Raw genomic sequence first — 57,671 nt, 5'->3', positions numbered from 1 at the left:
CGCTTGAATAAAAAGATAAGATATGTCGGCGAAATAAACCAAAAGCAAAAGTTCGAGTTTTTCTCTAATGCCAAGGCTTTGCTGTATCCGATCGAATGGGAAGAGCCGTTTGGCCTGGTAATGATCGAGGCGATGGCTTCCGGCACGCCGGTGATCGCTTTTGACAGAGGTTCGGTGAGAGAAGTGGTAAGCGAAGGCAAATCCGGTTTTATAGTCAAACCATTGGATAAAAATAAAAAAACCAACATTGACGGATTGGTAGAGGCAATGAAAAAAATCAACGAGATCGACAGGTCAGCTTGCCATCAGTATTTTTTGGATAATTTTACCGCTTCAAAAATGACCGATGCTTATGAAAAAATTTACGAAAAAATACTTAGTAAAAATAAAAGCTTTTAATAAATAATTTCACGCTCTCAGGAAGCGTGAAGTAAATGATAAAAATATGGAACGAGAAAAAAGAGGCAGGGAAGATTATTCGAAATTTCAATTCCCTGAAGAATTTTTTGAAGAGGAAGGGAAGGGAAAGAATCCTGAAATTGCTGAAATCGATCAGGAAATAACGCTTGAAGAGCTGGAAATAAGACCGGAAGATATAAAAGGCATTGAAGCTCAGATGGAATCAGAAAAGAAAAAAGAGGGGACAGAGGGCAAACAAAGCTTGGCTTTTGAAGCCTCGGCGCTTGCTCGTCTAAGAAAAGAAGCGCCGGAAGCCGGAATAGAAAAAGTAGAATTGTCTGAAGGGGATATTAAGAATTGTAAGGAAAGAATGGAAAAAGACATTGAAGATGCTGTTAAGGCTAAAACCAAAAAAGTTGAGGAAGATTGGATGAAAGAGAAGCGAAAAGTAGGACGAATACAGACAGATGAAAATACTCCGGAAGAACAATTTCAATTGTCGGAGCGAATTAAAAATGAGATCAAGTCAGAACAAGCATGGATCCGGGAATTTCAATCAAGTTATTTAAAGGATATTTTGAATGAGAAAGAATTCAAGGAGAGTAGTTTTGAAATTGGCGAAAAAGAATGGAAAGAAATGGTTAAAGATTTGGGAGATCTGATCGGTAAAAAAGACTGGCATAAGGTTATCCCGCGTATGGGGCATATGAATAATCTTGATCCGGAAAAATTTGGCGATATCTCCCGATCTTTGTTCGATTCGAGCGATAAAGAAGGTATGCTGGAACATATTGAGGAATTGAAGGGTGACGAGGCGGCCGGGAAGAAAGTAAATGCATGGGAATTGGCTTCAAGGATCAGATATGTGGCAGAGTGTTTCCCTGAGCTCAGAAGCCGGATAAAACTTGATGATAAAAATTGGGAAAAAATGAATGATCTGCTTGATAACGCCAGAAAAAAAGGCGACTACTGGAAGTTTTCTTACCAGGGATGCAATATGAAGATCATCGAAAATATGGTTAAGCTTGGAGAAATTAAGGCTGTTAAAGGAAAGATCGAGAAAAAAGATTCAGCCGCTGAATAATAACCATAATGATCATGCGGATAAATTTCATCTCCTCTTCGCGAAAAAGAGGAGATGCGCCGTGTTTGGATTAATTAAATAATTTAATGATTTCCAGAGGTGGTGGAATGATTCAATTCCATTATTTTAGGTCTTAATAGCTATTATGGCAAAAAAACTATCCGAAGTCGAAGCAATACTAAAAAAGCAAAAATTAGTTGAAGTTGTAAATGTCAGTTCCCGATATCACAATTATGCTTCTGTCTGCCTGAACCGAAAAAAAGAAACGGTTTACATAAAAATCCGCCTTTATCCGAAGTTGGTAAGCCATAAAAGTTTTATCAAAGAGGTGATACTTACGAAGTTTTTGTCAGAAAATTTTTTTCATAATAAGTTTTTTATTACGCCTAAATATTATAAAAGCGAAATCGTGAAAAAACCGGAGTGGATGATCAGAGAATACACGGAAGGGAAAAGAATGGGCGATGTATGGGGATTCAGCCGGGAATTCGTTAAAAAAATATCGCCGGAAGAAATTTCAAATTTTTTGGATTTCGTGCGCAATGATATTTCGGATAAATTCAATCGTCAAAAAAAAGACGATAATTATCGGTTGTTCGAAAAACACAATGTCACCACGTATAAAAAATATTTTTTAGATTATCTGCGCGTAGCCAAGAAATTCATAAACGCCAAACAGCAAAAAAAAGTTTTGGAGATATTCGATAAGTATGAAAAATTTTTGGAAAAAAACAATAATTACTTGGCGCACGGCGATCTTCATCCGGGAAATTTTGTCTATAACAAGGGCAAGATAGTCGTTCATGACTGGAAATACGCTCACTTGGATAATCCCTATATTGATCTGGCTTTTGTGTGGTTCTTGTTCTGGCTTAATGAGGGTTGGAGAGAAAAGTTATTCGCTCTTGAGATGAAACGGGCTGAGAACAAAGAAGTATTTTTAAAGTGCTTCTTCCTCTCAATATTGAAATTAGCCCCTAAAATGATCACGATATTTATGCAATCATCGCATGCCAGCGAGAAAAACCGAAAGAAAGGAATAGCTAAAATTTTAACAGCTTTTAATCAAGCAATTAAAAATTTATAAAAATATGCGTATTGCAATGTTTTGCAGCGGGCGATATCCCACGCCTCCAAAAGAAGACGTGATTTTTGCTCCGCTTTGGATTGCCAGTTTTTTGGCCGACGAAATGGCGAAAAGAGGGCACGAAGTCACTTTATTTGGCGCCAAGGGCTCAAAGTCCAAGGGAAAAGTGGTTGATTTGGGATTGCCGCCGCTGGAAACGCATCCGACGTTGCCCGGGTGCATTGATATTCGGAAAGACCGGGTGATCAATTTTTACGAGCAAATATACGTATCGGAAATTTATCGGCGCGCCCAAAAAGGAGAGTTTGATATTGTGCATATCCATCCGGTTGATATCGCCATTAATTTCGCGGTCAACAGTTCAGCGCCGACGGTTTTTACTCTTCATGACCCGATCTCTTGCTGGAGAAAATTTGTCTATGAGCTTTATTCAAAGAATAAGAATATTAATTTTGTTTCGATCAGCGATTCTCAGCGCGGGCCGAGCAAGAAAATAAATTATGCCGATACGGTCTATAATGGCATTGATATTAAAAAGTATGAATTTGACGGAGAAGGCGGGGATTATTTGTTTGAAGCGTCGCGTATTGTGCCGTTGAAAGGGTTTGATCTGGCGATAAAAATCGCTCAAATGTCCGGAATGCCTCTAAAAATTGCCGGAGAAATTCTTGATCCTGTTCATTGGGAAGAAAAAATCAAACCGTTTATCGGAGGCGATATCAGCTATGAAGGAATGATCTCTCCCGTCGAACTTCCCAAGCTGTATCGGAAAGCGAAGGCTTTTATTTTTCCGATCCAGTGGGAAGAACCGTTCGGCTTGGTGATGATCGAGGCGATGGCTTGCGGCACGCCAGTCGTCGCATTTGACAGAGGCTCGGTCAGGGAAGTGATAAAGGATGGAGTAACCGGATTCATCGTTCCTCCGCTTAATAAAAAAGGCGAACCGAATATTGAAGGAATGGCCGAGGCGGTTAAAAAGGTCGATAAGATTGATCGGGCTGCTTGCCGGCGGCACGTGGAAGAAAATTTTACTTTGGAGAAAATGGTGGAAAAATACGAAAAAGTGTATGAAAAAATTGTAAAGAAAAACAAATAAAGATATAATATAAAAAGAATAAGGTTAAATTAAGAGCGTATATCTATCAAGCTTATGGATCGCAATGACACAAAACTTGAAGAAACTTTATGGATCGCGGGCGGCTATTATGTCGACTTTGACGAAATCGGGCAATTCAGGATCATTGGCCCGAATAATCATTTATATTGCGGGTTGATCGATATTCCTTTCCATAAAATAAAAATTAAAAACGTAGCCGAGAAAAACAATGTTTTATACGTGAAAGGGTTTTTTACCGCTTCCAGCATAAATTTATATTATCCGGCCATGGATGACATCAGGACGATGCGCCAGCTAAAAAAAGAAGGCAAAGACCACACGAAGTCTTTTTTGGAAATAAGGCGCGAATTTAAGCGGTCGATCCCGCAGTTTATTAAGCTTAAGAAGAACAATGGCGTTTCCAGCATAAGTTTCAGGCGGTTTTATGACGAAGATTTTTACTATGAATCAATTTTTGAATTTAACAAAAACATAAAAATAAAAAAAATCGTAAAACCGTATAAAGGGTTTGAGCTTTCGAGCAAAGAAAAGAAAATAAACTTTTTGATCAAGGCGTCAACCAATGATATTAATTGCAAAAAATTCGGCAATTTTTTTAATATCAAAGAGGAAGAGCTGGATTTCGGAGTTTTCGGGAAAAGGGAAGAATTGATAAAAAAAATATGGCTGAGAACGGAAAAAGAAATAAAGCATTTGATCAGCTGGAGTAAAACATCCGGGGATCGTTTCGGAACGATATTCCCGCGCGATTGGATGGAATCCGCCGATCTGGGAACTCACGACCTAAATGACGAGGTCAGGAGCTATATGTACGAAGCGTCGCTAAAAAATGTCAATAAAAAAGGCGAAGGGTGGCATGAGGATGTGGTCGGGGAATATAAATATGAATTTGAAATTGCCGGCAAAGATATTCTGGACCGGCATATGATCGATATCGAGCCGCACTATATTCTCGGAATGAAATTCTTGTCGAACGATTTTTTTCTCAATAAAGAAAACAGGGAAAAATTAAAGCTCACGGCCAATTATGTCGTCGAAAACGCCAGGGCGCATAATTATATCATTTTTAAAGAACTGCCTTCCAAACTGCAGAAACCCGGAGAAAAATATCAGAAGTCCGGCAATTGGCGGGATGGTTCCTGGGCTTTTAAAAAAATCGCCGAAGGGATCGCACCTTTTGATGTTAACGCGGTTTTTTACCCCGAAGCTCTGAAAGTGCTCAAAGATTTCCAGGAAAAACTGGGCATCAGGATCGCGGATATCGATAAGCTGATTTTGAAATGGCAGAATAAGAAAAAGGAGTATCTTTTTAAAAACGCTGACGGCAGGATCGCTTACGCGCTGGCTTTGTATAATTCAGAACCCAAGAGCAAAAAAAGCCTGTGGAAAAAAATGGAGGTGAACCATCTGGATGAGTCGTATTTGTATACTTACAGCATCGCGTCGAAAGAAGAAGCCGAAAGTTTTTGCGATCGTTTGCTGGATAAAAAGTATTTTTATACCGAATCAGGGCCGCTGCTTATCGCTAAAAATAATACTTACGGATATACTACGGCGGAGTATCACGGATTGGTGATCTGGGTCAAACAAACTGCTTTTACGATCTTGGCTTTAAGCCGGATTTTAAAAACGGCGATCATTGAGGAGTGGGACAAGGAATTGATCAGGAAGATCAAGAAGGCTATTTTGATAACCTCGGAAAATACTCTTGGCGCTTTTGAAAAAATGGGGTCTATCCCCGAGCTTTACTGGGATGATAATGGCAGCGCGAGATTGTTTTCCGATCAGCCGAACGTGCAAGTATCGCTTTCTAAGGTGCAGCTCTGGAGCGCGGTGGGTGCGCGGCGCATTATCAGGAAATATTATCAATTATTAACCGATTCAAGATATAAAATATGAGTAAAAATATTTATCTCGGCGTTGATGTCGGCGCGACTAAGACAATTTTTTTAACGGTGCAAATTAAAGGAGCGAAGTATAAGATTTTAGAAGCTATTAAGGTTGCGACCCCGAAGGTAGAAGCGGAAATTTTGGAAATGGTTGAGAAAAATTTTATGAACTTAGCGGAAAAATATAAAATCGGCGGCATTGGAATCGGATTTTGCGGACCGGTGGATTATAAAAAAGGCATAGCGATAAAAGGGCCGCGGCTGAGAACGGGCGAAATTGAATTTAAGAAAGATCTTGAAAAAAAAGTAAAAACTAAAGTCGCCGTTGACAATGATGTCAAATGTTTTCTTTTTGCCGAAAGTGCTTTTGGCAAGGCGCAGGGAAAGAAAAATGCGGTATTTTTGACCCTTGGCACTGGTATAGGAGGCGGGATAATAATCAATGGCAAGATCTATCGGGGGGCTGCCAATTTTGCCGGAGAATTTGGGCATATGCGAATAGGCGAGATTGGCAAGGAAGAAGACTTCGAGTTAATAAGTTCGGGGACAGGGTTGGTTAATGTTTATAAAAAAATTACCGGAGAAATTTTAAACAGTTTTCAGATCGTTGATTTGGCCCAAAAAAAAGATTTTAGCGCTTTAATGGCAACTGATGCTGTTTCGAAAACTTTAGGCATACTTTTGGCAAATATAATTCAAAGTTTAAATCCGGAAATAATCGTTCTTGGCGGAGGATTATCGGAAGTGGATTTGATTATCAACAAAGCCAAAGAATACGCAAAAAAGAAGGTTTTTTTGCCGGTTTTGGCTAAAACTCCGATCGTGGTTTCAAAACTTGGACAAAATGCCATTGCTCTCGGCGCGGCATGGATGGCGAGTGAAGCAACATGAAAGAATAGATTTAAACAAATGAAGCATCAAAATAAATATTTAGAAAAAATACAGGCGGAAATTGACTTGCACGGGTTTACCAAAAATGAAGCCAATATTGCTCTGGGCAATTTTTTAAAAGATGCTGAAAACAAGAAATATAAAAAAGTAAGAATAATCACAGGCAAAGGCTTGCATTCGGAAAGCGGACGAGGGGTATTGAGCGAATATATTAAAAAAGCCCTTGAAAGTAAGGGCTTAAAATATTCTAACGCTAAAATATCCGAAGGAGGAGATGGCGCGATCGATGTTGAATTGGATTAAAGCAATTTGACCGATAAAATTATTGACCAAAAGGTTTATGAACTGTATGGATTGATGGAGGAGGAGATTAAAATTGTTGAAAATAATAAAAATTAAAAAGGACAAGTCGCGATCTTATCCTTTTATTATTTTGCAATTTATCCCCGGGAGCGACGAGGATCATTGCCGTAGGAGTTGCGCCAGCCAATAGTTCCATCTAGGTTTTGAGCTAGAAGTTCCGCTTGGCTATTTTTGGCTACTTCAATTCCTTTTTCAACCGCTTCTGCTTTTGTTTCAAAAATTCCGGCTGCTCTTTCAGCCCCAACAGTTTTAACTTTCCAGCCCTCGTCAGAAGGGCTAATGAAGACCTGTTTTGACATAGCAATTATAGGTTATTAATCTTCACCTTAGATTCAGATTAGGTTAATTGGCTAGTTTCTAAGGAACTAGTAAGAGTGCACTTTCTACAGCGCATTTTAGCAGATATATAAACAGATGTCAATGAGTTTACGCACTTGACAAGTAGCAAGAGAAATAATATACTAAAAGTAGAATAAAATAAACGATATATATGCATTATGTACAACAAAAATTATTTAATCTTGCGGATAAAATAAACTTAAAACGAGACGGTTTAAGACAAATTGGTAGGTTGGTGGGCGAGCCTCATCCTTTTAAAATTTCTTATCATTTAAAAAAGTTAGAAGAAAATGGGTTTATAGTAATTGATAAAAAGACCGGGGGTATAAAAAGGATGAAAGAAGGCGAAGTTCAAAAAGGATTATTTATTACCATTCCTGTTTTAGGAGAAGCAAATTGCGGAGAAGCAACAATTTTTGCTGTTGAAAAAATTTCGGGGTACATAAGAGTATCAAAAAATATAATAAAAGTTGGCGATAAAATGTTAGCCGTTAAAGCTTCTGGTAATTCGATGAATAAAGCCAATGTAAAAGGACAAAATATTGAAGATGGTGATTATGTTATTGTGGATTATGGCGGACAACCTCAAAATGGAGACTATGTTTTGTCTATAATCGATGACTGTGCAAATATAAAAAGGTTTTCAATGGATTCAAAAAATAAAACAATATCATTATTTTCGGAATCAACGGAAAATCATCCGATTATATTTATTCACGAGAAGGATAGGTTTTTAATAAATGGTGTTGTAAAATATGTTATTAAGAAGCCAATAGTAAGTTGGTCAAAATAATATTTATGTCGAAACAAGAATCTAAATCATGGAATAATGTTCCATTTAAAACATGGGAGTACGAAGAACAAACAAAAATGAAGCATAGGGTTCTTAGTTATTATTTTCCTCAATGGTTGCAAATATTGGGTAAATGGAATAAGGGACTAAATTACATTGATGGTTTTGGGGGAATAGGAGCATATCACACTAAAAAAGATATTGAAGCTAATAAATATTTATCTAATAATTTTGGTTCTCCCGTTGTGGCTGCTTTGCAAATTAAGAAGTTGATAGAAAATAGTAAAATCGGTAAAGCCAGCATTGTTATTATAGATGAAGATAAGGGAAATATACAAAACTTAAAGGAAGTTCTAGGGTACAACAAAGTAAATACTGAAAATATTCAATTTATAGAAGGGAATTTTGATCAAGAAATCAATAGAATTTTAGATTCTTTTGAGAAAGAAGTGAAATCACTGGCTCCAACATTTTTTTTGATTGATCCTTTTGGTTTTTCTCAAGTAAAAATGGAAACAATTGCAAGAATTTTGAAACAACCTAAATCGGAAATAATTATAAATTTTATGTATAATGCAATTCAAAGATGGGTTAGTCATCCTAATCCTAAATTGCAAATTCATTACGATAATTTATTTGGCTGTAAAGAGTGGAAAAAATATATAGGTAAAAGGACAGATGAAAAAGAAAGATATTTAGTTAGTTTGTTTAGGAAGCAGTGCAAGGAGTATGGGAAGGCTAAATTTGTATATCCGTTCAGGTTAAGTTTTCCAGATAAAGATATGCCATATTATTATCTTTTTCATCTTTGCAATCATCAATTAGGCTGTATTAGGTTTAAGGATAGTTTTGCTAAGTTTAATATTGGAGATTTAGAATATAAAGGAAATGGTTTTAAACAAGAATCATTATTTAAACCTTTGGAAAAAAATCAAAAAAGAGAAATTTTTATTGATAATTTATTAAGTAAGCTTAAACGTAAAAAGATTTCTTATGGCAGTTTATTAAATTTAATTATTGATGAATGTGATTTTTTGGAAAGTGGGATTAAAAAGATATTACAAGAACTTGAAAAAAGTGGTATAATTAAAATAGATGGTAATGGAAGAACACGAAAGGGTGGTATTGACAATAGCGATATCATTATTTTTTAATAACGCATAATCTTATGCAAAAAATCACTCGCAAAACACTTTTATACAAAAGCGGTGTGGAATATGCTGACTATGGCTTAAATCATGTCGAAGGATGTTCTCATGGATGCACATATCCTTGCTATGCGATGATGATGAAAAAGCGCTGTGGAATTATTAACAGCTATAAAGAATGGTTAAAGCCTAAAATTGTTAGTAATGCTTTGGAATTGTTGGACAAAGAAATTCCCAAATACAAAAAAGACATAAAATATGTTTTTTTATGTTTTGCAACGGACCCTTTTATGTATAAGCAAAAAGAAATTTGTGATTTAAGTTTAAAAGTTACTGAGAGACTAAATAAAGATAATATAAAATCGGTTTGCATAAGCAAAGGCATTTATCCGAAACAATTGGTAAAAAAAGAAATTTATGGAGCTGATAATGAATATGGTTCAACAATAGTATCTTTATTGGAAGATTTTAAAAAAAAGCATGAGCCTTTTGCCGCGCCAATTAAAGAGAGAATTAAGGCATTAAAATTTTTGCATGACAGCGGATTAAAAACTTGGGTAAGTATGGAGCCATATCCTACGCCGAATTTTATCAAGCAAGATATAGAAGAAATTTTAAGAGAGATAAAATTTGTTGATAAAATAGTTTTTGGCAAATGGAATTATAATGGCATGGTTGGCTATTTTAAAGATTACAAAACTTTTTATAATGATTCCGCCTATAAGGTTATAAAATTTTGTGAAAAAAATAATATAAAATGCCATATTAAACAGGGTACAATAGATGATAATTCCATCTTAAAACAAAAAGAAAATACTAGTGAATTTAGAAAGTTATTATTACGGTATAATGCGGTTTAAATGATATTAAAAGGTATTATGTAGGATATAAATTAAAACAGGGCAAATAGCCCTGTTTTATAAATGATGATAAAAATTTGTTTATTATAAAATTATTTTCGCGAATTTTCTTTTTCCAGCTTTGATCACCATTCCGCTTTTAATTTCAATTGCCGTTTTCCAGTCAGAAATAATTTTGCTATCGATTTCCACGGCTTTGCCTTCCACCAATCTTTTGGCCTCGCTTTTTGAAGAAGCGAGTTTTATTTTTACCAGCAGATCCAGAATTGCCAGGGATTTTTCGCTGATCTTGATTTCCGGCATTTCGCTTGGCACTCCTTTGTCGCGGAAGATCTTATTGAATTCTTTTTCCGCTTTGGCCGCTTCGGCGGCTCCATGATACATTGTGACGATTTCTTTGGCCAGGCGGACTTTGGTGTCGCGAGGATTAAGTTTTTCGCTCACGATCCCTTTTTCTATCAATAATATTTCTTTTCGTGAAATTTGCGTGCAAAGAAGAAAATATTTCAGGATCAGCTCGTCCTTCATCGACATAATTTTTCCAAATTGTTCATTCGGATTATCGGAAATATTTATGACGTTTTCCCAGCTGGTGCTCATTTTGCGGTTATCAGTTCCTTCCAGCATTTGGGTTGTCATAATATCTTGCTGGTTTTGGCCGTAAAATTTTTGTATTTCGCGCCCGGCTTTCAAATTGAACAATTGATCAAAACCGCCGATCTCGACATCCGCCTTGATCGCGACGGAATCATATCCTTGCATTAATGGGTATAAAAACTCTCTTAAGCTTACTTCTTCGCCTTTCTCATCTCTCTCTTTGAAATTCCGGCGGGCCATCATTTGCCGGATGGTAAAAATTTCCGCCAGCTGTCCGATCTCCTGGAAGGTCAGTTTTGCCAGCCATTCGCTATTATAGCGCAATTCTACTTTTTCCATATCTAAAATCTTGCCGACTTGTGTTTTGTAATTGGCCATATTCTTTTTTATTTGTTCTTCGCTTAAGAACGGGCGCTTTGCCAGCTTGTCCGAAGGATCGCCGATTTGAGCGGTAAAGTCTCCGATTATCAGCACGATCTTATGTCCCAATTCCTGGAATTGTCGGAGTTTCCAGAGAAGGGAAGCTCTGCCAAGATGTATTTTTTCTCCGGTTGGGTCAATGCCGTGCTTGATCCTGAGTTCTTTTCCGTTTCTCAGTTTTTTTTCCAGGCTTTCACGGATAAAAATTTCTTCCACCCCGCGAGTTAAAAGCTCTTTGATCTTGTTGTCGTCAATGATAATTTTTGGCATAAATTTATTTTAATATTTTAACAAAACCCGAGATTATTTTTAGCATTATGTTCATATGCTGATCCGCCCACTGGCGGAGTTAATATGACTCCAATTTATCATAATTATTGATTCAAAGCAAGCTGACAGAGCGGATGGCTTAACTTGTTGTCAAAGCTTCGTTTTTGTTGTATTATTATTATTGTTTATGTATCAATTATGTTTTTATGGCAATACGAAAAAGATATCCCAGCAGAGGCTCATCATCAACGAACAGCGGGTTCTTTTTGAATATTAATCCGCTTAAAAGGCCTTCTCGCGGTTTCGGCCTCAGAAAAAAAAGAGGCATTGTAAAAACTTTGCTGATTTCGGCGATAGTTTTATTTTTTTTATCGCTAATCGGCGGCGCCGGAGCTTTTCTTTATTTTTCCAAAGATCTTCCTGATCCGTCCAGTTTAAGGAACCGAGAAGTGACGGAGTCGAGCAAGATATACGACGCTACCGGCAAGATTTTGCTTTATGAAATGCATGGCGAGGAAAAACGGACCGTTGTCAAGATTGGTCAAATTTCTCCTTATCTGAAAAACGCGACAATCGCGACGGAAGACAAGAATTTTTATTCGCACGAAGGAGTTGATTTAAAAGGCATTACCCGAGCACTTTGGCGGGGTATTGCGGCGCGCGATATGCAGCAAGGGGGTTCGACTATCACCCAGCAGCTGATTAAAAACTCCATTCTCAGTAAAGAGAGAACATATACCCGCAAGATCAAAGAATGGATCCTGGCGTTTCAGTTGGAAAGAAAATTTTCCAAAGACCAGATATTTGAAATGTATTTGAATCAAATCCCATATGGCTCAAATGCTTATGGGGCTGAAGCAGCCAGCCAAACTTTTTTTGGAAAATCCGCCAAGGATATGACTGTAGGCGAGGCTTCAATATTAGCCGTATTGCCTAAAGCGACAACCTATTATTCTCCATACGGAACTCGCCGTGAGGAATTGAAAACTCGCGCCGAAAAAGTCATAAAAGACATGAAAGAGCAGGGGTTTATTAGTGGCGAAGAAGCAAAAGCGGGGATTGAAGAGAATGCTTTGGAAAAAGTGCGGCCTTTCAACGATAAAATCATCGCGCCGCATTTTGTAATGATGGTCCGAGAATATTTGGCCGATAAGTATGGCGACAATGTTCTGGAAAAAGGAGGCTTAAATATAACCACTTCGCTTGATATGGAAAAGCAAAAAATTGCGGAAGATGCAGTGCTTAGCGGGGTTGAAAAAAATAGCAAGAAATACAAAGTTGGCAACGCCGCCTTGGTTGCCGTTGATCCCAAAACCGGATATTTATTGGCGTTGGTGGGGTCAAAAGATTATTTTGCGCCGGCGTCTTTGCCGGAAGGGTGTACGCCGGGAAAAAATTGCGTATTTGATCCGAACACAAACGCCGCTGTCTCTATGCTTTCTCCGGGGTCTTCACTGAAGCCTTTCGTTTACGCCGCTTTATTTAAAAAAGGATACACGTCCAACACGATTTTATTTGATTTGGAAACCGAATTCAATATTGCTTGCGATCCGCTTCATGCTCCTATTATTTCGGGAATAAAAGAGAAAGATTGTTATCATCCCGATAATTACGATTTGAAATTTAGGGGCCCGATTTCAGTAAGAAACGCTTTGGCCCAGTCTCTTAATATTCCGGCAGTGAAAGCGTTTTATCTGGCGGGTATGGATAAAAGCATCGAGACCGCCAATGATTTCGGAATAATTTCCATAGACAAAAAAAGAGACTCAAATCTTTCTTTGGTTTTGGGCGGAGGCGGAGTTAAACTTTTGGAAGAAACTGCCGCCTATGGAGTTTTTGCCAATGAAGGAATAAAAAAAGACCTCAAGATGGTTTTAAAAGTTGTTTCAAGCGATGGCACTGTTTTGGAAGATAATACCGCTGACAATCCCGGCAAAGAAGTTTTGGATAAAAATATTGCCAGAGAAATTACTGATGTGCTCTCTGACAATGAAGCGCGAACTCCGATGTTTGGCGCGGCCAGCCCGCTATTTTTTCCCAATCGTCCCGTGGCGGCTAAAACCGGAACAGCCAACGATTATCGCGCTGCTTGGACAGTCGGTTATACGCCGAGCTTGGTGGCCGGAGTTTGGGCGGGGAATAATGATAATTCTGAGATGAATCGCGCCGGCGGCGTTTCGGCGGCGGCTCCGATCTGGCGTAATTTTATGGATCGCGCGCTAAAAGATACGCCGGTGGAAGAATTCGTTAAGCCTGAAATTCCGATAACCGGAAAAAGCATGCTGGATGGGCAATTTGACGGCGGAATAACCGTGCTTATTGACAGAGCTTGCGGCGATAAATTAGCCAAGCCGGACGTTGCCATTGAAAGAGTGGAGCCGAGAAGTTATAAGCTGGCGCATAATATTTTGTTTTATGTCGACAAGGAAGATCCTCTTGGCCCGATCCCGGCTAATCCCCAGATAGACCCGCAGTATAATAATTGGGAAAATTCGGTTATGGAATGGGCTGCCACCAATGGTTATAAAAATGAAACCCCTCCCACGGAATATTGCGAAGTTCCTAATTTTGAAAAAGCGAAAGTTTCCATTATCGCGCCTTTTAACGGCGAAACGATTAGACCGATGACGGATAGCGCTTCTTCCGGTTCCAGTTTAAAAATCGCGGCAAGTATTTATTCCACGAGCGGAATAAATCAGGCCAATTTCTTTTTTGACGATAGTTTGATCGGGACCAGGTCCAGCGCGCCTTGGGAGGTAAGCTTGCCTCTGAATAAAAACAGCCAAAACGGCAATCATAAAATTTCCGTAAAAGTTTTCGACAGGTCAAATATTGAAACCTCCGACACTGTAAACGTGATCTTTGATCTCGATTTTCTCAATCCGGAAATTTCCGTAAAAGAACCGATTTGCGGAAGATATGATTGTTTTGTAAGCGCCACAGCCACTGATAGCGGAAGCGGCGTGGGAGGCGTGGATTTTTATTATCAAAGGACGGGAACAGGCGTAATTCAAATAATTAACGTTATGCCGATCGTGGACGGAGCTTTGTATCAAATAGTTTGGCCGATCGATATGCTGGAAAAAACGTCTTATGAGGTTTGGGCAAAGGCGGTTGATAAGCGGGGCAACGAAGCGGTAAGCGGAAGAAAGAGCGTGATTGTTAAATAAAATATATTTGTTTGAATGGTCCGGACTTCCGATAAAGTTGTTACTGTTCGAAAGTGTTTTTTGGAAAAATTAAAAATCAGCCAATGAAAATCAGGCTGGTTTTTTTGTAAAAAAAGAGGCTCATTAGGTAAAGATGAGCCAAAGTATGTATTAAAATAGTGTTTGTTGCGTCGATTGCGGTATTGGTGCTAAAAAGTTTCTTTCTCTCATTGCTATGCAGCTTATAGCTTTTGCCTCGTTAGGCTCCCAAGTTTCGTTAGTTTCGTTGTTGCTTGTATCGATTATTTTGCCCGTTGGCATTATTATTGCGCTCATTAAGACAAGTTGCACTTTGTCTTTTGTGCGTAATATTCTTACTTCTTTTACCTCTTCGCCTATAGGCAATTGGGTTTCTTTTGTTGCACTTATCACTACAGGCCCGATGTCTTTTGTTGGTGTTTTTTTTCTATGAAAAATAAATATTTCCTCCTTTTTACCTATTAAAATCATAGCATAAATTTTAAGAAAAATCAAAATTATTTTTTATAGTTATTCCCAAATTAATAATAATTTTGTAAAAGATTCTTACAGCGTGCAATTTACCTGATTCCAGGTAGCCATATTAGCGTATCCCATTCCTTGCAAGATCACCGCGATCGCCATCCAAGCGATAAAAATAATAGCTATGCCGATGATCGCGCTGGTGACGGCGGATTTAGCCAGGCTGATTTTTCCGGGATTTCCGGCCGAAAAAGCATAGAGCAATCCGGCGATAACGAGAATAAATACCCCGATGCCGACTGACAAGGTCATAACAAAATTAATGATATTTTTCAGCATATAGAACAAAGCACAAAGGGTGCAGGGAGCGGATTCGTCGATTAAATCAGGTCCGCTGGCAGGAATCGCATTAGCCAGTCTTCCGCAAGGAACAAGTCCGCCGGTGGGAGGAGGCGGGGGCGGAGAAACATTTATTATTGTCTGGCAGGTAGATGTTCCGCTTCCCGTAGCAGTCATTATGTAAGTGGTGGTAGCGGCGGGAGAAACATTTATACCGCCGGTGTTTACAGGAGTTACGCTTCCTATACTATTATCAATAGTGGCAGAAGTGGCATTAGCGGTAGTCCAAGTTAAAACAGAAGAATCGCCGGAAACAATAGAAGCGGGAGAAGCAGAGAGAGTGCATGTGGGAGGGGGTGAACCAGTATTCTCATATGCAAAGCTTATTCCAGCAGTAGTTCCAATCAATAAATCATAATCTCCATCATTGTCTAAATCGGCAAAAGCAGGTCGAGCATAATATCCAACATCAAAAGAAACATCCCAAGCAGATTCGTATATCCAAGTAGGACTGGTCTTTGAACCGGTATTCTTGTATGCGACAGATAATCCATCATATTTTCCAATCAATAAATCATAATCTCCATCATTGTTTAAATCGGCAAAGGCAGGAGCGGACAAGTCTGCAACATTAGGAGCATCCCAAGCAGGTTTGGCTGTCCAAGTAGGACTGGTCTTTGAACCGGTATTCTCATAAGCATAACTTACTCCGATAGTTCCTCCACTGTTTCCTCCTATCATCAAATCATAATCTCCATCGTTGTCTAAATCGGCAAAGGCGGGTCGAACCATAAATCCAACATCGGGAACACTCCATGCAGGTTTGGCTGTCCAAGTAGGACTGGTCTTTGAACCAGTATTCTCGTAAGCGGCAGATGATCCGAAATGTTCCCCAATTAATAAATCATAATCTCCATCGTTGTCTAAATCGGCAAAGGCAGGAGCGGCTTCTTCTCCAACATCGGGAGCGTTCCATACAGGTTTGGCTGTCCAAGTAGGACTGGTATTTGAACCGGTATTTTCATAAGCATAACTTACTCCCCCTTCTTCCCCAATTAACAAATCATAATCTCCATCGTTATCTAAATCGGCAAAGGCAGGAACAGATGTACCCCCTACATCAGGAGCATTCCAAGCAGATTTGGCTGTCCAAGCTACTACTTGAGCAGTAGCCATGGGAATGCTCTTGATAAATAATAAAGCAAAGATTAGACCAACTAACCCAACTAAAACAATAGATTTTTTGAGAAAGAAAAAAGACATAGAATTAATTAATTTGTTTCACTATGATAATGCATAATATCAATAGTGAAATTATAAAATTATTATTTTTATTTTTTTAATTATTTAATGCTTCAATCCTCGGCAATTTTTTCCCATTAAAAATTTTAGCCTTATTGTTTTTCTGGTAGAAATACTATTTATAGTAAACTCGCTTTTCCCGGCCACTTGATTCCCAAATGGTCATAAGCCGCTTTGGTCGCGACTCGTCCGCGGCTGGTGCGGTCGAGAAGCCCCAACTGGAGCAAAAACGGTTCATAAATGTCCGAAATCGTTTCTTCGTCCTCATGGCTTGCGGCAGCCATCGTTTGGATGCCGACCGGTCCGCCGGAAAATTTATTGATAATAATATCAAGGATCATTCGGTCAGTGGCTTCAAGCCCCAGATGATCGACTTCCAGCATTTTAAAAGCTTCCTCGGCGATATTTTTGGTGACGATTCCATTGCATTTCACTTCCGCATAGTCGCGGACGCGCTTCAATAGGCGATTGGCGATTCGGGGGGTAAAGCGGGAAGACTGGGAGATGGTTTTTAATGCCCCATCATCAATGTCTATTTTTAATAAACCGGCTGATCTTTTGATTATTTTTTCAATATCGTCTTGGGCGTAAAAACTCAAGTGATATGTCGAGCCAAAACGATTTAGAAGCGGAGAAGTCAAGAGTCCGATTCTGGTAGTGGCGCCGATCAGGGTAAAACGCGGCAAATTAAGGCGAAGAGTTCTCGCGGAAGGCCCTTTGCCGATGATTATATCCAGCGCGAAATCTTCCATGGCCGGATAGAGGACCTCCTCGATCAATTTATTCAGGCGATGGATTTCGTCAATAAACAAAATATCGCCATCTTCCAAAGACGAAAGAATGGCGCCGAGATCGCCGACTTTTTCTATAGCCGGGCCGGAAGTGATCTTGATATTGCTTTTGAATTCTTTGGCAATAATGTGAGCCAGAGTTGTTTTTCCGAGCCCCGCCGGTCCATGGAGAAGGGTGTGTTCTATGGGCTCGCCCCGTTTTTTTGCCGCGGCGATAAAAATCTCGATATTTTTCTTGATTTTTTCCTGTCCAATAAAATCACTCAAGCTTTCCGGCCTTAAAGCAAAGTCCAGCTTTTCGTCCTCAGGTTTTTCCTTTGGCTGAATAATTGACATAAGATATTTATTTTAAATTTAACAGATTTGATAATTTGGGTTTTCTGGGGTTGACAAATTAAATAGACCTGTTATAATGAATAGTTCACCGCATATTACGCCTTATGGCGAATATAGCACGAAGAAAAGTAAAGAAAGATAGTGTTAGACGCTATTTTTCTGTAGACGAGTTCTTTTTTGCTTTTAGCGGAGAATGTTACACGGGAGTTTTTATGGAATTTGGGTAATTTGGGCGGCAAGTGCAAGCTTCTGTCTGGATTATACCCCAAAAAACTCTTGTTGTCTACAGAAAAATATTGTCTAGCCGATGGAAAAAATCACCTCGCTTATTCGAGGTGATTTTTGGTATATAAACATTTTTAATATATGTTTTTTACATTTCTCCGGCGGCTTTTTCCACTTCGCTGATAGTAGTGATCCCTTCCATGGCTTTCAGCAATCCGTCTTGTTTGAGGGTCATCATTCCTTCCTCGACGGCAACTTTTTCTATTTCGGAAGTTGGCGCGTAATCTAAAATAAGTTTTTCTGTTTTCGGAGAGATCAAGAATACTTCAAAAATTCCGATTCTTCCTTTGTAGCCGTGATTGCATTTTGGGCACCCTTTTGATCTCCAGAGGGTTTCTGCTTTGCCGGCGGTTTTAGTTTGCATGGCGGCGGGGATATCAGATAATAATTTTTTGATCTTTTCTTGCACTTCCGGAGCGGGAGAATATTCTTCTTTGCAAAACGGGCAAAGTTTTCTTACCAGCCTTTGGCTGATGATCGCATTGGTAGCCGAGGGGATCAAGGCCGGCCGTACGCCTAATTCTATAAGACGGGGGATCGCGCCGACAGCGCTATTGGTGTGAAGAGTCGAAAAAACCAGGTGTCCGGTGAGTGCCGCCTGGATTCCCGCCGAAGCGGTGTCAGGGTCTCTCATTTCTCCAACCATGATAATATCGGGATCTTGCCGCATGATCGCGGAAAGTCCGTTGGCAAAAGTATAGCCCCCTTCCTGGTTTACCGCGGTTTGAGAGATGCCGGAAATTTTATATTCGATCGGATCTTCGATAGTGATTATTTTTGTGCCGGGTTCGTTTAAGATATTGATAAAAGCGTAAAGAGTGGTTGTCTTGCCGCTTCCGGTAGGACCGGTAACCAAGATCATTCCATTTGGCTTGGAAATCTCATGGTTGATCTTTTTTAATATTTCCCCTTTTAATCCGATATTTTTTAGGTCCAGAGAGGCGGTGCTTTGATACAGCAAGCGCATAATTATTTCGTCTCCGAAAGCGCTTGGCAAAAGGGCAAGGCGAATATCGGTGTTTTCTTTCCCGATCGCCAGGGTAAATCTGCCGTTTTGCGGAACTCCGGAAATATTCAGCTTAACACGCCCAAGCATTTTTATGCGGTTAGAGAGAGAAGTATAGATATTTTTTGGAAAAATAGCCATATCCGAGAGAACTCCGTCGATACGATAGCGCAAGCGAATTTCGTCCGCGCGCGGTTCAAGATGGATATCGCTGGCTTGGGCTTTTACCGCTCCGGCCATAATAATTCCCAATGTTTCGCCGACCGGAGCGCTGGTTATTTTTTCCGTAAGCTTGCTCAAGTCGACGATGCTTTTTTCAATATCGTTCAGTTCTTCCTCGTTTAGAGTTAAGAGCTGGTCCAGCTTGTTTTTCGCGATCAAACTCGTGTCATAGTTTTCCCAGGCTCTTTCAAGGCTTGCCTGAGAAACTATTATGGTTGTAATATTATAGCCTTTTTCTTCCAGTTCTTTCATTATTTCTTGAGTTTTTACATTCATCGGATCCAGAGTGGCAAGGTGAAGTTTTTGCCCGACTCTGTAAATAACGGCTATTTTCCCTTGCTGGGCTTTTTCAAGAGTAATTGTGGAAAGCGCGTCCGCTTCAATCGGCACAATATTCAGGTCCAGATAAGAATAGCCCAGAGCCTTGGCTTTGGCAGCGGTTTCTTTTTCTTTTGACTCCTGGAGGATAGATTTGATTTTTTCATGCCTTTCCTCCCGCTTTTTTTCGGTATTTATATATTGTTTGGAAACATCAGATTTTCTAATAGTCATAAAAACATTTTAACATTTTAACATTCTAGCATTTTAACATTTTTAATACCAATGCTTAGAATTAAAAAACTAGAATTATTACTATTATTCTAGTATGTTTACGGCTTTAATGCAATGCGTGGCAGAGAGGAAAAGCCTATTCGATCGCCCCCATTCTTTTTTGAGAAATTTTTATAAATAATTTCAGCTTAGCCAGGATTTTTTCTTCAAAATCAATAATTGACAGATTTGTTTCGGAAATAATGATTTTATGATTTATCTTTTCCCCGTTCAGTTCGCGGGTCAAAGTTTTTGCGTCAAATATTCTGTCCATCCAGATATTGCCGATAATTTTTTCATTATCCTGGTAAACGATAAACAAAATATCAATATCTTTTGAGTTATTGACCAATTCATTTATGGCCATATCAATATCATGCGGGTTAGCGTTATTTTTTTCAAAATCATTCTGGCTTAATTTCGCCCAAGCCAGAGAATATCCCGGATCAAAGTTCATGTTGTTCACGATCTGTCCGATAAGCCTCAACACGGAAAGAGGCTTGGTTTTGTAAAAATTTTTTATGATCTCTTCCTGTTTCGCGCCTGCGGCGAGCAAAGACGCGGCTGTGCTGAATGTGTTCGGATTAATGGCGCTTGACTGGAAATTGTTAGTTTCAGCGATAATTCCGGCCAAAAGCAAAGTGCTGATCTCTACGTCGTTTTTTTCGGACAGGATCGCGTCTTTGAGCCCGGCCACGATTTCCGCGGTAGAGGCCATCGTAACTTCTATCAAATTGACAGTGCCAAAATATTCATTGGAAGGATGGTGGTCGATATTGATGATCGGCGTTTGGAAAAAAAGTTCCGTGTTGTCAAAGTAAATTTTCCCCAAAGATTCCAGGTCGGGAGCGGATATGGTAAAGATCAGGTCGTATTTAAATTTGGATGGTTCAAGGTTCAGTGAATTTTTATTGATGCCGTCGGATTTGGTAAGAACATTTATGCTCAATATATTGCCGATTTGTTCATAAGACAATTCTTTGATCTCGTTATGCCCCACATCAAGGGATATTTTGTATGTGCGTTCGCCGGAAACATGATGATGGATCTCTTCTTGCGCAGGCAAGAATAAAAATTTTTCCGCGATTGCGTTAGAGCAGGCAATGCGCGGATCTTTATCCAGTTTTTTTAAAATTAAAAAAAGCGCTAAAGCACTTGCGATGGCGTCGCCCTCCGGATTTTTGGGAATTAAGATCAAAGGGCGGGAGCTTTTTTTGATCATTTCGTAAGTTTGTTGTTTAAGGCTTAAGGCCATAAAATTAATTCAAAAATAAAGCAAATTTTGTTAATATATTTCTATGTTAATTCGTTCGCCTTGTTTCGCCTTCGGCAAGACGGTGAAGCTAATATGTCAATTTACACTATATTCAAAAGTTAGTCAAGGGCTTGGCTATTTCTTTTTAAAAGGCAAAGACAACGAAACGATGTTGGTAGATTAACTCGGTTATTTTTTTGCCCAAAAACGCGGAAAAGAGTATAATATAATAAGAATAGTTATAAAGTTTTTAAAGTTGAAAGTTTTAAAGTTAAAAACTATAATTTATGCCGGGAAACACAGAACGTTTTGGGGTTAAGGAGTATCTAAGAAAAATTATAATGGGTTTTCAGCTTATTGCAAGTTTGGCGTTGGGTGTTTTTGTCATTGCTGTTTTGTATTTTGCGCTGAAATATTTTAATGTTCCGCTGTATAGCGGGGAACAAACCATAGAAGCGCAAAAAATAGGCAATTGGGAGTTTCCGGATGCTAGCTATGTTTTGAAAAATTTTGAGAATATTGCCCTCGATAATAAAAATATCGGCGTGGTAACGATAAAAGACAAAAAAAGCGGCAATACGCTGATGATTTTCGACGTCAGCTTTACCCGAGAAGAGATTCTGAAAATAAAAGACAATATTCAAAAAAAACTTTTGGAAAAATACGGCCTGGGAAATTCTTATTTAAAGAGCAGCGGGAATAAGACAGGAAGGATCGGAGAAGAATTTGTTTATAGCGTGGTTGGGTGGAATAGCGCGGACGGCGCCAAAACGGGGATCATCGGCAGTCTGGATTGTTTAAAAAATAAGAGTAGCGGCGGCAATATCATAGCCGTTGCTGTTAATAGTTCTGTAAAATACAGCGAAGGAAGAACCCTGAATTTTATTAATACTTTAGATTGTCCGGTTGGCGGTGAAAACGGAGAAAGTGTCGAGGCGAGGGACAAGATAGACACGGACAATGACGGATTAACCGATAAAGTTGAAAAAATGCTGGGCTCGGATCCTTATAAAAAAGATACGGATGGCGATGGATATGATGATTTTGAAGAGATCCAAGGCGGTTATAGCCCGATGATTTTGCGCCCTTGGGATAAATATACTCCGGAACAATTTGAAAAGGTTAAAAAAGATATTAAATATGTCAGCATTGATGTCTATGATAAACTTTTTCCGGAAAATTAATTTATGTTTTTAAGAAATAGAAAATTAAGAAAAAGAAAAAAATGGAAATCGGCAGGAAAAAAATAATTATTGGATTATCGCTGTTTATTTTAGTCGGTTCGTTGGTTGTATTGCTGAGTGGAGCTTCGATGTTTGTAAAAGGAGATAATTTTTTGGAAGGAAATTCAAGCAACGCGGAAAGCCAGAAAAATAAAAGTGAGGGAATTGAACAACGCAGTTATATTTCCAGAATTCTTCCCTACGAGTCAACAACTCCAGTTTCAATAAATTCCGCGTTGTCCGGTCCGGCGGTATTTAAAGAAGAAGTTTCTTTGTCGAATAAAAATTGGAAATATTCTTTTTACGCGCCGGCTGATATCGACTTGAACAGAGAACATTCTTTGGTAATCGGGTTGCATGGTTTTGGCGACAAGGCAAAAGATTATATCAGATTTTGGCAGTCCGATGCCGATAAAAATGGTTTTTTGGTGATCGCGCTGCAAGCTTATTCCAAGACATATCCCAGCGGTGCTACAGTTGAGTCTTATCCGTGGCTTGAAATAAGCGATTTTGCCAAAGCCGCGCTGGCTAATGTTCGGAAAAAATATAAAATAGATGAAAATAAAATATTTCTTACGGGGTATTCGGCCGGCTCGTCAGCTGCTTATATCGTTGCGCTGGATAGCGGCATAAAGTTCCGAGGAGTTATTCCGATTGACGGCTATTTGCCGCTGGAGGCGGGGATCATTGATAAATTAAGCAAAGCCAAAGATGTTAATTTTTATGTGGTGCATGGAGCCAGTGACGCAGAAACGGAAGCGGTGATAAAACAAGAAAAAATACTTTTGCAGTATGGCGCGAAAATGGAATTTAAGATTTTGCCGGATACGAGGCACGAATATCCTGCGTCCGAACACGAGAATATTGTGAAATGGATGATTGGGCTGTAATTACTATGTAAACAAAAAAACAACCAGCAAAAGGTCGTTTTTTTGTTTTAGATCTATTTGTTGCTAAATCTCGTCCAGCATGCTATTATAAATTTATAATTGTTAAAAGAAAATATGGCTGAAAATAAACAATCATCCCCAAAATCAATTTTAATTTTTGTCATTATTTTATTTGTTCTTATTGCGTCATTGAGTGTGGTTAGTTATTTATCTTCCATTAAAAATACTCCGACTATTGCTGTGCAGCCGACAGTGACGCCGACACCAACTCCATCGCCAACTCCAATAATAAGTTCGATTGAGCCAAAACCAGAAAATTTAATCTTAAATGAACTGGATAATGTATTTATAAATAATTTGTTATCCGAATTACCTAAGAATTATATTAAATTTGATACACAGCATATTGAAAGTCTTCGTGATAAAAATCCTAAAAATGTAATTGGAATCAAACCATGCGAGCCAGAGAATGATAACGATGATCCGACTTTAAAGCCAAATTGTTTTACCATATTAACAATTTGGAAAGACAAGGAAAACGAAAGCGATATTAACAGTTACATCGATAGTAATGAAATTCTTAGCTGGTATGAAAAAGCCATAAACGCAAAATTGATAAGAACAAAGTATAATCAACAAGTGCAAATGGTTCATACTCCAGTATCGTTTATGTGTCCAAGCACTGGCGGAGAGTCTTGTTTGAGATACCAATTTGCCTATTTGCTAGAAAATGGTGATATTATAAAAGCCCAAATAAGCTATTGGTCGTTTGCAAATGGAGTGTATGTAGAAAAAACACCTAAAGACGTGACGGATATAGTTAATATTTACAAAAATATTTTATTGAAGTAGAAGGCGCAGGAATGTAGGTTTCCGTAACTTCTGAAAATTATGGAGTTGCCTGTTAATTAATAGTTTCAGCTTTTAATATTGATATTTTAATCCTCCTGTGTTATTACGAATTTATAATTGTTTAAAAATAATATGGCTGAAAATAAATTATCATCACCAAAGTCAATTTTAATTTTAATCTCTGTTATTCTGTTTACCATTGTTGCGGCATTAGCCGTAACAGCTTTTTTATCTTCTGTTGAAAAATCTTCGCCAGTTGCTGTAAAACCGACGGAAGAGCCGATTGTAACATTAACGCCTGAGCCGACAATAGCTTCACCGTTATCTTTAATAAAAAGTGCATCGGAATTAAACAAAGAGATAAAAAATGAATGTCCTTTAAATGTTTTATACGAAAGGTCTGTACAGGGTAAAACACATGTTATTTTTAATAATAAAGACTTGGGAGAAGGACTAGTATATAATCTATCTGGGAATAAGCCGTTATATTGGGATAAAAATAAAAATATAATCTATGATGGAAAAAATTACAGGCAAGGTGGTAGTGTGGTAATTGATGGAAATAATATTGCTTTTATCAGATATGGATATGATGAAAATAAGTCTTGGCAGCCATATATAATTTATAATGGCGAAAATATTGGGGTTGGTGAAGGTCCTAAATTAGATAATGGACATTTAGCTTTCGTGAGAGGGGGACATATAATTTATGATGGCAAAGATTTAGGAGAAGGTGAGATTCCACAAGTCAAAGGAAACGATATTGCGTATATCGTAAATTCAAAAGTAGTTTATAATGGAAAAGATTTGGGAGAAATTTGGGGTTCAGGGTCTCTTCATATGTATGACGGCGGCGTGTTTTTTTCACAACGAAATAATAATAGTATTTGGTATAACGGTAAGGAGATTAAAAAGATTAGTGGTTTGATACGTAATGTTGAAGGCGAAAATGTTTTGTTTGAAAAAATAGTAACAGGCGTTGATGGAGGTCAATATGTTTTTTTAAATGAAAAAGATCTGGGTGAGGGTGGAAATGCTCAAATGAAAAATGGCCACATAGCTTGGGTAAATGGTAATGATATATATTTTGATGGTATTTACATAGGAAAAGGGGAGGGGTCTAGAATTGACGGTAAAAATATTCTTTATAAAGGCGAAGAAGGTGGTAGCTATAGTTTAATTTTTAATGGGAATAACTTGGGGGCTTCGGCAACCGTATTTTTCGCAACTCTTATTGAAGATAATGTTGTCTATACTAAAGATAGTAATTTGTATTGTAATAATGTTGATTTGGGAAAATATATTTGCGATAAAGCCCATGAACATGGACAATGTTTGTATACCAGTCTTAAGGAATAATAATTTAGCTTATAAAAAAAATAATTACATTTTGTCTAACAGAGTTTCAAAAATAATCGCTTGTCTGGGCGATTATTTTTGATTAATATATTTTTTATTAGTATTTTTTGCCTTACTGCTGTAAGCTTGAAAGCTCGCAGTATAAATATTGACAAATTAGCCAAAACATACTATTCTACAGAGGTTCACTTTAATAAAAAGTGATAATAAAGGAGCGAAATGTTCTTTTACAACATAGGGTTAAAAAACGGGGAATCTGGTAGATTTCTATGTATAGACAAAAGAATAAAAATAGAAACAGGTGATAGAAAATGAACAAGAAAGTAAAGGCAATAGATTTACTTGTTAAATTCGGAATACGAATTTGCCAAGTGGCATTAGTTGTGGGATTAATAGTCAGTAGTGTTGCGATGACAGCAAGTGCAACAAAATATGATTATGCCGTTCCGTACATTAATCAGCTCACTGACACCAAAATTGGAGAATCAGCTTGTGGCCCAACGTCAATTGCCATGATATTGAATTATTATTATCCCAAAAGCGACCCCAGTAGTTTAGTTGGACTGAAAGAAGTGTATGGCTCTGGTTTACAGGGATTCACATATTACGAAGAGCCAACTACTCACATAAAAGGACCTGCTATAGGCTTCAAGCTTGTTAGCTTTGCAAATAATAACCAAGGCTTGAAGGATGTCGAGGCAGATTATAGAAAATATTATGCCGAAAATTATATACCTGAGTCAGAACAGTTTTCTGGGATGCGTGGTTCAGAGTATGGATCCCGATATTTAAATCAAATATGGGGCGGAGAAAGTTCTGGTTTCTTTAAAGGTGAAGCTACAATGGCGGATATAATAAAAGAAATTAAGAAAAGGCCTTTGATATTGAGTGTCAGCCATGCATATACAACAGGGCATTTTATCGTTTTGAGAGGTTATGATGAAGGCGATAAGCCTGGTACTTCAGATGACAAATTCTATATCAACGACCCATATCCAAATTGGAGGGTTTGGGATCCAGATTTTCCTGACCCAAATAATGGTGAGGTATCATATGCCACACTTTATAGCTGGATTAATGGCAAAAGAAATATGATAACCTTTAACCCAGAGTTAAGCGATTTCCAAAGAAAATATACAGTTGTAGTTGATACCAATAAAGTTCAACTGGATGATATTGGTAAAATAAGTGAGACTACTAAAGAATATATCTGGAAAACATACTATGGCGCATTGGGAAACTGGAATTACACTATAGAATCTGGACATTGGGCGAAGTGGATACCATCCCTCATAACCGACGGTGACGGATACTATGACATCAATGCAGTTTTCTACGATAATAATGTAGGAGATGATGTAGAATATGTCATATACAATAAAGGCGATGTAGAGATAGGCAAGGTAACTGTAAAACAAGAAAATACGGGTAACTGGCGAACTGTGAATTTGGGAACATATTATCTCACAAAAGCTCAAGAGCCATATGTAAAAATAAATGATGTTCCTGTCGGATTCAATATCGATACAGTACGGTTTGAAAGGATACACGGCTTACAGGCCTCGTATTACAACGAACCAATCTATAGAAACAATCTTGAAACGGTCGCAAAACCCGATGCATTAAGAATCGATCCGAATCTGAACTTCGCCTGGCATATTAATCCCAGTCAACGACCTGTCGAAATCATCAACGATGGCTGGTGGAGCGGAGACTGGAAAGGCTATATAAAAATTGACGAACCGGGAACATATCGATTTAGGCTCACATCCGATGATGGTTCATGGCTATATATAGATGGAGCAATGCTTATCAATAATGGCGGAGATCACTCGCCGCGTGGACTAGAGCAGGATTTGGAACTTGAAAAAGGATACCATAGCATCCTGGTGAAGTATTTTGAAAGCTATGGCGGCGAAGCGGTTCTTAAACTGGAATGGAAAGCTCCGGGAAAAAGTGCTTTCGTACCAATTCCTTTGGATGCGCTGTATGTTTCTGTGCCAAAAGAGCAGCTTGCCATTCTTAAGGTTTCCAAAAAAGCGCCTGCGGCTATGTCCCCAGGAAGTGAAATGACTTATACGCTGTACTACCAAAATTTCGGCGGAGCCTACGATTCACAAGCAGTTCTGGAAGATAAGCTTCCGATCGAAGTGGATTTCGTTTCCGCATCTGGTGGTAAAGTACCCAATGCCGAAAAAGTTATTTCTTGGAACATAGACTCAGTCGCAGCTTTCCCTCAAGGGCTTGGTTCAAAAACTGTTACTGTCAGAATAAATCCTGACAAGGTGATGGCTGGAACCACCGTGATCGAAAATACTGCCACAATCAAATATGGAGATCAAAGTTTCGAGACCAAAGCCGTAACTCAAGTCGTGAAATCGAATCTTCCCGAAAGCGTCACCGTAGACAACACTAGAAACAATATTGGAGGCGAAACTTCAGTCTTCTGGCAAGATCCGATAACATTCAACTATTATAGTTCTTGCGCCGAAAGCGTGGCTATCAATATCCATATGAATGAAGGCGGGTCTGATATATCAGGCGCAATGACTGAGACCGAAGACAATAAGTGGAGCTATACTGTTCCGAAATTCGCGCCTAATCACGGAAGCGCAACTGTAACCTATACTGTCACAGGATGTGAAAAAGCATCGGTGAACTTCAATATCTACATCGATCCTGCCGGATTCGTCTATGATGCGGCCACAGGAGCTCGTATTTCCGGAGCCAGTGTCTGGTTACAGCAACCTGATGGATTTGGCGGTTGGAACAATGTTTCAATAGCAGAAATTCCGGCAAGAATGCAACCCAATGAGAATCCGCTAATAACTAATGCGGACGGTCAATACCAGTGGGATGTCTTGGAAGGAATCTACCGCATACATGTTGAAGCTGCAGGATATTATTCCGCAGACAGTATTGTAGTGAATATTCCTCCACCGGTATTTGATCTGAATGTAGGACTTGTGAGAATCGAAGTTCCTGATTCGATCGCACCAAATACTACGCTTGTACTTTCCGGAACCCTCGGCAATAACAGCTGGTTTACCTCTGATGTTCAAGTAAATTTCACAGCGACAGACAACGAAGGCGGTACAGGTGTTAATACCACTGAATACAGCTTTGACAATATAACATGGAATATCTTTACCACCGCATTTAATATGAGCAGTGAAGGTATAGCCATGATCTATTACAGATCCGTAGATAATGCAGGCAATACTGAGCCAATCAAAAACCAAACCGTCAAAATCGACAAAACTGCACCAGAAATAACCGTAGCTACACCGGTCAACGGAAGCTATGTCTTGAATCAATCAGTAATTGCCATTTGGGCAGCCAATGATCTGATATCAGGAATTGCATCAGCGACTGCGACAGTTCTAAATGGAACACCTATCGATACGGCAACGATCGGAACAAAAAACTTCAGTGTAAATGCCACAGACAATGCCGGAAATCAGGGAACGAAAAATCTGACATACAATGTTGTCTATAACTACAGCGGATTATTACCGCCTATTAATGCAAACGGAAGCAGTTTCAAACTCGGAAGCACGATACCGATAAAATTCCAATTGTGGAATGCAGGTGGAAATAATATTTCTACTGCTATTGCCAGAATTTATCTGACAAACATCACGAACGGAATCATTGGCACAGAAATAAACGGTACTTCCACCAGCAATTCGACGACAGGCAATCTGTTCAGGTATGACAGCATAGCAAACCAGTATATTTTCAATCTGGCAACTAAGCCCTTAACAATAGGAACCTGGCAGATAAGGATTGAACTGGATGACGGAACATCAAGGTACGCGACAATAGGATTAAAAAAATAGGAGGAAACAAAGAACAAAGAATGAATCGAATTAAATCAAGTTAAATTAAAATATTAAAAGCGACCGGAGTTTTCTTAAGACTTCGGATTTTTTTTGCTTGAAATACTAAAAAAAGCTATAATGAAAGCAGTTATAAAGCTGAAAGTTATTAAGTTAAAAACTATAATTTATGGCTGAAACAAAGAAAAAACTAGTTCTTGTGGACAGCAACGCCCTTATGCATCGCGCTTATCACGCAATTCCGCCCCTTACCGATAAAAAAGGCCAGGTGGTTAATGCTGTTTATGGCTTTACCGCGCTGCTGCTTAAAATTATGAAAGAGTTTTCTCCGGATTATATTGTTTGCACTTTTGATATGGCGGCGCCCACTTTTCGGCACAATGAATTTGAAGATTACAAAGCGCATCGAGCTAAAGCACCGGAAGAATTTTATACTCAAATTCCCGTGATCAAGGAAATTATTTCGGCTTTCGGCATTCCGGTTTATGAGAAGGAAGGGTTTGAGGCGGATGATATTATCGGCACGCTGGCAGTGGAAGCGCCAAAAATATTTTTGGATACGCCTTACGAAATTATTATATTGACCGGCGATCTTGATACGCTGCAGCTGGTAAACGATAATGTCGTGATTTATACTTTTAAAAAAGGCATCAGTGATACGGTGACCTATGATAAAAAGGCGATACAAAAAAGATACGGGCTTGAACCCAGCCAAATGGTGGATTATAAGGGTTTGCGGGGCGATCCTTCGGATAATATTCCTGGCGTGCCGGGAATTGGCGAAAAAACAGCCGGCGTCTTACTGAAAGAATTTGGCAGTATCGATGGAATTTATAAAAATTTGGAAGAAAAAAAAGATAAAGATGTGTTTGATATCAGGATCAAGCCCAAGCTTGCCGCGAAACTCGCGGAATTCAAAAAGCAAGCGTATTTCAGCAAACATCTAGGCACTATCCGGCTGGATGTGCCGTTGGATTTTAATTTGGAAGAAAGCCGGGTGCGCCCGGTCGATCGGCCGAAGATCGTAAAACTTTTTCAAGAATTGAACTTTTTCAGTTTGATAAATCGATTGAACGGCAATGGGCAAGTAACTGTTTTTGGGTCAGGTGAAACAGCGAGTGCAAGCGGAAATACCGCGCTGAATGAAGAAAAAGAAATGATTAATCCGCCGCTTAGTGGACAAAAAATAAATATTAAAGCGGTAGAAAATTCTATTGAGATGAAAACAGCTGAAGAAAAGATTAAAAAACAAAAAAAGTTTTCTTTCGCGATCGAGTATGAATTCAAAGAATATGAATATCGTTTAAAAACTTTGGGTTTGGCTTTGGGTGAGGAGGCTTGGGAGATCAAGACGGAAAATATCAAAGGAGATTTTTTAGCAGCATTAAAAAATATTTTTGAAGACATGGGAATTGTCAAAAGCGGTTATGATCTAAAAACGAGCATTAAAGTTTTCGCCGCTCTGGGCGTAAAAATGAATATCGCGCCGGAAGATTTTGATATAATGATCGGTGCCTATCTTCTTACTTCCGGCAAGCGGGATTATAGCGTGGAAAAAATGGCTTTTGAGCATCTTGGCAGGGAAAACTTGGCGGCCAATGGGGCTGAAAGCGTTGCTTCGCGTGCGGCTTTGATAGGGGAACTATCGGAAGTTTTGATCAAAGATCTGGAAAGAAAAAACTTGATCTCGCTGGCGCGCGAAATAGAGTTGCCGCTGGTGCCGGTTTTAAGCAAGATGGAAATGACCGGAGTCAAGCTCGATGTTGAGCGCCTTGAAAATTTGTCGTTTAAGATCGGCGAGAAGATCGATAAAATAAAAGAAACGATTTTTTCTTTGGCGGGAGAAACGTTTAATGTAAATTCTACCAGAGAACTTTCACGCATTATTTTTGAAAAACTCGGCATACCCGCGGAAGGCGTTAAAAGGACAAAAACAAATTATTCCACCGCTGCCGATACTTTGGATCTGATAAAACCGCTGCATCCGATCGTTGGTCCGATAATTCAATATCGGGAACTGGCCAAGATAAAATCAACTTATACCGACGCGCTTCCTAAACTTATTAATCCCAATACCGGTTCGGTTCATACCACTTTTAATCAGGCGCTGACTTCGACCGGGCGGCTTTCTTCCTCCGATCCTAATTTACAAAATATTCCGATCAAGACCGATATTGGCAACGAGATCAGGATGTCTTTTGTTGCCAGACATAAGAGTTGGCAGCTTATGAGTTTTGATTATTCTCAGATCGAACTAAGGATCATCGCTTCGATGGCGAATGACGAGAAAATGATCAATGTTTTTTTGGATGGCGGCGATATTCACACTCAGACTTCCGCTGAAGTTTATGAAATTCCTGTTGACCAAGTGACGGCAAAAATGCGAAGTGAAGCTAAAGCGCTTAATTTCGGCATAATTTACGGAATGAGCGCTCATGGATTTTCATTGGCGACAGGGCTTAGTATGGCGGAGGCCAAGCAATTCATTGAAAAATATTTGGCGAAATTCGCCGGCATTGACCGCTTTCGCGCCGAATTGATCGAAAAGGCCAAGCAAAAAGGCTATGCCGAAACTGTTTTTGGGCGGCGGCGCTGGCTTCCGGAGCTGCGTTCGCCCAACTTTCAAGTGCGTTCCGCGGCTGAGCGGATGGCGATCAATATGCCGATCCAGGGAACAGCCGCGGATATCATCAAGCTCGCGATGATCGCGGTTGATAAAAAATACGGAAGCGATCCGGATATCAATCTGGTGCTTCAGGTGCATGACGAATTGGTTTTTGAAGCGAAGAAAGAAAAGATCAATGTCTATGCCGAAGAGATTAAAAAAATAATGGAAAATATTTATATGCTGAAAGTGCCGATAAAAGTCAGCGCTTATCAGGGAGAGAACTGGGGAGAGACGGAAGAAATTTAAAATTAAAAATGAAAAGTTAAAAGTTATTTTATTAAGCTATTTCCGCGACAATTTTATTTTTAATTAAAAGACGCTCAGCAGATACATAGGAGTTATTCATTGATATTTAAATGCTTCGCTCAGATTTTGTCGTTTTCGGTCTTTAGCATATAATCTTGTTTTGCCAAAACTCCAAAATGTGCTTTTAATAAAAATAAAATTGTCGCGGAAGGCGGAGAATTTTTTGATTTATAAGCTAATTTATGAAAAATTTATTTAAAAAACATAAAATAAAAATTATTTTAGTGTTGGTGTTATTTTTAGTTTTCGCTTATCTCGGCAATAGCGGGTTTTTTAGCAAACATAATTATGAAATTACCAATGATAAAAAAGATACGGTAATTTCCAACCCCGAGCTCTCAGTTGTTATAAAAGACGAAGAGGTTAAAAAGGAAAACGCTGATGAGTTTAGCGATGAAGCGGTTACTCCTTACGGGCAAGAATCTTGCAAAGATAGTACAAGGAGATCCATCGCCGTAATGTTAGCCACTGATGCGATCACGCGTCCGCTTTCGGGGATCAGCGAAGCGGATATTGTTTTTGAAATGCCAGTGATCACCGATAGTATTACGCGCTTGATGGCGGTTTTCGGCTGTACGCTTCCGAAAGAGATCGGGAGTATCAGAAGCGCGCGCCATGATTTTATCGATCTGGCCAATAGTATTGATGCGATTTACGCGCATTGGGGCGGATCGCATTTTGCGCTGGATAATTTAAAAATAGGTACGATAGACGAACTCGATGCCCTAGTTAATCCTTACAGTGTTTTTTACCGTAAAAATAATTTGCCGGCTCCGCATAACGGTTTTACTAATGGCGAAAAACTGCTTGAATCTGCTAAAAAACTGGGTTACAGAGTAGAGAATAAATTCAAAGGGTTTTCCCGTGTGGAATGCGAAAAAGAAAGCAATCAATCTATTAAATGTAAAGATGCTGTTGATGGCACGTTGAAAATTGGCTATCCGGGAGAATTTCGGGTAGAGTATAAATATGATGCCGCGACAAATTCCTATCAAAGAAGCCGGGGAGGGAAAAAAGAGATCGACAGGAATAATAAAAAACAAGTGACAGCAAAAAACGTTATCGTAATGTTCGCAGTATCCAAACAAATCGAAGGCGATTACAACGATGTCGCCCTGGAAGGCAAAGGCAGGGCGGAATTTTATGTGAACGGCGGAAAAACTGAAGGCATTTGGCAGAAAAATCCATCTTCGGCAAAATTTTATTATTTGGATAATTTTGGCACGGAAATAAAATTCGCACTCGGGAATATTTGGGTGGAAATTATGCAGACGGATCAGAAGACGGAGTGGAAAGTAAACAATTAAAGGACAATCTTTTTATGAACAAAAAAATTCTAATTTTTGTGGCAGTATTTTTTATTGCAATTATCGCTGTTTTGATAATTCGACGCATTCCGTTTAAAACTTCGGATCAAATAAACAACACGCTAAGCAGCGAGTGGACTAACTCAAAGAACGATTTAGGCAAAGTCAAAGCCGCGGTTCTTTATGAAAACATAACCGATGGTCTTCCTGTTGGTTTAGAGAGAAATACGAATGAGGTTATTAAAATTTTAAAAGAAACTAATGCGGATATGATATTCCGCGGATTTTGGAGATGGTATCCGGCTTTTGATTCACCGCGAGATATATATCCGGAGCTTGCTGCATTTTATGCCGAGCAGGTAAAAATAAAGCCGAACGAACTCTCGTTTCTTGTTGAGAAAAGCGGATATAATTACATGGAACTTGAAAAAAGAATAGCTTTGATTAAAAAAGAAAATCCAGAAATCATATTCGTCGGCGCAATTCCCGCCCAACGTATTAATCGAATTGATAAGAATGATATTACCGGCAAAATTTATACAACCGAAGAAACATGGGCAATGGCTCTTGATCCTGGAAAATGGAATATACAAAAAAACGGCAAGTTATTTACAAAAGAAGAATTTCAGGCTCAATTTGCCGAGTGGCACGGTTGGGGAGGAGCAGGACAGTATGACCCGAATAAGGTTGAAGCGTATTTTCCCGATATTACGAATCAGGAATATCAGGAGATTCTTTTAAGCTGGGCTTACAGGCAAATTGACGCGGGAGCAAATGCTATCTGGATAGATGGACTGCCCCAAACCTTATTTTTTTATCCACTTACAAATGATAATAAACACCCGATGCTTAAAGATCTATATAATGCATCGGAAAAAATTATTGACGAGATACATAAATATGGCGAATCAAAAGGCAAATATATTTATGTCGGCTCATGGGGCATACCGCTTAAATTTATTGAAGGAATTAAAAATATTCCTCAAAATATTGATTTTATAACTATTACGCCTGTCGATAACGAAATTTTTGACAAAAAACTCAGTGAAATTTATGAAAAAATAACAAATACGCGAAATTTATACGGCAATACCCCAGTCTTTGCTTTTATTGACTGGAGTACAGATCAATCCCCGATGGTTAATTTTAGCCAGAAGTTGAATAAAAAACAGCAAAGCACTTTGTTGCAAGATCTTGATGAATCTTTTGCGGAAGTTGGTGTTAACTTTATTTATCCTGCGCATGGCGGTTATATGGGGCCGAGCGCGAAAATACTTGCTTTCGGCAAATACCGGAATTATGATTCTTTGGCGCCTGAATTCGATACTTATGATATGATCAAGGAGCTTGCAAAAAAGAAAAGCGGGAGGTAGTATTTATAAATAAAGATATGATCTATCTGATCCATGGCGTGGATTCATTCCGCGCTCACGAAAAATTAAAGGAATTGATCGCCGAATTTGGAGCGAAAGATAAAGGCCGGATGAATTTGGAGGTTTTTGATGTGGAAAATATGAACGCGAACAATATCAAGGCCGCGAGCCAGTCGCTGGGTTTTTTTTCTCCGGCCAGAATGATAATAATAAAAAACCTGTTCAGTGAAGGAGACATTAAAACAAAAGAAGAAATCCCGGATTATGTTATCGAGATGGATAAGAAAAATGGTTCGACAAGCTCACCACAGGGTTTTAAAGTGGATTTTGTATTTTTTGAAAGGCTGGAAATCGGCAAGAAAGGCGCGGCCGGCGGAAAAGAATGGAGCGCTTTGGCGAAAAAAGGCAATGTGTTTAATTTTGCGCCGATGGCGCCAGCTGAGATCAATAAATGGATTGGTGCTAAGATTGCGAAAGAAAAAATTAAAATAACGCCGCAAGCAGTAAATAAGTTAGCGCTTTTTGTCGGCGGCGATCTGTGGCGGCTCAATGCAGAAATTGAAAAATTAGTTTTATTGAAAATGGATTTTAGCAAGGAGAAAAAATATGAAGACTATGCAGAAATTAACGAACAAGATGTCGAGGATCTGGTAAAAAGCGATTTGCCCAGCAATATTTTTTCGACCATTGATGCTTTAGCGCGCCGCGATAAAAAAACAGCCTTGAAGCTTTTGGCCGGGCATTTGGAAAAAGGCGAAGCGCCGATCTATTTATTTACGATGTTTGTTTATCAATTCCGGAATCTTTTGAAAGTGAAAGACGCGATGACGCGGAAAAAAACCGCTAATTCCGGAGTGATAGCCGAGGAAACCAAACTGCACCCTTTTGTCGTAAGTAAAACGATTGCGCAGGCGAACGGATTCAGCTACGAATATTTGCGCAAATTATATAAAAGATTTTTTAAGTTTGATTTTTTGATCAAAAAAGGACGCCTCAACGCTGAGGCGGCCTTAGAATTGCTGATCATTGAAATCGGAAATTTATCTTAGGATTTTTTGGTTGGTTCTTTCATTCCTGCATTTGCAAGCTTGGCTAAGAGTGATTTCTTTCTGGAAGCGGTGTTTTTCGGGATAATATGATTTTTGGCGGCTTTATCAATAGCTTTAATGGCTAAGATCAAAGTTTTTTTGATCTCTTCGGCGTTTTTAGCGGCAACAATCTTGGTAAGTTTTTTTGCCAAAGCCCGGACATTTTCTTTCACTTTCGCGTTTCGCTCGCGTCTGGCAATGTTTTGCCTTAAAGCTTTTTTTGCTGATTTAATGATTGGCATGGGGTGTTAATTTTCAATTTCCAATTTTCAATTTTCAATCAATTTTCAATGATTCAATTTTAAAACCGGAAATTCGATATTTATTAAGTAAGCTGTTTATTTATAACGATAGAGAAAATGTACCATAAGTTGCGAAATTGGTCAAGAGGAGTTAGAATAGACGTAGAATGGATTTAAGATATATGAAGTATGATTTATGAATAATTAATTTTTTATTCTTAAATTTTAAATCGTAAATCAGCTCCATGATCTCTTATATAAAAGGTACAATCAAAGTCAAGGAAGAGAATTTTGTGATAGTGGTAGCCAATGATATCGGTTATAAAATTTTTACGATCGAGCGGGATGTGGCGAGCTTGAATATCGGCGATACGGTAGAATTTTTCACTTATCATTATGTTCGCGAAGATGACGCGCGGCTTTACGGTTTTATTAATCGCCAGGATCAGCAGATGTTCGAACTCCTATTTTCTGTTACTGGCATTGGCCCGAAATCAGCCATGGGAATTTTGAATATGGCGACAGTCGATTCGATCAAATCCGCTATCGCGAGGAGCGATATTTCGCTTTTAACAAAAGTTTCCGGCGTAGGCAAGAAAACCGCTGAAAGGGTGATCCTGGAACTATCTTCCAAAGTAAAAGTTTTTGGAGAAGCGACGCGCGAGACGGAAGGAATGTCCGATGCCCTGGAAGCTCTGATGAGTTTGGGCTATAGCCGCGCACAGGCTTTCGGGGCGTTGGAAAAAGTGCCGGATACAGTGATTGATCCGGCGGAAAAAGTTCGCCTGGCGCTCAAAAGTCTGGGGAAGAAAAAATGAAAATTATTATGCAAAATTCCATAAAATTTATCGGCCATTCGACCGTGCTGATCGATGTTTGCGGCGTTAAAATACTTACTGATCCGAATTTAGCAAGATTTGTGTTCGGAATGCCCCGGCTGAAAAGGCTGGATACAAACATTGATGACCTGAATCAAGCGGATATTATTTTGATCTCTCATTCGCACCGAGACCACCTCAACAACCCAACCCTTAAAAAAATCTCGAAAAAAATTCCCATAGCGATCCATAATGAGAGTAAAAATCATTTGGAAGAACATAAATTTAAAAAAATCATCGGTTTTGAATATTGGCAGGAGAGAGATCTTTTTGATAAAAAAATAAAATTAACTTTTGTGCCAGCAAAGCATAAGCGCACTTTGCTTTTGAATCCAAAAGGAAAAGCCGGAGGTTTTGTCATAGAAACAAGCGAAGCAAATATTTATTTTGCCGGCGATACGGCTTTTGATAAAGATATTTTTTCCCAAATTGCCGAAAAATTTAAAATTGGCATTCTTCTTATGCCAATTGGCGCGTATTATCCCCGATGGATTTTGAAAAATATTCATACTGATCCGGAAGAAGCGCTTCGCGCTATGGAAATCATCGGAGCGGAAAAAATGATCCCGATCCATTGGGGATCTTTTATGATGTCTTTGGATACGCCAAACGAGTCAGCGGAAGTTTTAAAAGAAAAAATCAAAGGAACTCCCTTTGAAAAAAAAGTATTGATCTTAAAAAATGGCGAAACGCATTATTTTTGATCTTTTATAAAATTTTTAAAAGTAATAACGATATGCCAACTCCATAGATCGCGCCAGCCAGTGCTTCGTTGGGATAATGGCCCAGAGTTTCATGAAGGCGGTGATATTGGGCTGATTTTTCCGGCGGAAGAATTTCTTTAATCAGGCGATTGACGGTTTTGGCTTGTTCCCCCAAGTAAAAGCGGAAGCGAATCGCGTCGTCTATTACGATAAACGCTACTGTAATGCTGATAGCAAAAGCCATAGAATGCAAGCCTTCATAATAAAAGGCGACAGTTGCCAAAGATGCAACTAGTGCGGTGTGCGCGGAAGGCATGCGTCCGTGCTTGAGAAAATAAGAAGGCTCAAATTTGCCAGTTTTTAGGCTCATTATGACAACCTTGATTATTTGCGCGCTGATGACCGCGAAAAGAGGAATGATGAAATATAGACCTAGCATATATTTGAAGCATTTAATGATTTAGAGTAAAATCAACTTAGTCAGTAAATGTATTTTAACATTTTTTTGGAAATATTGACATAGTGCGAATAAGTATGCCTGCTTGACATCGGGATTATCTTTTGTTAAACTTTAGATAATCTTATTTACTAATCAAAATATATGGAAAAATTAATTGCCTTAAAAGATTTGCGGCTTAATATGGGGAAATACTCGGCTGAAGTAAAAGCTGGAAAATCTTTTATCGTTTTGAAACAAAGCAAACCGATTTTTAGAATAAGTCCGATAGACGAAGACAATGAATGGGAGGAAGTTATTAATTTTACCAAAATAAAAAAAAAAGGCGTTGACATAGAGGCGCTTTTGGCCGCTTTATAATTTTATGGATAAAATTGTCAAGGCGCTCGAAAAATTATCGGTTAAAGATAGAGGTTTGATAAAGACTATTCTTTTAAAAATAAAGAGTGATTCTTTATCAGGGCTTGATTTAAAGAAATTGAAAAACTGCGATAATATTTTTCGCGTTAGAAAAGGAAAATTAAGAGTTATTTTCAAAAAACAAGATAATGGCCGTTGTTTTATTTTGGCCATCGAAAAAAGATCGGATAAAACTTATAATAATTATTAAATTTTAATTTTATGTCTCCGGAACAAAAACCTAAGCCAGCTAATTTAGCCACGTCAAGATTAATTTTAGCCGCGGTTATTTTAATTTCGTTTATTGTCGTGATTGGTGTGGCAGAGTATTTGGTGAGAAAACCATTATTACAAAATTTAGCTTCTTTTTTCTGTGGCACTTCTACCGTTTCCGATATAGATAATAATATTTATAATACGGTGCAGATTGGCGAGCAATGCTGGTTGAAAGAAAATCTAAAAGTTACGAAAAATCCGGCAGGAAAATCAATTACTCGTTATTGCTATAATAATGATCCTAAAATTTGCGAAACGGACGGCGGATTGTATGATTGGAATACGGCAATGAATAAATCCGTCACAGACGGTGCTCAAGGCATTTGTCCGAATGGCTGGCACGTGCCGAAAGATTCGGAATGGTATGTGTTAGAAAATGGATTAAAGGATAATGGCGAAACTTGCTTAAAAGACAGAAACGGTCCAGGTGGTTGTGCTACTGCTGGGATAAAGCTTGGACTAAGCGGTTCTAGTGGATTTGAAGGTATTGGCTGCGGTGAACGTTCATCCGCTGGGTTTTTCTATGGTCGAAACATGTCCAATAATTATTGGACTTCTGCCGATGAATACATCGACGATAGATCTAATGCATGGAGTCGATACATATTTTTAGGGGATGCTGGAGGGAATATTAGCCGTACTTTAATTAGCAAGGCAAATGGTTTTTCCCTTCGCTGTCTTAAAGATTAATTTAAAATAATTTTATGCTAAAACTTTTCGTAAAACTCGACGAAGATATGAAAACTTTGAAAGTTTCGGCTCAGAGAGGTAGGGAGACATTAAATACGACTAAGGATACTTATCAAAAAGACACGACTGAAGTAATAAAAGTCAAGCTTTTTTGTTAGCAGTTTGATAGTTTTCTATTGTTTTATTATCAAGTATGTGATACAATTCTGGCATAAATGATAATAAATGAAAACATATGATACAAAGAGAAATATTGCAAAAAATAAAACCTTGGCTGGGCAAAGAGAAAATTTTAATTATAAAAGGCGCTCGACAGGTCGGTAAAACTTATTTACTCAAAGAGATCAAAAAAGATTTGGAAAAATCCGGCAAGAGGGTTGCTTATTTATTGGCGGATGAAATTGACAATAATCCAATACTGAAAACTTCGGCTAGTTTGGAGTTGTATCTGGAGCAATATTTTAATTTTCCCGATGAGTTTATTTATTTGATGATTGATGAATTTCAAGCGATAGAAGAAGCTGGATTATTGCTCAAGAATATTTTTGATAAGCATAAAAATAAAATTCAACTGATTGTCAGCGGATCAAGCGCTTTGGAAATAAATAAAAATTCGGAATATTTAACAGGAAGGGCGATTCATTTCAATGTTGATCGGATTAATTTCAAAGAATATTTTGATTTTCGCGAAGGCACAAACACTAAGCGACATGGTTTGGCTGACTTAAAAGAGCTCGAAATGTTTTTTGAAACTTTTAAGCCTAAACTGGAACTGAGTATTGGTGAATATTTATCTTACGGCGGCTATCCCGAGGTTTTGACTACTCAAGGCGTGGAAGAAAAAGAGACAGTTTTGAAATCAATAATTAAAACCTATATCGATAAGGATATTATCAATCAACTGAATGTTGAAAATGTAACTGGTTTTAATAATCTGATAAAAATTTTAGCCGGACAAATCGGCCAATTGGTAAATAGCCAGGAGCTTTCGAATACGGCAAATCTGTCGATAAATACATTAAAAAAGTATCTGGAGATTTTGGCCGGCACATATATTATAGATTTAGTAACGCCGTATTTTAAAAATATTCGTTCGGAGATTTCTAAAATGCCAAAAGTTTATGTTTTAGATGCCGGTATTCGCAATTATCTTTTGCGATCTTTTGAAACGAGATTAGATGGGCAAGGCGAGGTGATTGAAAATTTTGTCTATAATACTTTGCTTGTTCAATATAATAAAGAATACATTCATTTTTATCGCACTTCCGGCGGCGCGGAAATTGATTTTGTGATTGAGGATAAAAATAATAAATTAATGCTTTGCGAGGTAAAATATAGGAATAAAGTCAAAGTGCCTGTAATAATGGAGAATTTTACTGAGCGGTACGATAATGTGGGGAGAAAATTGATTACCACAAAAGATTTATTAAAAAAAGAAAATGAGGTATATTTTATTCCCGCTGTTCTTTTGCCATTTGTGGATTTTAAATAAGTTTTAATTATAATTATTAAATAAATTTTATGATACCGGAGCAAAAACCCAGATTATTGAATTTAGCGGCGACGAAATTGATTTTACTCGTGATTTTTTTAGTTTCTTTCGGCATAGTGCTTGGGGTAGCGGGGTATTTGGCGAATAATAAATCGGCTGTAGATAGCGAACCGGTAGCGTCGATTACGCCAGAAATTTTAACAACCCCGACACCTGCAATTACGCCAGATATTAGTGAAAATATTGAGGGGTGGCAAAATTACAGAAGCGATAAATATAGTTTTGGATTTCAATATCCATCTGGATGGACTTTGAAAAATGAAAACGATGGAAGCGACTTAGTTTTGGCAAAATTCAATCTTAGTTATTCTGGCGATCGAGATTATTGGTTATCCATAGATATAAATATAGAAAATGAAATAGTTGATAAAGATATAAAAACATTTTTAGCAAAAAGAGGAGTTACAGAGAAGCTTACTCTTAAAACTTCTATTGATGGAAAAGAAGCTGTAGGGTTTAGTTGGTTGCCTGGAAAGGGACAAGCGCCAGTCGGAGATTTGTATTATTTTTTGAAAAATGGAGCAGCTTATACAATTTCTACTTCTTATGATGAAAAAAGTGATGGGGTAATAAAACAAATTCTTTCTACCTTTAGATTTATTCAAAAAGACGAAATAGTAAACTTAAAAACTTACAAAAACGAGAAATATGGATTTGAAGTAAAATATCCAACAAATCTGATTTTTGTAATAGAGTCTGAAACTGCCAATGAGCTACACTTAAATTGGACAAAACCTGATGATCTGGGTGTTTATGGTTTATTATCCGCCTACAGTATTGTATTAGACGAGGAAAAGACGTTAGAACAATTTATTGTTTCACAAGGTGATATTCAAGGTTATTATAGCCATAACACTACGCCGAATTTAGTAAAAAAACAATTTAAAGGGGTTGATATGTTGGAATATTTTACGCAGACTTATGTTCTTGAAGATACAACAGTGTCACCAATAGATAGAGTAACTCAATTTTTTAAAAAAAGTGACATTATTTTTCGAATTGATTATTTGAAACAGAAGGAAGAAACTGTTAACCAAATTCTTTCGACTTTCAAATTTATAAAATAAATTTATGTTAAAACTCTTAGTAAAGCTCGACAAGGATATGAAAACTTTGGAAGTTTCGGCTCAAAGAGGCAAGGAAATTTTGAATACGGTCAAAGACACCTATCAAAAAGACTTGTCCGACAAGATCATAAACGGTCTTGACAAAAATTTGGCATATGTTAGACTTAAAAAACAAGAAAGAATTCGGAGCTATTTCATCTCCGAATCAGAGAGTTTCGTCAGTAATTTAATAGGAAATTCGGTAGTTAGCGTCGTGAATTGGCTTGAGAAGAAACATTAATACGCTATGAGCAAAACAAAGCAAATAAATTAATTAAGGTTACCAAAAGACCGAGAGTGTTTTTTTGGTCTATTTTAATTTTTGGCGGGAAAATAGCAGTTTTTTTTATAATACTTTTTATTAAATAAGTTTCACCCCAGCCTTCACTGGCATATTTTGAAACTCATCTCTTCGCTGTTTTTTTATTTTCAGAAAAAAGCAACGGATTATTTTTGTTTCGAAAGAGGGGATAATTCACAAATTTTAAAGAGTCTGAAATTTACTTTTTAAATTTACGTGAAAATGAAACTGAGCAATTTTTATGATTGTTTCAAAGAAGACCAGAGGAGAAGTCCATGCCAGCGTTTCAGTTAAGCCTCGGAATTTTTTCCATAAGGCGAAAGAAACCCCGTTGCATAATTTAATAGAAATTCAGCATAACTCCTATCGCTGGTTTATTGAAAAAGGACTGGGAGAATTGTTCAAAGAAGTCGGTTCGGTCAAAAGTTATAATAAAGAACTGGAGCTGGAGTTTGTCGATTATTATTTGGATGAAGCCAAGTACGACGAAAAAACCTCGATTGAAAAAAATGTATCTTATGAAGCCCCTTTGCGGGTTAAAGCGAAATTAACCAATAAAAAAACTCATGCCGTAAAAGAGCAGGAGTGTTATTTTGGAGAATTTCCTTTAATGACCGACAGGGGCAATTTTGTTATAAACGGCGTAGAGAGAGTGGTTGTGAGCCAGCTGATCAAGTCTCCCGGGATATTCTTCCATCTTTCCGCGGAAAAAGCCGAGCGAAGATTTTTTGGCGCGAAAGTTATTCCCAATCGCGGAGCCTGGCTTGAGATAGACACGGATTCCTCGGGATCGATCTATGTGCGTATTGACCGCAAAAGAAAAATTGCCGCGACTTCTTTGATCCGCGCTTTTGGCTACAGCACGAATGAGAAAATTTTGAATTTATTCAAAGATATTGATACGGGAGATATTAAGTTTATCGAAGAAACTCTCAAACATGATACCACCAAAAGCAGCGAAGACGGTTTTATTGAAGTTTACCGGAGGATCAGGCCGGGAGATCTCGCGACGATCGAGAATGCTAGGCAATTGGTGGAAAATATGTTTTTCAATTTTGCGCATTATGACTTGGGTGTAGTCGGGCGCTATAAGGCTAATCAGCGCTTAGGGCTCAATCTTTCCGATACTCCGGAACATCGGGTTTTTTTGGTCAGCGATCTCATAAAAACAGTCAGAGAAATTATCGCTTTGAGCAATAACGCGAACGCTCTTGCCGATGATATCGATCACTTGGGAAACAGAAGAGTGCGAGGCGTCGGAGAATTGATCCAGGAACGTTTTCGTTTGGGCTTGACCAGAATGGAGCGAAATATCAAAGATCGTATGAGTACGGTTGATTCTTCTTTGGTTTCCCCAGTGCATTTGGTAAATAGCCGCCCTCTCGTTGCGGTGATCAAGGAATTTTTTGCTTCTTCTCAGCTTTCCCAATTTATGGATCAGGTTAATCCTTTGGCCGAGCTTGAGCACAAGAGGCGGCTTTCGGCGATGGGTCCGGGCGGTTTGACGCGCGAAAGAGCCGGTTTTGAAGTCCGTGATGTGCACTCTTCCCACTATGGAAGAATTTGTCCGATTGAGACCCCGGAAGGTCCGAATATCGGTTTGGTTGGACACTTAGCCAGTTACGCCGTAGTCAATGATTATGGTTTTATTGAAACGCCTTATAAGAAAGTGGTGCACGGCAAAGTGACAAATCAAATTGTTCACTTGGATGCGGTGGCCGAAGATACGGTGAACATCGCGCATGCCGGAGTGCCGCTGGATAAAGCAGGAAGATTTATCGAAGAAAAAGTGGAAGCCCGCATCAAGCAAAACCCCGGAATTATTGAATCCAGTAAAGTTGATTATATGGATGTGGCCCATCATCAGGCCATCAGTATTGCTACCGCTCTTATTCCTTTTCTTGAGCACAACGACGCGCAAAGAGCTTTGATGGGTTCGAATATGCAGCGCCAGGCGGTGGCTTGCATCAGGCCGGAAGCGCCGGTTATCGGCACCGGAGTGGAAGCCAAAGTGGCGGCCGATTCCGGTTATGTTACGCTATCCACTGAAGCGGGAAAAGTCGTCGAAGTGGACGCCAATCACGTGGTAGTGGAAAGCGCAAAAAATAAAGCCAGAAAAAGCTATCGATTTAAAAAATTTGTGCGTTCGAATGCCGCGACCAGCATCAATCAGACGGTGCGGGTGGAAAAAAATCAGATCGTTCCGGCTGGCGGATTATTGGCTGACGGAGCGGGGACCGAAGACGGAGAGATCGCTCTCGGCCAGAATTTATTGGTTTCTTTTATGAGCTGGGGCGGAGCGAATTACGAAGACGCGATCATTCTTTCCCAAAAATTAGTGAAGAGGGACGTGTTCAGTTCTATTCACATCGAAGATTTTTCCATTGAAGTCCGCGATACCAAGCTGGGTCCGGAAGTCATCACTCGGGATATTCCCAATGTTGGCGAGGAAAAATTGAAAGATCTGGACGAGGAAGGTATTATTAGAATTGGCGCCGAGGTAAAATCCGGCGATATTTTGGTGGGAAAAATTACGCCCAAAGGCGAAAGCGAATTGACTGCGGAAGAGCGCCTTTTGAGATCGATCTTCGGCGAAAAAGCGCGCGATGTGAAAGATACCTCGCTTTATCTCCAGCACGGCGAGCGCGGAAAAGTGGTCGGAATCAAAATATTTTCCCGGGAACAGGGCGACAAGCTTTCAGCCGGAGTTATCAAAATGATCCAAGTGAGTATTGCTCAGCTTAGGAAAATTTCCATTGGCGATAAATTAGCCGGACGCCATGGAAACAAAGGAGTTATTTCAAAAATTTTGCCGGAAGAAGAAATGCCGCATTTGGCTGACGGTACGCCGGTTGATATAATCTTGAATCCGCTCGGCGTCGCGAGCCGTATGAATATCGGCCAGATTTTGGAAACACATTTGGGGTGGGCGGCTGTGAAATTGGGCTACAAAGTGGCTTGCCCTGCGCTGAACGGTATCTCGGAAGACGAGATCAAAGTGGAATTGAAAAAAGCGGGATTGCCGGAAGACGGCAAAGTTCAGCTTTATGACGGACGAACCGGAGAAAAATTCAACGAGAGATCGACCGTTGGAATTATTTATATGTTGAAGCTTCATCATTTGGTGGAAGACAAGATCCATACTCGCTCGATCGGGCCATACTCGCTGATCACTCAGCAGCCTCTTGGAGGCAAAGCCCAATTCGGCGGACAGAGATTCGGAGAAATGGAAGTTTGGGCGCTGGAAGGCTATGGCGCGGCGCATTCGCTCCAGGAAGTTTTGACGATCAAATCCGATGATGTTGCCGGAAGAAGCAAGTCTTACGAATCGATAATTAAAGGTGAACCGATAAAAAGTCCTTATATTCCAGCTTCGTTCTTTGTGCTGGTAAACGAGTTAAAAGCGCTAGGATTGAATATTGAGCTTGAAGGAGAAGAGGAAAATGAACGCAGGAATTTTTAACCATTCAAATTAATTTAATCAACCTTCAATTATCCAATATTTAAACTTCTATGTATAAAACATCAACCTTCAAATCAGTAAAATTAACCTTGGCCAGCCCGGAAAATATCATGGCCTGGTCGCACGGCGAAGTGATCAAGCCGGAGACGATCAATTACCGGACTCAGCGTCCGGAACCGGACGGGCTTTTTTCCGAGCGTATTTTTGGTCCGACCAAAGACTGGGAATGCTATTGCGGAAAATACAAGAGGATCAGGTACAAAGGGATCGTTTGCGATAAATGCGGAGTGGAGGTTACCCGTTCCTCGGTCAGGCGCGAACGCATGGGCCATATCAAATTGGCTGTGCCGATCACTCATATTTGGTTTGTCCGAGGCGTGCCTTCGAGCATTGGCTTGGTTCTTGATATTTCCGTGCAGGATCTGGAAAAAATCATTTATTTCGCGGCTTATGTTGTTACCGAAGTAAATGAAAAAAATAAAGAAGAAGCTTTTAAAGAAATAGACCGCGAGTTCAAGACCAGGAGCAAAGAGCAGAAAAGCAAGGAAAATATTGCCGAGCTGAAAGCCTCCAGAGATTTAGCTAAGGCGGAAATAAAAAGTCTTGTTCCAATGAAGGTGATTTCCGAAATTGAATACCGGAATTTGTCGCTGAAATTCGGTTCCGTGTTCAAGGCCGGCATCGGAGCGGAAACGGTGAGAGAAATGCTTGCCCGAACCGATCTGAAAAAGCTTAAAGATGCTTTGACCGAAGAACTGAAAAATGTCAGCAACGATGTCGTAAGAAAAAAAATTACCAAGCGCTTAAGGCTGGCGCAAGGAATGATAAAAGCCGGAGTAAAGCCGGAATGGATGTGTTTCACGGTTTTGCCAGTGATCCCGCCGGACTTGAGGCCAATGGTGCAGCTGGATGGCGGGCGTTTTGCCACTTCCGACTTGAATGACCTCTATCGAAGAGTTATCAACCGCAATAATCGCTTGAAGCATTTGATCGAATTGAAAGCTCCGGAAGTCATCTGCCGGAATGAAAAAAGAATGTTGCAGGAAGCGCTTGACGCCTTGATCGACAATAGCATTAAGCGCGGACAAGTGACTATCGCTTCTACCGGACAAAAAAGGCAGCTTCGGTCCCTGGCCGATATGTTAAAAGGAAAGCAAGGCCGATTCAGGCAGAATTTGCTCGGCAAGCGCGTGGATTATTCCGGACGCTCCGTGATCGTGGTCGGACCGGAATTGAAATTGAATCAATGCGGATTGCCGAAAAATATGGCTTTGGAATTATTCAAGCCTTTCGTGATGCGAAAATTAATTGAAGGAAATTATGCCTACAACGTCCGAAGCGCCACCCGTTTGATCGAGCAGGAGACTGTGGAGGTTTGGGATATTTTGGAAAATATTATCAACGGCAAAGTAGTGCTTTTAAATCGCGCTCCGACCCTTCACCGTTTGAGCATCCAGGCGTTTTATCCGGTGCTGATCGAAGGCAAGGCCATTCAAATTCATCCTTTGGTTTGCAAGGCTTTCAATGCTGATTTCGACGGAGACCAGATGGCAGTCCATTTGCCGTTGGGCGAAGAAGCGCAGCGCGAAGGCCGAGAGATCATGCTTTCCAGCAAGAATTTGCTGAAGCCGGCAACCGGAGATCCGATCGTCATTCCTTATCAGGATATTATTTTGGGCTGCTATTATATGACCAAAATTATTTCCGGCGGAAAGGGCGAGGGCAAGGTTTTCTACGATGCCAAAGAAGCGATTTTGAATTATCAATTGGGCATCATTGACCTTAAGGCGGAAATAAAATTGCGAAAAGATTTCGATATTAATGTTATTAAAAAAGAAGAGCCTAACGAAGGATTATATTTAAAAACTTCAGCCGGGCGTATTATTTTCAACGAAGCTTTGCCAAAATCCTTGCGGTTCGTGAACGAAGTTATGGATGCCAAGAATCTCAAAGCTTTGGTGGCTGATTCGCTGGAAAAAGCCGGCGCTGAAGAAACGGTGGATCTGGTCGACAGGATCAAAAAACTGGGTTTTGAGTACGTGACCATTTCCGGGCTTAGCTGGGGAATGAGCGATCTGAAAATACCGAAAGAAAAAGCCGCTTTGATCGAAGAAGCGAAAAAACAGGCGGAAATTATCGAGCGCCAGTATAATGAGGGGCTTCTTACCAGTGAAGAGCGGAGGACCAAGGTAATCGAAACCTGGACCGATACCAAGAATAAAGTTACCAAAGCCGTTCTAAACACTTTGGATCAAAACAGCCCGGTCTTTTTGATGATCGAATCGGGGGCCAGAAGTTCTTGGGCAGTAGTCGCGCAGATGATGGGTATGAAAGGGTTGGTGGTGAATCCGGCCGGAGAAACGATCGAACTGCCGATCAAAAATAGTTTCAAGGAAGGTTTTGATGTGCTGGAATATTTCATTTCCACTCACGGAGCCAGAAAAGGTATGACTGATATCGCTCTAAGAACCGCCACTGCGGGATACCTGACCAGGCGCTTGGTGGATGTGGCGCAAGATATGGTTATCAATGAAATTGATTGCGGAAGCAAGAAAAGCATTATTATTCCCAGGCTTGATCAATATGGATTAAGCCGGGGATTTGCGGCGAGAATTTACGGACGGGTTGTCACGGAAGATATTATTGATCCAAAAACGAAAAAAGTGCTGGTGCCGGTAGGAGAATTTATTCCCAAAGATATCGCCAAGACGATCGAAAATATTTCCGGGATCGATTTTATTAAAGTTCGCACGGTTATTTATTGCAAGGCCGAACGGGGAATTTGCCAAAAATGCTACGGCTATGATTTGGGCAGGAATAAGCCGATCGCCAAAGGCGAAGCTATCGGCATCGTCACCGCGCAAGCTATCGGCGAGCCGGGAACTCAGCTGACCATGAAAACCTTCCATAGCGGAGGAGTTGCAGGACGGGACATTACCCAGGGTTTGCCTCGCGTGGAAGAAATTTTTGAAGCCCGTGTTCCGAAAGGAAAAGCCTTGATCTCTGAAGTATCTGGAAAAGTCGTTGATGTTGTTCCTCTGACCAATAAAAAGATCATTCGCATCAATGTCGTGGATAAAAAAGGAAAAACGGAAGCTGAAGTGAAAGAATATGAAGTGGATTCCGACATCGCGATTTCCGTCGAGAAGGGCGCGGCGATCAAGAAAGGACAAAGATTGACCGAAGGGCATATTGATATTCATGAGCTTTTCAATCTGGTTGATAAAATGGCGGTAGTGGAATATATTATCGGCGAAGTGCAGGAAATTTACACCGCTCAAGGCGAAGGCATCAACGATAAGCACATCGAGTTGATCGTGAAGCAGATGTTCTCGAGAATTATAATTAATGACGCCGGAGACACGCAATTGCCGGAAGGCAGCGTGGTGGAAGAGGCGCAGTTCAATAAAGTGAATTCCATTGCCAAAAAGGAAGGCAAGAAGCCGGCCAAAGGCGAAGAATTATTGCTTGGTATTACGAAAGTTTCGCTTTCGACCGAAAGCTTCCTGGCCGCCGCTTCGTTCCAGGAAACCGCTCGCGTGCTGATCTCCGCCGCTTTATTCGGCAAATCGGATGAATTGAAAGGCTTGAAAGAAAATGTTATTATTGGCAAGTTGATCCCTGCCGGAACCGGATTTGGAAAATAAAATTAAAGAAAGTAAAAACTACCCTGAGAGATCGGGGTAGTTTTTTTGAGGTTGCAAATTATGACCTCAAAAATTCGGCTTTATTTATGACACACATTGTTGTATAATAAATCGAAGTTAAGAATAAATAAATTTATGTAATCAAAAAATCTAGCGATTATTGTGCCAGACGAAAGAATAGAACATAAAATATTTTTAATGCGAGGCAAGAAAGTAATGTTTGATAGAGACTTGGCAGAGCTGTATGGAGTGGAAACCAAAATGCTTAATTGCGCAGTGAGGCGCAATATTGATCGCTTTCCCGAAGATTTTATGTTTCAAATGAATAAGCAGGAAATGGAAAATTGGAAGTACCAATTTGGCACTTCCAATCGCGAAAAAATGGGGCTAAGAAGAACGCCGTTGGTCTTTACCGAACCTGGTGTGGCTATGCTTTCCGGTATATTAAATAGCAAGAGAGCTGTGCAAGTAAATATTCAAATTATTCGGACTTTTATCAAATTGCGGGAAATGATCGCCGGTAATCGCGAGTTGAGATTGAAAATCGAACAAATGGAGAAAAAATATGACAAGAAATTTAAAATAGTTTTCGATACATTAAGGCAACTTTTGGATGATGGGAAGGATGGGTCGGTGAGGAAGATAGGGTTTAAAGCGGGGAAATAAAATATGATTAAAAAAAAGTGAAACTAGTGATTTGAGAAAAATTTCTTAGCCGCTTTTTTATTGACAAAATCCGTAATTGTGATATGATTTTAAAACAGTTTGAACAAAGGAGTTGATAAAATGTATAGCGGTTTAGAATCGGTTTTGATTGTAGCAGTTGTCATTATGGGCTACATCATAATTCGGATTAATGGTAAAAAAGAAGGCGCGAAAGAAAAATATGAATGGATAGCTGGAAAGCCAATTGTAATCGGTAAAAATCCTGTGCCAAAAAGACTAAAAGGCGTATCTTTTCAAATCAAAAGCGTTAGTGCGCGTAATTGGAGTAATAATGACAGGAGGTTCATTATTGATTGTGAAACAGTGATCGCAGGCATGCCTCCGGAAACGATTGTTTTCGACAAATGGATAAATATAAGTCAGATCATGTATTTACAGATGGATAAGATTTTCCAGCTTTCCGAAACAGGCGAGATGGAATTCAACCGCCAGCCAAATTTGTAAAAAATATTGAAGGACTAAAACCCTTCTTTTTTATTGACAAAACCCTCACTTATGTTAGGATTGTTAAAATAGTTAAATATACAGGAGGAATAAAATTTGGCAAAAGCAATAAACGTGATTCAGCTGCCCGGCGGTATTTTATTAAGTAAAACCGCTTCGGTAGGAGAATTGTTGGCAAGGATAAACAAGAAAAATGTTTTTCTTGCGAAAGACGGCGAAAGCGAATATTCTTGGATAACAATACTTCCAGACGCGGAATGCCACTGGGATTGGTCCAATGGCAATGTTAAAGTCCGCAGTCAGACTGGCAATAGTGCTTTTCTTCGACAGGGAGATGGCAATAGAATCAATCTGGCGACATGCCTCGATGGTCTGGTAAAAACTTCTGCGACCGTGTCGCCGGAAAAATTTATACCAACGATTGAACAATTGGGTGAAAAAGAAATTATCCAGGAGCTGACAAGGCTAGTGATATTATACGGAAGGTAAAGGAGGGATGAATGGTGGAAGAAGAGTCGTTAGAGTGGTTAAATAGACCAAGAGAGGTTTTAATTCGAGGTGTGCCGAATGGTAAAATTTGTCCGCCTGGAATGGATTATTGCTGGCAGTGCGGACACATCGCTCTTTATGAAGAATTTGTCAATAATAATCAATGCCCGAATCCGGAATGCCCGAATCCAAAAGTTTGGAACGACTAAAAGAAATTTTTGAAGGATTAAACCCCTTCTTTTTTTATTTTTAATAAAAAAATTCTTGCTAAAAGCAAGAATTAACATTTTATACATTTTGGTATATCATCTCCGCTTATTTGCGTCTCGCAATGGTGGCATTCCAGTGTGACCGGATCTCGTTCGATCACGGCGAATTTTGTTTCGACGACCCCCTGCTTCTTTGGGATTATTGGTAATGCAGGTAGTCCGCGAGCATTTGACGATGCCGATTATTTCATCCGGTAAACTAACCTGATATTTTTCAACCACTTTATAATCCCTAATTATGTTTATCGTGGCATGGGGAGAAATTATTGCAATTTTATCGGTTTCATTTTCCGTAAGTTCCCGTTTTTCGATCTTTACTATGTCTTTTTTTCCGCCTTCCAGTTTTAAGCTTGGAATATTCATTACGAAACTTACTTTTGCGCTGATGTTGGACAGAATGCCCAGAATTTCAAGGACTTTTAGCGCGTGTCCCGGAGAAATGCGGTCAACGACCGTTCCTTTTTCAATTTTTGCTATTCTCCTTCCTTCCTTTTTTTCCTTTGTTTCTTCTGTTTGCATGAGCCCTCCATAAAAATGTACTAGCCGTATTCTACATTTATAGTGGAATTTGTCAATGTAAATTAGAATATTTGACAATTTTTCCTTATCTGTTAGATTTATACAGGTGCAAATTTGCATAAAGGGGGACAATATGATTGTTCTCTTAAAATTGAAAAAAACAGGAGATGATGAAATTTGTTAGAAATAAACGGAGAAGAATTTCCGAACGTGGAATATGTACAGAACGCACAGATAAATATAGCGGTAGATAGAATGCATCCCGACTTAAATCTTTCAACTGCTAAATTTCGGCAGCAGTGGGAAATTATATACAAAAGATTATTATCAGTCTATTTCAGGAGTTTGAACGGTAATAAGGATAATGTGGGGCTCGTAATAATTTTGAGAGCTGCTAATGCCGGATTACTAGCCATGAAAGAGAGGCTATTAAGGTATGAGATGCCCGTATTTATGGTGTGGACTTTTCGGAATGAAATATCCATACAGGCTGAAATGCTAAACTGCAATTTGCCGCGTGAAATTCCTCGCGGTATGCCGGTCTTAATCCTGGATCCGATGTGTGCCACTGCTACAAGCAGTATCATGACGATCCAAGAGCTTAAAAAACGCGGATTTAAAGATATAACCTGTATATTCGGAGTTGCATCAAAGGATGGATTAAAGGCACTTCGGGATAACCATCCGGATGTAAAAAATATTGTCGGTTTTACCGGGACAAACATCGGTTTAAATGAAAAGGGATACGTGATTTATCTTGATTCAGGCAAGCCGGTCGTAGGCGATGCCGGCGATAGATGGATGGGAATAACCAGTAAAGGAAATTTGTTGTGATATATGACGAGGTGAATTAATGGAAAAAAATAATATTCAAGCCAAGTTTAAATTTTGCCAATGGGAATTGATAACCGATTGCAATTTGGAATGCGAAGGGTGCCAGGTTAGAAATAAAATCACGGCAGGCTACCAACATCCTAAAATAGAATTTGTTATTAGCTGCATAGACGATCTGATATGCGCCGGCGTCCAAAATTTGGAATTCATTGGCGGAGAACCTTTGCTGTATAGGGATCTTCCGGCGGCGCTTGAGTATTTAAATCGGCAAAAAGAAATAAAAAGATTTGCCATTCTTACTAATGCGATATCGCGCGATGCTCTGCAAAGGATCAAACCGGAACTTTCCCAAGAAAAAGGCGGTTTGGCAGTGAGTATAAATTATACGCTCGAACAATGCGATGAATTGCTAAGTGCCGGAATAGATACGGGAATGGTAAAAAAAAGCATTGCCGGCTGGAAAGCGCTTGAGGAATTTAGCGAACATTGCTGGGTAAGAGCGAATTGCGCGGTAAATAAAATAAACGGCGCGAATCTTGCCGAAATTGCTCTTAAAGTCGCAAAGACGGGAGGATCTTTCAGTTTGTGCCCGCTTATTTATAAGCGGGAAAAATATGATTCGGGTTTGGAGTTCACTTTTCGTTCTCCAGTAGTCGGACTTGCTGCTGTAAAAAACGACAGGAAGACCATAGAAAGATCGATAATGGAAATTCGCAAACTTAAAAGGGAATATCCAAAGCAAATTATTCCATCCGAAGACTATTTGAAAATGGTTATCGAAAGCTGCAAGGATTCGGCGAAACCGTATTCGGCAAATTGCGGCGGTTTAGGCCTGCCATATTTGCGAGTGAGTTCGGAAGTCGGTAAATCTTTGCGAGATGGCAAAACATCATTTCGACTGAGAGCATGCAGCGATATAAAAGGTTCGGATATTCCTAGGCTTGTGACATCTGATCTTAGGGATTCAAATATTCGCAAAAGATTGCCTTTTATCTATCAAAGCGATGCCGAAGTAAAAAAATGCTGCGAGCGCGAGGGATGTGTCTGGAGCGTAACTCATCTGCTTGCTCCAAAAGCTTTGTTGTAAAATAAAATCGTTTAGGCGAGTGGATTTATTCATTCGCTTTTTTTATCCAATTTCTTTGATTTTTTCTTTAAAAGTAGTATAATAGAAAGACAATTAGCAGGCGATAATTGGTAGTTTATAGTTTTTTAAAAAGCTATCTATGGCGAGAAATAAAAGGAAAAACAACAATAGCCAGAATTATTCCAAGCGAAATTATGCTTCAAAAGGGCTTAAATACAACATTTTAGCGATTATTTTCTTTGCTTTGGGCGTGATCAGTATTATGGGATTGATAGGGGTTAACGATCCGTTCAGCGCAAGAATTCATTCGTTGATAAGGCTGCTTTTCGGGCATTTATTTATCCTGGCGCCCGTATTTTTGTTTCTTGGCGGACTTTCTCTTATTGCCAAAACCGCCGATAATAATAGCCAGATGCGGCGTTTTAATTATTCTCCGGTTATGCTTATAGCTTTTACCGTAGTGCTTTTGAGTTTTTTAGCTTTGGTAAACCTGCTGTTTTTCCCGCATGATTTCCGATCCGTTGCCGTAAATTATGGCGGCGGCGGTTATCTTGGTTTGATTTTTTCCATTATTTTAACTTCTTTTACCGGTCCGGCGGTAGCCAGCGTCATATTAATAATGGCGATTATTATTTTAACGCTTTTTATTTTTAATATTTCCCTTGAATCTTTTTTAAGCAGGATCGTTTATAATATTAAAGCTTTTTATAGCTATTACAGTTTCATTTCTCAAACTAAGAAAAACAAGAGAACGAAAGTAGAGGAAGAAAATTATAGAGATAATATTTCCGCGCTTGAAAAAGAAAACGCCAAAAAAAATGGTTTGGCGCCTTCTTTTAAAATAAAATCGCTTGAAGATAAAGAAAATGGGGAAGCGAATGAGCAGGAAAAGAATATTGGCGCGGAAAGTTTTGCCTATTCGGAAAAAATGGCTAAGAAAAAAGCTAGAATAATGGTTCAGTGGAGCAAATTCCCATTGGATCTTTTGGAAAGCGATTTTACCAGCGCTGATAGCGGCGATATTGACGGCAATGCTTCGATCATCGAAAAAACTTTATCAAACTTTGGCATTGAAGTAGAAATGGGAAAAGTGTTTATCGGGCCGACTGTAAGCCAATACACTTTTAAGCCGTCAGTGGGAGTGAAGCTTAGTAAGATCACCGCTTTGCAAAACGATCTGGCGTTAAGCCTGGCCGCGAGTTCCATTAGGATCGAAGCTCCGATTCCGGGTAAATCCCTGGTGGGAATAGAAATTCCCAATGTGTCCGCCGCCATCGTCCGGCTTAGGAATCTTTTGGAAACGTTTTCCAATTTTTATAAAAATGATTATTTTGCCTCGCTTAAAGTGGCGATGGGTTTGGATGTTTCCGGAAATCCGCACTGGGTTGATCTTGGCGGCTTGCCGCATTTATTGATCGCCGGTTCTACCGGAAGCGGAAAAACAATCTTTGTTAATAATTTGATAATGAGTTTGATCTATAATAATTCTCCTGATGCCCTGAAGCTTATAATGATTGATCCGAAAAGAGTGGAATTGACTTTGTATAATAGTATTCCTCATCTCCTGACGCCGGTGATCGTGGAGAATGAAAAAGCGGTGGGGGTTTTGAAATGGGTGGTCTCGGAAATGGAGAGGCGGTATATTGTGCTTGCTGAAGTTGGCAGCCGCGACATCGATTCCTATAATAAAAAAATGATCGCTTCCAAATCTGAGGATAAAGAACCTTTGCCTTATATCGTAGTGATCATTGATGAATTGGCGGATCTGATGGCGACTTTTCCCCGCGAAGTGGAAGCGGCGGTCGTGCGTTTGGCTCAAATGTCGAGAGCCGTGGGAATTCATTTAGTTATTTCAACCCAAAGACCATCAGTTAATGTCATTACTGGCTTGATTAAAGCCAACATTACGGCTCGCATCGCTTTTCGGGTAGCGAGCTTGATCGATTCCAGGACGATTTTGGATCATAGCGGCGCGGAAAAACTTTTAGGCCGGGGGGATATGCTTTATTTGGCGACAGGTACGGCCAAGCCTAAGCGTCTGCAAGGCTGTTTTGTTTCCGAGAACGAGGTTAAAAAAGTGGTAAAATGGCTCAAAGAGAATTACAAAGAAGGCGCGCAAATGCTCGATGAAAGCGTCATTGCCAAGGCTCCGGCTTCAAGTGTTGATTTTTCTTTGAGCAATAATGATGCCGGAGAGGATGAGCTTTATGAGCAGGCCAAAGAAATGGTGATCAGGTCAAAAAAAGCTTCAGCGTCTCTTTTGCAAAGGCGTTTTCGCGTGGGATATGCCAGAGCGGCGAGGCTTCTTGATCTTCTGGAAGAGCAGGGGATCATAGGGCCTTCTGATGGCGCAAAGCCTCGGACGATATTGGTCGCGGAAAGCGCGGCGAGCGATGGTTTGAATACGGAATTCAGAAACGATAGAGAAGTGGATATGGAGAAAAGGTAGAAATAAATAGTAAGTTTTGGTTTTAAAATTTTCAATTTACAAATCTCAATTTTCAATCAAATCTCAATTTTTAAATTTTCAAACGACAGTTTAAGTTTTTTTGAAAATTGAAAATTGGTGCTTGAAAATTAAATAACCGTGTCTTGGTTTACAACAAAAAAAGTGAAAGGGTCTGATACTCTTTCCGAAAAATTAATAGAAATTAGAACTGCCCAAAAAATAGACTTGGATAATCTTGCCGATAAAACCAAGATTACCAAGAAATATTTGGTTTATTTGGAAGATGGAAGGCTTGATAAGATGCCGGCGGAAATTTATGTGAAAGATTTTTTAAAAAAAATAGCCGATTTTTACGGCGTTGATGTAAAGGGCTTTCTCAGGCTTTATAAAAAAGAAGAGTGCATTAGGCGGAATATTGATAAAAATAATCATTCTTCCATTAATTTAAACTATGCCCCGACTTTTATCATCACTCCCCGCACCATTACCGCTTTAGCCGTAAGCATTATTTTGGTTTCTTTTGTGGTTTTTTTCGGCTATCAGGTCAGCGCGATTTTCAAAGGACCGGAGCTTTTGATAGATTTTCCCACCGACGAGCTCGTTGTGGATTTTACGCCTGTATTGGTCAAAGGCTCGGTTGGCGATCCTGATTCCGTTGTTTATATTAATGGAGAGGCGATAGGACTAAAAGACGGAAAAATCTTGGAAGAGATCAGTCTGACCCCGGGTTCTAATATAATTAAGATCTCGGCAACCAATAGATTTAAAAAAATAAGCGAAATTACGAGGACAGTGGTTTTAAAAGCAGAAAATAAAAAAGCGGCCGAAACCAATTTATTGTATCAGTACAAACAAACTCAAGCTTTAATAAAATAATTAAAATACCATGGTCATAGTTAAAGAAAAGGAAAAGGAGAAGGATGTAAAAAAGGCAAAAGTGGAGACAAATCCCAAAAATAAGCTGGCTGAAACAGCGGCGGAAGATATCAGGAAAAGATTCGGGGAAGGATCTATTATGAAATTGGGGGAAGCGCGGAAAATGAACGTGGAAGCGATCCCTACCGGATCGATCTCTCTTGATATCGCTTTGGGGATAGGCGGAGTGCCTAAAGGAAGGGTGATTGAAATTTTTGGCCCAGAATCCAGCGGTAAAACTACCTTAGCTCTCCATATTGTGTCTGAGGCTCAAAAACGCGG

At 39.3% G+C, this 57,671-nt stretch carries 48 protein-coding genes and 2 pseudogenes (2 of these 50 cut by a window edge); 40 read left to right on the top strand and 10 right to left on the bottom strand.

Features of this window, described 5'->3' with window-relative positions; genetic code table 11:
- The 7 genes from Q8N37_03395 to Q8N37_03365 form a co-directional block, all read left to right on the top strand.
- On the top strand, window positions 1-399 hold the end of the coding sequence (locus Q8N37_03395; GenBank protein ID MDP3057537.1) for a glycosyltransferase family 4 protein. The gene continues 684 nt to the left of window position 1, outside the view; 399 of the gene's 1,083 nt are visible here — the last part of the coding sequence; the start codon falls outside the window, past its left edge; its stop codon occupies window positions 397-399.
- Window positions 400-445: 46 nt separating this feature from the next.
- Complete coding sequence (locus Q8N37_03390) at window positions 446-1,483, top strand: hypothetical protein (GenBank protein MDP3057536.1); 1,038 nt, start codon at window positions 446-448, stop codon at window positions 1,481-1,483.
- A gap of 145 nt (window positions 1,484-1,628) precedes the next feature.
- Window positions 1,629-2,570, top strand: a complete 942-nt coding sequence (locus tag Q8N37_03385; protein MDP3057535.1) for a phosphotransferase — start codon at window positions 1,629-1,631, stop codon at window positions 2,568-2,570.
- Window positions 2,571-2,574: 4 nt separating this feature from the next.
- Complete coding sequence (locus tag Q8N37_03380) at window positions 2,575-3,666, top strand: glycosyltransferase family 4 protein (GenBank protein MDP3057534.1); 1,092 nt, start codon at window positions 2,575-2,577, stop codon at window positions 3,664-3,666.
- A gap of 54 nt (window positions 3,667-3,720) precedes the next feature.
- Window positions 3,721-5,586 (top strand): hypothetical protein, encoded by a 1,866-nt coding sequence (locus tag Q8N37_03375; GenBank protein ID MDP3057533.1) that lies wholly within the window; start codon window positions 3,721-3,723, stop codon window positions 5,584-5,586.
- Complete coding sequence (locus tag Q8N37_03370; GenBank protein ID MDP3057532.1) at window positions 5,583-6,467, top strand: ROK family protein; 885 nt, start codon at window positions 5,583-5,585, stop codon at window positions 6,465-6,467. The genes Q8N37_03375 and Q8N37_03370 overlap by 4 nt, the downstream gene beginning before the upstream one ends.
- An 18-nt stretch (window positions 6,468-6,485) precedes the next feature.
- Window positions 6,486-6,770, top strand: a complete 285-nt coding sequence (locus Q8N37_03365; GenBank protein ID MDP3057531.1) for a Smr/MutS family protein — start codon at window positions 6,486-6,488, stop codon at window positions 6,768-6,770.
- Between the two features lie 137 nt (window positions 6,771-6,907).
- Here Q8N37_03365 and Q8N37_03360 read toward each other — a convergent pair whose 3' ends face one another.
- On the bottom strand, window positions 6,908-7,129 hold the full coding sequence (locus Q8N37_03360) for a DUF2188 domain-containing protein (protein ID MDP3057530.1): 222 nt from the start codon (window positions 7,127-7,129) through the stop codon (window positions 6,908-6,910).
- 191 nt (window positions 7,130-7,320) lie between these two features.
- Here Q8N37_03360 and Q8N37_03355 point away from each other — a divergent pair, with 191 nt between their 5' ends.
- From Q8N37_03355 to Q8N37_03345, 3 genes are read left to right on the top strand one after another with little or no spacing between them, the layout of a single operon-like run.
- Window positions 7,321-7,962 (top strand): S24 family peptidase, encoded by a 642-nt coding sequence (locus tag Q8N37_03355; GenBank protein ID MDP3057529.1) that lies wholly within the window; start codon window positions 7,321-7,323, stop codon window positions 7,960-7,962.
- Window positions 7,963-7,967: 5 nt separating this feature from the next.
- Window positions 7,968-9,116 (top strand): three-Cys-motif partner protein TcmP, encoded by a 1,149-nt coding sequence (gene tcmP, locus Q8N37_03350; protein MDP3057528.1) that lies wholly within the window; start codon window positions 7,968-7,970, stop codon window positions 9,114-9,116.
- A 14-nt stretch (window positions 9,117-9,130) separates the two neighbouring features.
- Complete coding sequence (locus tag Q8N37_03345) at window positions 9,131-9,970, top strand: radical SAM protein (GenBank protein ID MDP3057527.1); 840 nt, start codon at window positions 9,131-9,133, stop codon at window positions 9,968-9,970.
- An 84-nt stretch (window positions 9,971-10,054) separates the two neighbouring features.
- Here Q8N37_03345 and tyrS read toward each other — a convergent pair whose 3' ends face one another.
- Window positions 10,055-11,257 (bottom strand): tyrosine--tRNA ligase, encoded by a 1,203-nt coding sequence (gene tyrS, locus Q8N37_03340; protein MDP3057526.1) that lies wholly within the window; start codon window positions 11,255-11,257, stop codon window positions 10,055-10,057.
- Window positions 11,258-11,463: 206 nt separating this feature from the next.
- Here tyrS and Q8N37_03335 point away from each other — a divergent pair, with 206 nt between their 5' ends.
- Window positions 11,464-14,427 carry a penicillin-binding protein gene (locus Q8N37_03335; protein MDP3057525.1) on the top strand — a complete coding sequence of 988 codons (2,964 nt, stop codon included), beginning with the start codon at window positions 11,464-11,466 and terminating at the stop codon, window positions 14,425-14,427.
- Between the two features lie 150 nt (window positions 14,428-14,577).
- Here Q8N37_03335 and Q8N37_03330 read toward each other — a convergent pair whose 3' ends face one another.
- The 5 genes from Q8N37_03330 to Q8N37_03310 form a co-directional block, all read right to left on the bottom strand.
- Complete coding sequence (locus Q8N37_03330) at window positions 14,578-14,940, bottom strand: hypothetical protein (protein MDP3057524.1); 363 nt, start codon at window positions 14,938-14,940, stop codon at window positions 14,578-14,580.
- A gap of 51 nt (window positions 14,941-14,991) precedes the next feature.
- Entirely contained in the window at window positions 14,992-16,509 is a 1,518-nt protein-coding gene (locus Q8N37_03325) for a VCBS repeat-containing protein (GenBank protein MDP3057523.1), read from the bottom strand.
- 158 nt (window positions 16,510-16,667) lie between these two features.
- Window positions 16,668-17,675, bottom strand: a complete 1,008-nt coding sequence (gene ruvB / locus Q8N37_03320; protein ID MDP3057522.1) for a Holliday junction branch migration DNA helicase RuvB — start codon at window positions 17,673-17,675, stop codon at window positions 16,668-16,670.
- Window positions 17,676-18,048: 373 nt separating this feature from the next.
- Window positions 18,049-19,740, bottom strand: coding sequence for a GspE/PulE family protein (locus Q8N37_03315; GenBank protein MDP3057521.1), 1,692 nt, complete (start codon window positions 19,738-19,740; stop codon window positions 18,049-18,051).
- Window positions 19,741-19,876: 136 nt separating this feature from the next.
- On the bottom strand, window positions 19,877-21,034 hold the full coding sequence (locus Q8N37_03310; GenBank protein MDP3057520.1) for a DHH family phosphoesterase: 1,158 nt from the start codon (window positions 21,032-21,034) through the stop codon (window positions 19,877-19,879).
- A 947-nt stretch (window positions 21,035-21,981) separates the two neighbouring features.
- On the opposite strand from Q8N37_03310, the pseudogene Q8N37_03305 reads away from it, so the two are divergent.
- The 9 genes and pseudogenes from Q8N37_03305 (at window position 21,982) to holA (ending at window position 35,903) form a co-directional block, all read left to right on the top strand.
- Window positions 21,982-22,113, top strand: a pseudogene (locus Q8N37_03305) (calcium-binding protein).
- A gap of 146 nt (window positions 22,114-22,259) precedes the next feature.
- Window positions 22,260-23,147: a hypothetical protein gene (locus Q8N37_03300; protein ID MDP3057519.1), complete on the top strand. Its 888-nt coding sequence runs from the start codon at window positions 22,260-22,262 to the stop codon at window positions 23,145-23,147.
- A 114-nt stretch (window positions 23,148-23,261) separates the two neighbouring features.
- Window positions 23,262-23,999, top strand: coding sequence for a hypothetical protein (locus Q8N37_03295; protein ID MDP3057518.1), 738 nt, complete (start codon window positions 23,262-23,264; stop codon window positions 23,997-23,999).
- A gap of 132 nt (window positions 24,000-24,131) precedes the next feature.
- A complete protein-coding gene (locus Q8N37_03290) occupies window positions 24,132-25,358 on the top strand; it encodes a hypothetical protein (GenBank protein ID MDP3057517.1) in 1,227 nt (408 codons plus the stop codon).
- A 383-nt stretch (window positions 25,359-25,741) separates the two neighbouring features.
- Entirely contained in the window at window positions 25,742-29,200 is a 3,459-nt protein-coding gene (locus Q8N37_03285; GenBank protein ID MDP3057516.1) for a PxKF domain-containing protein, read from the top strand.
- A gap of 169 nt (window positions 29,201-29,369) precedes the next feature.
- Complete coding sequence (gene polA / locus Q8N37_03280; GenBank protein ID MDP3057515.1) at window positions 29,370-32,114, top strand: DNA polymerase I; 2,745 nt, start codon at window positions 29,370-29,372, stop codon at window positions 32,112-32,114.
- Between the two features lie 242 nt (window positions 32,115-32,356).
- Window positions 32,357-33,481 (top strand): DUF3048 domain-containing protein, encoded by a 1,125-nt coding sequence (locus Q8N37_03275; GenBank protein MDP3057514.1) that lies wholly within the window; start codon window positions 32,357-32,359, stop codon window positions 33,479-33,481.
- A 14-nt stretch (window positions 33,482-33,495) separates the two neighbouring features.
- Complete coding sequence (locus Q8N37_03270; GenBank protein MDP3057513.1) at window positions 33,496-34,854, top strand: hypothetical protein; 1,359 nt, start codon at window positions 33,496-33,498, stop codon at window positions 34,852-34,854.
- 17 nt (window positions 34,855-34,871) lie between these two features.
- Window positions 34,872-35,903, top strand: coding sequence for a DNA polymerase III subunit delta (gene holA, locus Q8N37_03265; protein ID MDP3057512.1), 1,032 nt, complete (start codon window positions 34,872-34,874; stop codon window positions 35,901-35,903).
- Here holA and rpsT read toward each other — a convergent pair.
- Window positions 35,900-36,184 (bottom strand): 30S ribosomal protein S20, encoded by a 285-nt coding sequence (gene rpsT, locus Q8N37_03260; protein ID MDP3057511.1) that lies wholly within the window; start codon window positions 36,182-36,184, stop codon window positions 35,900-35,902. The two genes, holA and rpsT, sit on opposite strands and share 4 nt — an antisense overlap.
- A 245-nt stretch (window positions 36,185-36,429) precedes the next feature.
- On the opposite strand from rpsT, the gene ruvA reads away from it, so the two are divergent.
- Window positions 36,430-37,002, top strand: coding sequence for a Holliday junction branch migration protein RuvA (gene ruvA, locus Q8N37_03255; GenBank protein ID MDP3057510.1), 573 nt, complete (start codon window positions 36,430-36,432; stop codon window positions 37,000-37,002).
- 8 nt (window positions 37,003-37,010) lie between these two features.
- Window positions 37,011-37,766, top strand: coding sequence for an MBL fold metallo-hydrolase (locus Q8N37_03250; protein MDP3057509.1), 756 nt, complete (start codon window positions 37,011-37,013; stop codon window positions 37,764-37,766).
- Window positions 37,767-37,770: 4 nt separating this feature from the next.
- On the opposite strand, the gene Q8N37_03245 is transcribed toward Q8N37_03250, so the two are convergent.
- Window positions 37,771-38,205: a divergent PAP2 family protein gene (locus Q8N37_03245; protein ID MDP3057508.1), complete on the bottom strand. Its 435-nt coding sequence runs from the start codon at window positions 38,203-38,205 to the stop codon at window positions 37,771-37,773.
- Window positions 38,206-38,367: 162 nt separating this feature from the next.
- Between Q8N37_03245 and Q8N37_03240 the strand changes: the two genes are divergently transcribed.
- The 13 genes from Q8N37_03240 to Q8N37_03180 all read left to right on the top strand — a co-directional run bounded on the left by Q8N37_03240 (window position 38,368) and on the right by Q8N37_03180 (window position 51,525).
- The gene (locus Q8N37_03240; GenBank protein MDP3057507.1) at window positions 38,368-38,583 is read left to right on the top strand and encodes a hypothetical protein; all 216 of its coding nucleotides are present in this window, start codon (window positions 38,368-38,370) and stop codon (window positions 38,581-38,583) included.
- Window positions 38,584-38,587: 4 nt separating this feature from the next.
- Window positions 38,588-38,833 (top strand): hypothetical protein, encoded by a 246-nt coding sequence (locus tag Q8N37_03235; GenBank protein MDP3057506.1) that lies wholly within the window; start codon window positions 38,588-38,590, stop codon window positions 38,831-38,833.
- Between the two features lie 11 nt (window positions 38,834-38,844).
- Window positions 38,845-39,588: an FISUMP domain-containing protein gene (locus tag Q8N37_03230; GenBank protein MDP3057505.1), complete on the top strand. Its 744-nt coding sequence runs from the start codon at window positions 38,845-38,847 to the stop codon at window positions 39,586-39,588.
- Window positions 39,589-39,602: 14 nt separating this feature from the next.
- The gene (locus Q8N37_03225) at window positions 39,603-39,746 is read left to right on the top strand and encodes a hypothetical protein (protein MDP3057504.1); all 144 of its coding nucleotides are present in this window, start codon (window positions 39,603-39,605) and stop codon (window positions 39,744-39,746) included.
- A 77-nt stretch (window positions 39,747-39,823) separates the two neighbouring features.
- Window positions 39,824-41,080: an ATP-binding protein gene (locus Q8N37_03220; GenBank protein MDP3057503.1), complete on the top strand. Its 1,257-nt coding sequence runs from the start codon at window positions 39,824-39,826 to the stop codon at window positions 41,078-41,080.
- A gap of 29 nt (window positions 41,081-41,109) precedes the next feature.
- Window positions 41,110-42,207, top strand: a complete 1,098-nt coding sequence (locus Q8N37_03215; protein ID MDP3057502.1) for a PsbP-related protein — start codon at window positions 41,110-41,112, stop codon at window positions 42,205-42,207.
- Window positions 42,208-42,211: 4 nt separating this feature from the next.
- On the top strand, window positions 42,212-42,487 hold the full coding sequence (locus Q8N37_03210; GenBank protein MDP3057501.1) for a hypothetical protein: 276 nt from the start codon (window positions 42,212-42,214) through the stop codon (window positions 42,485-42,487).
- A gap of 301 nt (window positions 42,488-42,788) precedes the next feature.
- Window positions 42,789-46,010: a DNA-directed RNA polymerase subunit beta gene (locus Q8N37_03205; GenBank protein ID MDP3057500.1), complete on the top strand. Its 3,222-nt coding sequence runs from the start codon at window positions 42,789-42,791 to the stop codon at window positions 46,008-46,010.
- Window positions 46,011-46,060: 50 nt separating this feature from the next.
- Entirely contained in the window at window positions 46,061-49,657 is a 3,597-nt protein-coding gene (rpoC, locus tag Q8N37_03200; GenBank protein ID MDP3057499.1) for a DNA-directed RNA polymerase subunit beta', read from the top strand.
- Window positions 49,658-49,819: 162 nt separating this feature from the next.
- Window positions 49,820-50,323: an ORF6N domain-containing protein gene (locus tag Q8N37_03195; protein ID MDP3057498.1), complete on the top strand. Its 504-nt coding sequence runs from the start codon at window positions 49,820-49,822 to the stop codon at window positions 50,321-50,323.
- Window positions 50,324-50,422: 99 nt separating this feature from the next.
- On the top strand, window positions 50,423-50,827 hold the full coding sequence (locus tag Q8N37_03190; protein ID MDP3057497.1) for a hypothetical protein: 405 nt from the start codon (window positions 50,423-50,425) through the stop codon (window positions 50,825-50,827).
- 96 nt (window positions 50,828-50,923) lie between these two features.
- Entirely contained in the window at window positions 50,924-51,316 is a 393-nt protein-coding gene (locus Q8N37_03185; GenBank protein ID MDP3057496.1) for a hypothetical protein, read from the top strand.
- Between the two features lie 71 nt (window positions 51,317-51,387).
- Window positions 51,388-51,525, top strand: coding sequence for a hypothetical protein (locus Q8N37_03180; protein ID MDP3057495.1), 138 nt, complete (start codon window positions 51,388-51,390; stop codon window positions 51,523-51,525).
- Between the two features lie 71 nt (window positions 51,526-51,596).
- Here Q8N37_03180 and pyrI read toward each other — a convergent pair.
- A pseudogene (gene pyrI / locus Q8N37_03175) lies at window positions 51,597-52,104 on the bottom strand (aspartate carbamoyltransferase regulatory subunit).
- Window positions 52,105-52,281: 177 nt separating this feature from the next.
- Here pyrI and Q8N37_03170 point away from each other — a divergent pair.
- From Q8N37_03170 to recA, 5 genes are all read left to right on the top strand, one after another.
- Complete coding sequence (locus tag Q8N37_03170; GenBank protein MDP3057494.1) at window positions 52,282-52,938, top strand: uracil phosphoribosyltransferase; 657 nt, start codon at window positions 52,282-52,284, stop codon at window positions 52,936-52,938.
- A 19-nt stretch (window positions 52,939-52,957) separates the two neighbouring features.
- Window positions 52,958-54,025 (top strand): 4Fe-4S cluster-binding domain-containing protein, encoded by a 1,068-nt coding sequence (locus tag Q8N37_03165; protein ID MDP3057493.1) that lies wholly within the window; start codon window positions 52,958-52,960, stop codon window positions 54,023-54,025.
- A gap of 139 nt (window positions 54,026-54,164) precedes the next feature.
- Window positions 54,165-56,474 carry a DNA translocase FtsK gene (locus Q8N37_03160; GenBank protein ID MDP3057492.1) on the top strand — a complete coding sequence of 770 codons (2,310 nt, stop codon included), beginning with the start codon at window positions 54,165-54,167 and terminating at the stop codon, window positions 56,472-56,474.
- Between the two features lie 138 nt (window positions 56,475-56,612).
- Window positions 56,613-57,350 (top strand): helix-turn-helix domain-containing protein, encoded by a 738-nt coding sequence (locus Q8N37_03155; protein ID MDP3057491.1) that lies wholly within the window; start codon window positions 56,613-56,615, stop codon window positions 57,348-57,350.
- A 10-nt stretch (window positions 57,351-57,360) separates the two neighbouring features.
- Window positions 57,361-57,671 carry the 5' portion of a recombinase RecA gene (gene recA / locus Q8N37_03150; protein MDP3057490.1) on the top strand. It continues 739 nt past the right edge of the window, so only the first 311 of its 1,050 coding nucleotides appear in the window; it begins with the start codon at window positions 57,361-57,363; the stop codon falls past the right edge of the window.

The organism is bacterium, from assembly GCA_030693205.1.
Lineage (GTDB): Bacteria > Patescibacteriota > Minisyncoccia > JAHIHE01 > JAHIHE01 > JAHILZ01.
This window is presented reverse-complemented; position numbering and strand designations above follow the sequence as displayed.

What these genes read in the sequence shown, in the direction of transcription:
- Q8N37_03390 (MDP3057536.1), top strand. Translation starts at nt 446, where the DNA reads ATGGAACGAGAAAAAAGAGGCAGGGAAGATTATTCGAAATTTCAATTC.
- Q8N37_03385 (MDP3057535.1), top strand. Translation starts at nt 1,629, where the DNA reads ATGGCAAAAAAACTATCCGAAGTCGAAGCAATACTAAAAAAGCAAAAA.
- Q8N37_03380 (MDP3057534.1), top strand. Translation starts at nt 2,575, where the DNA reads ATGCGTATTGCAATGTTTTGCAGCGGGCGATATCCCACGCCTCCAAAA.
- Q8N37_03375 (MDP3057533.1), top strand. Translation starts at nt 3,721, where the DNA reads ATGGATCGCAATGACACAAAACTTGAAGAAACTTTATGGATCGCGGGC.
- Q8N37_03370 (MDP3057532.1), top strand. Translation starts at nt 5,583, where the DNA reads ATGAGTAAAAATATTTATCTCGGCGTTGATGTCGGCGCGACTAAGACA.
- Q8N37_03365 (MDP3057531.1), top strand. Translation starts at nt 6,486, where the DNA reads ATGAAGCATCAAAATAAATATTTAGAAAAAATACAGGCGGAAATTGAC.
- Q8N37_03360 (MDP3057530.1), bottom strand. Translation starts at nt 7,129, where the DNA reads ATGTCAAAACAGGTCTTCATTAGCCCTTCTGACGAGGGCTGGAAAGTT.
- Q8N37_03355 (MDP3057529.1), top strand. Translation starts at nt 7,321, where the DNA reads ATGCATTATGTACAACAAAAATTATTTAATCTTGCGGATAAAATAAAC.
- tcmP (MDP3057528.1), top strand. Translation starts at nt 7,968, where the DNA reads ATGTCGAAACAAGAATCTAAATCATGGAATAATGTTCCATTTAAAACA.
- Q8N37_03345 (MDP3057527.1), top strand. Translation starts at nt 9,131, where the DNA reads ATGCAAAAAATCACTCGCAAAACACTTTTATACAAAAGCGGTGTGGAA.
- tyrS (MDP3057526.1), bottom strand. Translation starts at nt 11,257, where the DNA reads ATGCCAAAAATTATCATTGACGACAACAAGATCAAAGAGCTTTTAACT.
- Q8N37_03335 (MDP3057525.1), top strand. Translation starts at nt 11,464, where the DNA reads ATGGCAATACGAAAAAGATATCCCAGCAGAGGCTCATCATCAACGAAC.
- Q8N37_03325 (MDP3057523.1), bottom strand. Translation starts at nt 16,509, where the DNA reads ATGTCTTTTTTCTTTCTCAAAAAATCTATTGTTTTAGTTGGGTTAGTT.
- ruvB (MDP3057522.1), bottom strand. Translation starts at nt 17,675, where the DNA reads ATGTCAATTATTCAGCCAAAGGAAAAACCTGAGGACGAAAAGCTGGAC.
- Q8N37_03315 (MDP3057521.1), bottom strand. Translation starts at nt 19,740, where the DNA reads ATGACTATTAGAAAATCTGATGTTTCCAAACAATATATAAATACCGAA.
- Q8N37_03310 (MDP3057520.1), bottom strand. Translation starts at nt 21,034, where the DNA reads ATGGCCTTAAGCCTTAAACAACAAACTTACGAAATGATCAAAAAAAGC.
- Q8N37_03300 (MDP3057519.1), top strand. Translation starts at nt 22,260, where the DNA reads ATGGAAATCGGCAGGAAAAAAATAATTATTGGATTATCGCTGTTTATT.
- Q8N37_03295 (MDP3057518.1), top strand. Translation starts at nt 23,262, where the DNA reads ATGGCTGAAAATAAACAATCATCCCCAAAATCAATTTTAATTTTTGTC.
- Q8N37_03290 (MDP3057517.1), top strand. Translation starts at nt 24,132, where the DNA reads ATGGCTGAAAATAAATTATCATCACCAAAGTCAATTTTAATTTTAATC.
- polA (MDP3057515.1), top strand. Translation starts at nt 29,370, where the DNA reads ATGGCTGAAACAAAGAAAAAACTAGTTCTTGTGGACAGCAACGCCCTT.
- Q8N37_03275 (MDP3057514.1), top strand. Translation starts at nt 32,357, where the DNA reads ATGAAAAATTTATTTAAAAAACATAAAATAAAAATTATTTTAGTGTTG.
- Q8N37_03270 (MDP3057513.1), top strand. Translation starts at nt 33,496, where the DNA reads ATGAACAAAAAAATTCTAATTTTTGTGGCAGTATTTTTTATTGCAATT.
- holA (MDP3057512.1), top strand. Translation starts at nt 34,872, where the DNA reads ATGATCTATCTGATCCATGGCGTGGATTCATTCCGCGCTCACGAAAAA.
- rpsT (MDP3057511.1), bottom strand. Translation starts at nt 36,184, where the DNA reads ATGCCAATCATTAAATCAGCAAAAAAAGCTTTAAGGCAAAACATTGCC.
- ruvA (MDP3057510.1), top strand. Translation starts at nt 36,430, where the DNA reads ATGATCTCTTATATAAAAGGTACAATCAAAGTCAAGGAAGAGAATTTT.
- Q8N37_03250 (MDP3057509.1), top strand. Translation starts at nt 37,011, where the DNA reads ATGCAAAATTCCATAAAATTTATCGGCCATTCGACCGTGCTGATCGAT.
- Q8N37_03245 (MDP3057508.1), bottom strand. Translation starts at nt 38,205, where the DNA reads ATGCTAGGTCTATATTTCATCATTCCTCTTTTCGCGGTCATCAGCGCG.
- Q8N37_03240 (MDP3057507.1), top strand. Translation starts at nt 38,368, where the DNA reads ATGGAAAAATTAATTGCCTTAAAAGATTTGCGGCTTAATATGGGGAAA.
- Q8N37_03235 (MDP3057506.1), top strand. Translation starts at nt 38,588, where the DNA reads ATGGATAAAATTGTCAAGGCGCTCGAAAAATTATCGGTTAAAGATAGA.
- Q8N37_03230 (MDP3057505.1), top strand. Translation starts at nt 38,845, where the DNA reads ATGTCTCCGGAACAAAAACCTAAGCCAGCTAATTTAGCCACGTCAAGA.
- Q8N37_03225 (MDP3057504.1), top strand. Translation starts at nt 39,603, where the DNA reads ATGCTAAAACTTTTCGTAAAACTCGACGAAGATATGAAAACTTTGAAA.
- Q8N37_03220 (MDP3057503.1), top strand. Translation starts at nt 39,824, where the DNA reads ATGATACAAAGAGAAATATTGCAAAAAATAAAACCTTGGCTGGGCAAA.
- Q8N37_03215 (MDP3057502.1), top strand. Translation starts at nt 41,110, where the DNA reads ATGATACCGGAGCAAAAACCCAGATTATTGAATTTAGCGGCGACGAAA.
- Q8N37_03210 (MDP3057501.1), top strand. Translation starts at nt 42,212, where the DNA reads ATGTTAAAACTCTTAGTAAAGCTCGACAAGGATATGAAAACTTTGGAA.
- Q8N37_03205 (MDP3057500.1), top strand. Translation starts at nt 42,789, where the DNA reads ATGATTGTTTCAAAGAAGACCAGAGGAGAAGTCCATGCCAGCGTTTCA.
- rpoC (MDP3057499.1), top strand. Translation starts at nt 46,061, where the DNA reads ATGTATAAAACATCAACCTTCAAATCAGTAAAATTAACCTTGGCCAGC.
- Q8N37_03165 (MDP3057493.1), top strand. Translation starts at nt 52,958, where the DNA reads ATGGAAAAAAATAATATTCAAGCCAAGTTTAAATTTTGCCAATGGGAA.
- Q8N37_03160 (MDP3057492.1), top strand. Translation starts at nt 54,165, where the DNA reads ATGGCGAGAAATAAAAGGAAAAACAACAATAGCCAGAATTATTCCAAG.